The following is a 57671-nucleotide window of genomic DNA, read 5'->3' on the forward strand; positions in this document are numbered from 1 at the left end:
ATGCCGCCGAAGACGGAACCGATGCCCAGGAAGACGACGATCAGCACGCGTACGCCGGGGATCCGCAGCGCGGAAACGTGCTCCACGCGCGCGTGCCCGCCGTCGGCACCACCGGCGCGGCTCACAAGGGGCTGGGTGCTCTTCTGCGCGGCGAACAGCAGACCGCCCACCACGGTGAGCGCGGCCTCCGTGACCAGGCCCGCCGCGGGGTCGACCGCGGTGCACAGGGCGGTCGCCAGCAGGGGCCCGAGGACGAAGGTCAGCTCGTCGGTGACGGACTCGAAGGCGGCCGCCGTGCTCAGCAGCGGGGAGTCCTTGAGCCGCGCGGCCCAGCGGGCCCGCACCATGGGCCCGACCTGCGGCACCGACGCACCGGTGGGCACGGCCGCGAGGAACAGCGCCCACAGGGGCGCGTCCGCGAGCGCGAGGACGGTCAGGGTCAGGCCGGACGCCGCATGCACGAGCACGCCGGGCAGCAGGACGGCGCGCTGCCCGTAGCGGTCGGCGAGCCGGCCGCTGTACGGGGCGAAGACGGCCATGGAGACGCCTGTGACGGCCGCGGCCGCGCCCGCGACGCCGTAGGAGCCGGTGGTGTGCTGCACCAGCAGCACGATGGAGAGCGTGAGCATGGCGAACGGCTGGCGTGCCGCGAAGCCGGGGAGCAGGAACGTCCAGGCGCCGCGGGTGCGCAGCAGCTGCCCGTATCCCGGACGGGTGACCGTGGATGCCACGGCCCGTGCCTTTCTGCCGCCTGGTAGCGCGGTCCCGCTTCGTGGTGGTCGTCGTGCGGGAGCGCCGAGAGCTGTCCACTTGCGCGGACTGCGGTAGATGCCGGAGCCCACGTGGATGAGGGGGCGATCCGGCCGCCATACGGTCGCGCCAGCTCTGCTTCAGACAGAGGTGGTTCGATCAGGTGCGGCCTTCATCGTACAGGGGCTGGGACGGGTGCGGCCTGTGAAAGCGGGCACCCCTTTCCCGGTCACCTGCGATTGCGCCGGGCGCCCTCGGTGCCCCCGGAGCCCAGCCACCCGGCCAGCTTGCCGCCGTGGCCGACCGCGCGCAGCCGCGCCTCGGCGGCGTCCCGTACGGGGTCCGTGGCGACCACCAGGAGTTCGTCCCCGCGGCGCAGTCCCGTGGTCGGCAGCGGTACGAAGGACGTCCCGTCGCGGACGACCAGGGTGACGGCGGCCCCGGTGGGCAGCCGCAGCTCGTTGACCTCGACGCCGTGCATCTTCGAACCCTCGGGGATCGTCACGGACAGCAGGTGTCCGCGCAGCCGCTCCAGGGGCGCCGACTCGATGCCGAGGTCGGCCGCCTCGTCGCCCTTGCCCAGGCGCAGCTTGCGGGCCAGCCACGGCAGCGTCGGGCCCTGCACCAGGGTGTAGACGACGACCAGCACGAAGACGATGTTGAAGATGCGGTGGCTGCCCGCGACGCCCTCCACCATGGGGATCGTCGCCAGGATGATGGGCACCGCGCCGCGCAGCCCGGCCCACGACATCAGGGCCTGCTCCTGCCACGGCACCCGGAAGGGCACCAGGCACAGCACGACGCCCAGGGGGCGCGCCACCATGGTGAGCACCAGCCCGATGACCAGGGCGGGCAGGATGTCGTCGCCCAGCTCGTGCGGGGTGACCAGCAGGCCGAGCAGCACGAACATGCCGATCTGGGCGAGCCAGCCCAGCCCGTCGGCGAACCCCCGGGTGGCGGGCCAGTGCGGCAGCCGTGCGTTGCCCATGACCATCGAGGCGAGGTAGACGGCCAGGAATCCGCTGCCGTGGGCCAGCGCGCCGGCCGCGTACGCCGCGATGGCGATCGACATGACGGCGATGGGGTAGAGGCCGGAGGCGGGCAGCGCCACGTGCTTCAGCCCCCACGACCCCAGCCAGCCGACCGCGAGTCCGATGGCCGCGCCGATGGCCAGTTCCAGGGCGATCTCACCGATGAGCACGTACCAGTGCTCGATCGGACCGGCCGTGGAGAAGGCGACCACGAGGATGACCACCGGGGCGTCGTTGAAGCCGGACTCGGCCTCCAGCGTGCCCGTTATCCGCTTGGGAAGCGGGATCCGGCGCAGCACGGAGAAGACGGCCGCGGCGTCCGTGGAGGAGACCACGGCCCCGACGATCAGTGCCTGCCGCCACTCGAGACCGGTCAGGTAGTGCGCGCCGGCCGCGGTCACGCCGACGCTCACCGCCACCCCGCCCAGGGCCAGCGCGGAGGCGGCCGGGAGAGCCGGTTTCGCCTCGCTCCACTTCGTGCCGAGGCCGCCCTCGGCAAGGATCACGACGAGGGCCCCGTAGCCGATGACCTGGACCAGTTCGGCGTTGTCGAACTTGATGTCGCCGATGCCGTCCTGGCCCATGGCGACACCGATCGCCAGGTAGACGAGCAGGCTGGGGAGCCCGCTGCGCGAGGAGATCCGGACCGCCGCCACGGCGATGAGCAGGACGAGCGAGCAGACGAGCAGGAGCTGGTTGAGGTGGTGGACAGTCAGCGGCCGTTCCCTTCCCTGGCGCACAGCATGGATCACAGCGCGGGTGAGCGCGCGCGCTCGGCGCGCGAGGCGTACCCCGGTGGTGCACCGGCGCACCACCCCATGGCACACGAATCCGGCATGCTCTGCGGGCAACTACTTCGTTACCTTACCTAACTCTTGACGCTTTCTTGACGCTGATCCTGGCAAGATCGAACGCCCGTGCGTCCCTGTACCCGACTCCGCGTCAAGGCGGAGCCGGGCCTGCGCCTAGAGTTGCTCCAGCGTTCGGCGTTCCGCGCCGGGCGCTCAGTACGAAGCACAGCCCGCCCCTGCCGCTCGTGTTAGGACAGCAAGGACAGCGATGCCCCCCACCACCACCGCCTCCACGGGTCAGCAGCCCGGCACGTCCGGCAGGAAGAAGGGGCGCAAGGGGCGCAAGAGCCGCAAGGGCCGCCTGCTCGTCCTCGTGCTGGTCCTGGCCCTCATCGGCGGCCTCGCCTACGGGGCGTACTGGTCGATCAGCACCGTCCGCGCGTCCTTCCCGCAGACCAAGGGATCGATCACGCTGGACGGCCTGTCGGGTCCGGTCGACGTCAAGCGCGACGGGTACGGCATCCCGCAGGTCTACGCCTCCACCGAGGAGGACCTGTTCATGGCGCAGGGGTACGTCCAGGCGCAGGACCGGTTCTACGAGATGGACGTCCGCCGGCACATGACCGCCGGGCGCCTGTCGGAGATGTTCGGCAAGAGCCAGATCGACAACGACGAGTTCCTGCGCACCCTGGGCTGGCACCGGGTGGCGAAGAAGGAGTACGACGAGAAGCTGTCGGACTCCACCAAGAAGTACCTCCAGGCGTACTCCAAGGGCGTCAACGCCTACCTGAAGGGCAAGGACGGCGCGGACATCTCCCTGGAGTACGCGGCCCTCGGGTTCACCAACGACTACAAGCCCCAGGAGTGGACTCCGGTCGACTCGGTGGCCTGGCTGAAGGCGATGGCCTGGGACCTGCGCGGCAACATGCAGGACGAGGTCGACCGCGCGCTGATGACCAGCCGCCTGGGCCCCAAGCAGATCGCCGACCTCTACCCGGCCTACCCGTACGACCGCAACAAGGCGATCGTCCAGGAGGGCCAGTACGACGAGCTCACCCAGACCTTCGACGGCGGCGACGGCGGTTCGTCGGGCAGCGGCGACGGCACGGGCACCGGAACCGGGACGGGTACGGGTACGGGCACCGGCACAGGCACAGGCACGGGCACGGGCACCGGCTCCGGCAGCGCCCTCCAGGGCCAACTGGCCGGCCTCCAGGAAGTCCTGGACGACGTCCCCACCGCCGTCGGCGTGAACGGCAACGGCATCGGCTCCAACTCCTGGGTCGTCTCCGGCAAGCACACCATCACCGGCAAGCCGCTGCTGGCCAACGACCCGCACCTGTCGCCGTCCCTGCCGTCCGTCTGGTACCAGATGGGCCTGCACTGCCGCACCGTCTCCGACAAGTGCCGCTACGACGTGGCCGGCTACACCTTCGCGGGCATGCCCGGCGTGGTCGTCGGCCACAACCAGGAGATCGCCTGGGGCCTCACCAACTCCGGCGCCGACGTCACCGACCTCTACCTGGAGAAGATCACCGGCGAGGGCTACCAGTACGACGGCAAGGTGATCCCCTTCGAGACGCGCGAGGAGACCATCAAGGTCGCCGGCGGCGACTCCAAGAAGATCGTCGTGCGCGAGACCAACAACGGCCCTCTGCTCTCCGACCGCGACGACGAGCTGGTGAAGACCGGCAAGAAGGCCACCGTCGACAGCGCCGCCCCCGACCGCGGCGACGGCTACGGCGTCGCCCTGCGCTGGACCGCGCTGGAGGCGGGCACCAGCATGGACGCCGTCTTCGCCATAGACCGGGCGCAGAACTGGGACGACTTCCGCGAGGCCGCCACGCTGTTCGACGTGCCCTCGCAGAACCTGGTCTACGCCGACAGCGAGCACATCGGCTACACGCTGCCCGGCCGGATCCCGGTGCGCGCCGAGGGCCACGACGGTTCGGTGCCGGCGCCGGGCTGGAGCTCCAAGTACCGCTGGACCGGCGAGTACATCGACCAGGACGAGCTGCCCTACGAGTACGACCCGGAGCGCGGCTACATCGTGACCGCCAACCAGGCCGTCGTCGACGAGGACGAGTACCCGTACACGCTCACCACGGACTGGGGCTACGGCGCCCGCAGCCAGCGCATCACCTCCCTGATCGAGCAGAAGATCAAGGACGGCGGCAAGATCTCCACGGACGACATGCGCCAGATGCAGCTGGACAACAGCAGCGAGATGGCCAAGCTGCTCGTGCCCCAGCTGCTGAAGATCGACATCGACGACAAGGACGTCCGAGAGGCGCAGAAGCTGCTGGAGGGCTGGGACTACACCCAGGACGCCGACTCGGCCGCCGCCGCGTACTTCAACGCGGTCTGGCGCAACATCCTCAAGCTCGCCTTCGGCAACAAGCTGCCCAAGGAGCTGCGGGTCGAGGGCCAGTGCCTGTGGGTCGACCCGGTCAACACCACCGGCCCGGCGGACGAGACCAACAAGGTCCGCGAGTGCGGCCAGCGCGACGCCGGCCAGGCGCAGCCGGACGGCGGCGACCGCTGGTTCGAGGTGGTCCGCACGCTGATGGACAAGCCCAAGAGCGACTGGTGGACGACGCCCGCCAACGGCACCCGCAAGGGCGCCGACCACAACCGCGACGACCTGTTCAAGCGCGCCATGATCGACGCCCGCTGGGAGCTGACCGCCAAGCTCGGCAAGGACATCGACACCTGGAACTGGGGCCGGCTGCACCGCCTGTTCCTGAAGAACCAGACCCTGGGTACCGAGGGCCCCGGCTTCCTGAAGTACGCCCTCAACCGCGGCCCCTGGAAGCTCAGCGGCGGCGAGGCGGCGGTCAACGCCTCCGGCTGGAACGCGGCCGGCGGCTACGGGGTGATCTGGGTGCCGTCCATGCGGATGGTGGTCAACCTCGGGGACCTCGACAAGTCCCGCTGGATCAACCTCAGCGGTGCCTCCGGACACGCCTACAGCGCCCACTACACCGACCAGACCGACAAGTGGGCCAACGGCGAACTGCTGCCGTGGTCCTTCTCGAAGAAGGCGGTCGACGAGAGCACGAGCGACACGCTGGTGCTCAAGCCGTAGCCGGATCGCCCCCGCCGACGGAAACGGCCTCCACGCACGCGTGGAGGCCGTTTCCCGTCATTCACGTCTTCCCAGCATCAGCGGAACCTGCGCACCCCCGACGGCGTCACCACCGCGTCCACCGGCCGGTCGTGCGGCTCCGCCGGGACGCGGGCGACGACTTCGCGGTCGTACAGCAGCACCAGCAGCGCGGGACGCGCGCCCGCCGCCGCCAGCCGCGCCAGCACCCGGTCGTAGGAGCCGCCACCGCGCCCCAGGCGCAGACCGCGGCCGTCGACCGCGACCCCCGGCAGCAGCACGACGTCCGCCCGCGTCACCGCGTCCGGCCCCAGCCGCTCACCGGCGGGCTCGAACAGCTCCATCCGCCCGCCGTGCCGCACGCGCGCCAGGGAGCCCTCCCCGGTGTACTCGCCCCAGTCCAGGTCGTTGTCCGGCAGCAGCGCGGGCAGCAGGACGCGCACACCCCGCGCGCGCAGCGCGTCCAGGAGCGCGAGGGTGCCCGGCTCGGCGCCCACCGAGACGTACGCCGCCACGGCGTGCGCCCCCGCCACCTCCGGCAGCCCGAGCGCCCGCCCGGCCAGCGCCTCGGCGGCTTCCCGCACGTCGTCCGGCGTCAACCTGTTCCTCGCCGCGAGGAAATCCCGCCGCAACGTCCGCTTGTCAGGTTCGTCCACAGGGCCAGGATGAGACATCGGCGACTCCCGTACCGCGCTAATGCGCTCATATGAGCGCCTATGATCCCGAGTCACAGATTCTCCCTATAGGCACCGGATATGGTGGCGCGCATGACTCAGTCCCACCCCAGGATCAGCAAGGCTGTCATCCCAGCAGCCGGTCTCGGTACCCGGTTCCTGCCGGCCACCAAGGCCACTCCCAAGGAGATGCTGCCGGTCGTCGACAAGCCGGCGATCCAGTACGTGGTCGAAGAGGCCGTGGCCGCCGGCCTCGGCGACGTCCTCATGGTCACGGGCCGCAACAAGCGCCCCCTGGAAGACCACTTCGACCGCAACTACGAACTGGAGTCCGCCCTCCAGAAGAAGGGCGACGCGGGCCGCCTGGCCAAGGTCCAGGAGTCCAGCGACCTCGCGATGATGCACTACGTCCGCCAGGGCGACCCCAAGGGCCTCGGCCACGCCGTGCTGTGCGCCGCCCCGCACGTCGGCCACGAGCCCTTCGCGGTCCTGCTCGGCGACGACCTGATCGACCCGCGCGACCCGCTGCTCCAGCGCATGATCGACGTCCAGGAGCAGTACGGCGGCAGTGTGATCGCCCTCATGGAGGTCGCGCCTGAGCAGATCCACCTCTACGGCTGCGCGGCCGTGGAGAGCACCGAGGACAGCGACGTCGTCAAGGTCGGCGGACTCGTCGAGAAGCCCGACGCGGCCGACGCCCCGTCCAACTACGCCATCATCGGCCGCTACGTCCTCGACCCGCACATCTTCGACATACTCCGCAAGACCGAGCCCGGCCGCGGCGGCGAGATCCAGCTGACCGACGCCCTCCAGCGGCTCGCCGAGGACGAGTCCGTGGGCGGCCCGGTGCACGGCGTCGTCTTCAAGGGCCGCCGCTATGACACCGGCGACCGCGGCGACTACCTGCGTGCCATTGTCCGACTCGCATGCGAACGTGAAGACCTGGGCCCGGACTTCCGGACCTGGCTTCGCAGTTACGTAGCCGAGGAGATGCAAGGACGTTGAGCAGCAGCGCGCACCGTGACACCGGCCACGACCACGCCGCCTCGGGCCCCGGTCCGGACCGGCTGTGGTCGGTGCAGGACCACCTGGACGACGTCCTGTCCACCGTCCGCCCCCTGGACCCCATCGAGCTGAACCTGCTCGACGCCCAGGGCTGCGTCCTGGTCGACGACGTCACGGTGCCGCTGTCCCTGCCGCCGTTCGACAACAGCTCCATGGACGGGTACGCGGTGCGGGTCACCGACGTCGCCGGAGCCAGCGAGGAGTTCCCCGCCGTCCTGGAGGTCGTCGGCGACGTCGCCGCCGGCCAGACCGACCCGGTCGCCGTGGGCCCCGGCCAGGCCGCCCGGATCATGACCGGCGCCCCGCTCCCGCCCGGCGCCGAGGCCGTCGTCCCCGTGGAGTGGACCGACGGCGGGCTCGGCGAGGGCCCCGTGGCCGGAATGCGCGCCCGCAGCCTGGCCCCGGAGGGCGCCGAGGGCCACGTCCACGTGTACCGGCCGGCCGAGGAACGCGCGCACGTCCGGGCGCGGGGCAGCGACGTCCGTTCCGGCGACCGCGCCCTGGCGGCCGGCACGGTCCTCGGACCCCCGCAGATCGGCCTGCTCGCCGCCATCGGCCGGGGCACGGTACGGGTGCGCCCGCGCCCGCGCGTGGTGGTGCTCTCCACCGGCAGCGAACTCGTCCAGCCCGACGAGCAGCTGGCGTCCGGTCAGATCTACGACTCCAACAGCTTCGCCCTCACCGCGGCCGCCCGGGACGCCGGTGCCATCGCCTACCGGGTGGGTGCGGTCGCCGACGACGCCGAGACCCTGCGGTCCACCATCGAGGACCAACTGGTGCGCGCCGACCTGATGGTCACCACCGGCGGTGTGAGCGTCGGGGCGTACGACGTGGTCAAGGAGGCGCTGGCGCACGTCGGGGACGAGGACGAGCCGGGCGGCGGCGTGGACTTCCGCAAGCTCGCCATGCAGCCCGGCAAGCCCCAGGGCTTCGGCTCGATCGGCCCCGACCACACGCCGCTGCTCGCCCTGCCGGGCAACCCGGTCTCGTCGTACGTCTCCTTCGAGCTGTTCGTGCGCCCGGCGATCCGCACCCTCATGGGCCTGCCCGACGTGCACCGCCCGACGGTCACCGCGTCCCTGGCCGCGGACAAGGCGCTGACGTCGCCGAAGGGCCGCCGGCAGTTCCTGCGGGGCAGCCACGCCGACGGATCGGTCGCCCCGGTCGGCGGCTCCGGCTCCCACCTCGTGGCCGCCCTCGCGCACGCGAACGCGCTGATCGTGGTCCCCGAGGACACCGAGTCCGTCGAGCCCGGCACCCAGGTCGAGGTGGTCCTGCTCGGCTGAGCGGGCCCCGATGGCGGTAGCGTGTCGCGCACAGCAGGCCCACGCGCCGCACCGCGCCGGGCCAGGACCGGGAGCGCCACACGAGCATGAGTACGCAGGACCGACCGCCGAGCAGCGGACAGGACCCGCAAGGCCGGCTGACACACATCGACGAGGCGGGCGCCGCCCGGATGGTCGACGTGTCCGGCAAGGACGTGACCGCCCGCACCGCCCGCGCCAGCGGGCGCGTCCTCGTGGCGCCCCGCGTGGTCGAGCTGCTGCGCGGCGAGGGGGTGCCGAAGGGCGACGCCCTGGCCACCGCCCGGATCGCGGGCATCATGGGCGCCAAGCGCACCCCCGACCTGATCCCCTTGTGCCACCCGTTGTCGGTCTCCGGTGTGAAACTGGATTTGTCGGTCGCGGACGACGCCGTGGAGATCACCGCCACGGTGAAGACGACGGATCGCACGGGCGTCGAGATGGAGGCGCTCACCGCGGTCTCCGTCGCCGCGCTCACCGTGGTCGACATGGTCAAGGCGGTCGACAAGGGAGCGGTCATCACGGACGTGCGGGTGGAGCAGAAGACGGGCGGCAAGTCCGGCGACTGGACCAGGTCATGACGCCGGACGACGGCGTGGCAGGCGCCCTCCTGGGGCCGTACGCCGCCCTGGTCGTCACGGCGTCCAACCGGGCCGCCGCCGGTGTCTACGAGGACAAGGGCGGCCCACTGATCGCCGAGGGCCTGCGCCGCTTCGGCTTCGCCGTCGACGGCCCCCGGGTCGTCCCCGACGGCGACCCCGTCGAGGCCGCCCTGCGCGCGGGCGCCGACGCGGGCTACGACGTCATCGTCACCACCGGCGGCACCGGCGTCTCGCCCACCGACCGCACCCCCGAGGCGACCCGGGCGGTGATCGACTACGAGGTGCCGGGCATCGCGGAGGCGATCCGGGCGTACGGCCGGGACAAGGTGCCGACCGCGGTGCTCTCCAGGGGACTGGCCGGAGTGGCGAACGGCACGCTGATCGTCAACCTGCCGGGCTCCTCGGGCGGGGTGAAGGACGGCCTCGCCGTGCTGGAGCCGCTGCTGAAGCACGCCGTGGACCAGCTCCGCGGCGGCGACCACCCGAGACCCGCCAGCGGGGGTGCGAGCTGAACAGCCCATCCTGGCCCGCCGAGCTGAGGGACGGCGACATCGTCCTGAGGCCGATAAGGCTGCGCGACCAGCGGACCTGGCGCGAGGTCAACCGGCGCAACCGGGACTGGCTGCGCCCGTGGGAGGCCACCATCCCGCCGCCCGGGCCCGGCGGCCCGATCGCGCACCGGCCGACCTACCGGCAGATGGTGCGGCACCTGAGGTCCGAGGCCCACGCGGGCCGGATGCTGCCCTTCGTCATCGAGTACCAGGGGCGGCTGGTCGGCCAGTTGACGGTGGCCGGCATCACCTGGGGCTCGATGTGCTCGGGACACGTCGGTTACTGGGTGGACGAGGCGGTGGCCGGCCGCGGGGTGATGCCGACGGCCGTGGCGATGGCCGTGGACCACTGTTTCCGCACCGTCGGACTGCATCGCGTCGAGGTCTGTATTCGCCCCGAGAACGCGCCCAGCCGCCGTGTCGTGGAGAAACTCGGATTCCGCGAGGAGGGCCTCAGACCGCGATATCTGCACATCGACGGAGCCTGGCGGGACCATCTCGTGTTCGCGCTCACCGCGGAAGAGGCTCCCGAGGGGCTGCTGCGGCGATGGCACCGGTCACGGCACCGCGGTACCCCGAGCGCCGGGAACACCGGCTCCACCGGCTCCACCGGCAACACGGGCAACCCCGGTAATTGAATAAACGTTCGAAATTGATCGGGTCGCGACCATCCGGAAGCGGATAATTTCGCGACCCTGGCAGTCGGCTGATCGGATCGGTCACAAGAAAAGTTCGAAATATCAGCCAGATCGTGCGACACACCGGCTCAATTGGCGGATGGCCTCACGCAAACCCCTCTACCGTGTGAGACGTGAGCAGCAGCGGCCTCATCTACGCAGTCATTGTCGGGGCCTGGGCCGCCTACTTGGTGCCGATGTGGCTCCGTAGGCAGGACGAGCTGAACGAGGCCCGTCCGACGGAACGCTTCAGCACCGCCATCCGGCTCCTGTCCGGACGGGCGGGCATGGAGCGCCGGTACGCCAAGGACCTGCGGTCGCGCCCCGCCGACGAGGCGGAGCCCGACGCCGACGCCCCGGACGCCGTCACCGACTCGGTGGACGTCCGGGCCTTCGCCGTGTCCAGGACCCGACGGCACACCCGGCCGGTCCCGCCGCGACAGGCGGCGCAGCGGCCCGACCCGGCACGTCCGCAGCCGGCCGGACCCGAGCGCGGCCCGAGACCCGGACAGTCCCCGGAACAGGGCGACTCGGCCGGTCCCGGCGCGGCACCGGCACGCGCACGGGTGCCGCAGGCCCGTCGCGCGCCGGTCTCCTCGGGGGCGGCCGCGGCGCGGGCCCGGCGCAGCAAGGTGCTCGCACGCCGTCGGCGTACGACCGTGATGCTGTTCCTGGCCTTCACGCTCGGCTCGGTCGTCGCGGCGGTCGGCGGGCTCGCCTTCCTGTGGGCACCCGGAGTGCCCGCGGTGCTGCTCAGCGCCTACATCGCGCACCTGCGCGCACAGGAGCGCCGCCGCTTCGCCTTCCAGATGGACCGCCGCCAGGCCGAGGCCGCCGCACAGCGACTGCGTGACCGCGACCCCCGCCCGCGCCGGCGCGGGCCCGCCCCGTCCGCCCCCGGCACCGTCGGCGACCTCGACGCCGAGGAGCCGGACGACGGACCCGAGGCGGAGCCCGGTGCCGGAATGTCGGCGCTGGCCGCGGACCGGCGGGCGCTGGTCGAGCAGACCGACCACGCCGAGTGGGTCGACCAGCAGCGGGAGCGCCGTGGGCGCCCGCAGGGCGACAGCTGGGACCCCGTCCCGGTGCCGCTGCCCACCTACGTGACCGCCCCGGTCGCCCCCCGCGCCACCCCCGACGTGGACCTCGCGGCGCCGGACGCGTGGAGCTCGGCCCGCTCCAGCGCGGTCGCGCCCGACCAGGAGGACGCCGCTTCCGCCGCCCGGACCCCCGGCGCGGACCGGGACCGCCCGGCGGCAACACCGGCCGAGGAGCGCCCGGAGGCCCCGGGCCGCAGCGACGCCCGCCGCGCCGCGTCGGCCCGCCGGGCCAGGGAGCGGGGCCGCACCCCGCTGTTCGACCAGTACGAGGACGGCGACCGTCCCCGGGCGGCGAACGAGTAGCCGTAAGCGATTTTTGAGCAGGCCGGGCGGGGTGCTAGAGTTTCACTCGTTGCAAGGGCCTGTGGCGCAGTCTGGTAGCGCACCTCGTTCGCATCGAGGGGGTCTGGGGTTCAAATCCCCACAGGTCCACGCACATTGACGAAGGTCCCGTCCGATCATCACGATCGGACGGGACCTTCGCCGTTTCCCGGCCCGAGCCCCCGGCCGTCGAGACGCACCCGTGATCATGTACAGCGCAACCATTGCCGTTTCCAGTGGGTCACCTGTGTGCGGTGTCGTGCATCGGCACCCTCTTGTCGTCTGGGGAACGGAAGAAACACACATGAGAACTGGCTCCCTGCGCTCGCCCTGGGCGCGTGCGGCCGTGGCCGGGGCGGCCGCCGCCGGGCTCGCCGCGGCCGGACTGGCCGGCGTCGCGCACGCGGCGGACGATCAGGCACCGCTGCCCGTCACCATCACCGGTCCGGACAAGGTGGACCTGGCGCTCGACGGAGCCGAGGGCGAACCCGGGCAGCCGCAGATCGAACTCGGGCTCACCGGCCCGGGGGAGTACGACCCGGACAGCGGCACGGACCCGGAGCCGATCCCCAACAGCGGCTACAAGGTCACCATCGACGCCACCGCGCTCAAGGGCTTCGCCGAGGTCGGCCTGCCGGAGTCCTGCGACGTCGACGGCCTGGTCGCGGTCTGCGCGGAGAGCAGCCTCTACCCCGGAGACATCTACAACCCGTTCTGGGACATCCGGCTCGACCTGCTGGACACCGCCGAGGCCGGCGACCACGGCAAGATCAAGGTCACCGGCAAGGGTGAGGGCCTGGAGTTCAACAAGCACACCGTCGACGTGCTCGTCGGCGGCCCGGAGTTGCTGAAGAAGAAGCTCCCCGACGAACCCGCGGGCTTCCGCCCCGGCGACACCTACGACGCCACGCTCGGCTTCCGCAACGTCGGCAGCATGTCGGCCGACGGTGTCGTGCTCCGCTTCACCGGCAGCCGCGGCCTGTCCTTCCCCGACTCGTACGACAACTGCTCGTACGCCGAGGAGAGCAAGGACGACCTGATCCGCTACCGCCACGTCGCCCTGTGCACCTTCGAGGGCGAGTTCCTGCCCGGCGCGGCCTACGAACTGAGCGAACCGGTCCGGGTGCGGACGGCGGACTTCGCGCTCGGCGACATCTTCGGCTACAGCTTCGACGCGGTCGGCGCCAAGGAGGCCGACGCACTGCGGACGGGCGCCGACTACCGGCAGGGCTCCGGCGCAACGCTCACCCTGAAGCCGGTCAAGGGCGGTCAGAGCGGCGACTACACCAAGTACGCCGAGATCGACCTGCCCCTGCAGAACACCTACGACCTCGACCTCACCGGCGCCCGCGTCGCGGGCGAGCAGGGCGAGACCGTCACCGTCGACGTCGGCCTGAGCAACCACGGGCCCGCCTGGCTCGGTGGGCTGCGCTCGGGCGGCGAGCCGATCAGCTTCAGCGTGCGGATCCCCGAGGGCGCCAGCGTCGTCGACAGCCCCTGCAGCCCCATGAACGACGAGTCGCCCTCCGAGTACCTGTGCTTCGCCAACACCCCGTTCCTGGAGGACGAAGCGCGCACCTTCCCCTTCGAGCTGCGCATCGACAAGGTCGTCGCGGGCGCCAAGGGCAGGATCGCGCTGCCGGAGTACGACAACCCGTGGGAGGGCGACCCGTCCAACGACACCGGCTGGATCGTGCTGAACGGCACGGGTGACGAGGAGACGCCGGGCGACAGCGGCGGCGGCACCGGCGGCTCGGACTCCACGGGCGGTACGGGCAGCACCGGCGGTTCGCAGACCGCGGGCGGCACCGGTACGACCGGTGGCTCGGACACGGCCGGAGGGACCACCGGCGCCGCCACCACCGCGGGGACCGGGACCGCCGGGACCACCGGGGGCAGCGGCGGCACGACCGGCGGACCGTCGCCCCAGGGCGGCGAGGACGGACTGCTGGCCTCCACCGGCTCCACCGCGCTGCTCGCCTCCGCCGGAGCGGCGCTGGCACTCGCCGCGGGCGGCGTCCTGGTCGTCGTCGCACGCCGTCGCAGGGCGGGCGGCACGGCCTGACCACGGCCGGAGGGTCTTGAGGGCCCTGCGGGGTCCGGAGGGCCTTGCGGGCCTTACGGGGTCCGGAGGGCCTTCGCGTAGCAGAGGCTCTCCTCGTGGAAGCGGTAGTAACCGAACTTCCCGCACGGCTCGTAGCCGCTGGACGTGTACAGGGCCACGGCCTCCGGCTGCTTCGTACCGGTCTCCAGCACCATCCGGGTCCGGCCCGCCGCACGGGCGTCCTCCTCCAGGGCGGCCAGGATGCGGCGGGCCAGCCCGCGCCCGCGCACCTGCTCGACGACGAACATCCGCTTGAGCTCGGCGTCCCCGTCGAGATTGCCCTCGTCGTTGGCGTCCTGGCTGCGCCAGCCGCCGGAGGCGACCGGGACGTCGTTCTCGTCGTACGCGATCAGGTACTGGCCGTTCGGCGGCGCGAAGTCCGACGGGTCCAGGTGCGTGGCGTCGCCGCCGTCGCCGTAGCGGACGTCGTACTCGGCCTGGACCTCGTCGTTGAGCTTCACGGCGTCGGGGTGGTCGAAGGGGACCCGGCGTATGTTCATGCTTCCTACCGTATGTCGATGCGTATCCGGAGCGAGACAACGTCCAGTGTGCCGGTATCGTGCCCTGGTGCTCACCGTGACCTCCGTGAACGTGAACGGTCTGCGCGCCGCCGCGAAGAAGGGCTTCGTGGAGTGGCTCGCCGACACCTCCGCCGACGTGCTGTGCCTCCAGGAGGTGCGGGCCGAACCACACCAACTGCCGGAACACGTCCGCACGCCCGAGGGCTGGCACGTCACACACGCCCCCGCGGCCGCCAAGGGTCGTGCCGGGGTCTCCCTCTACACGCGCCGTGAGCCCGACGCCGTCCGCGTCGGTTTCGGCTCGACCGAGTTCGACACCAGTGGCCGCTACGTCGAGGCCGACCTGCCCGGTGTGACGGTCGCCTCGCTCTACCTGCCCTCCGGCGAGGTCGGCACCGAGCGCCAGGACGAGAAGGTCCGCTTCATGGGCGAGTTCCTCGCCTACCTCAAGGAGCTGCGCGAGCGGGCCGCCGCCGAGGGGCGCGAGGTCGTCGTCTGCGGCGACTGGAACATCGCCCACCGCGAGGCCGACCTGAAGAACTGGCGCGCCAACAAGAAGAGCTCCGGGTTCCTGCCGGAGGAGCGGGAGTGGCTGAGCCGCGTCCTCGACCCGGCCGAGGGCGGGTACGTGGACGTCGTGCGCACCCTGCACCCGGACGTCGAGGGGCCGTACTCCTGGTGGTCGTACCGGGGGCGGGCCTTCGACAACGACTCGGGATGGCGCATCGACTACCACCTCTCCACTGCCGGGCTGGCCGCCAGGGCGCTCAAGGGGTATGTCGAGCGGGCCGCCACGCATGCCGAGCGCTGGTCCGACCACGCGCCGGTGACGGTGGTCTACGGCCCCTGACCCCCCGGGCGGAGGCTACTCCGGCCCCTTCCGCATCCGCCGGTCCAGCGCCAGGGACAGTTCCGCCTCCACCACGCTGCGGGCCAGCGGGCGCAGGCGGTGGAGGTCCGGTTCGGGGGCGTGGCGGAGTATCAGGTCGGCGAAGAGTTCGGCGAGGGCGTCGGCGTGCTCGCGGACGCGGGCGCCGGCCTGGAGGACTTCGCCCAGCGGGATGCCCTCGCGGACCAGGGCGGAGGAGACCTCAAGGAGGCGATGGCTGATGTGGACCAGTTCGTCGCCGTCGGTGCCGAGGTAGCCCAGCTCCATCGCGGCGGCCAGGTTCTCCGGGGTGACCTCGCCCTCGAAGCGGGCGGCGAGTTCCTCGGGGGTGAGGTGGACCGGGGTCTCCTCGGTGGGCTCGCCGAGGCCGAGCAGGTCGCCGACGTCGCGGCCGTGGTCGAAGGCGTCGGCCAGTTCCAAGATGCCGTTCAGGGTGTGGCCGCGTTCCAGGAGGGCCGCGATCGTGCGCAGGCGGGCCAGGTGGTGGTCGTCGTACCAGGCGATGCGGCCCTCGCGGCGGGGCGGCGGGATCAGTTTGCGTTCGCGGTAGAAGCGCAGGGTGCGCACCGTGATGCCGGCCAGCCGGGCCACTTCCTCTATGCGGTATTCGCGCTTCTCCGTCACGTCCACGACCTTATGGCGTACCGCCGGTAACTTTCCTCCGCCCAACCCCTACCCATGAGTACGGAGCTGCTCTACGCTCCCATTGCGCCAGTGTTCACTGGCACGGTTCCAGTGGTTCCTAGTGGTTCCCAGTGGTTCCAACGGTCCAGACGGTCCAGGCAAGCGTGGAGGCTCAGGGATGGCCGAGCACGAGCAGGTTCACGAACACGTACGGGTGGCGGTGATCGGGTCCGGTTTCGGCGGACTCGGGGCCGCGGTGCGACTGCGGCGCGAAGGGATCACCGACTTCGTCGTACTGGAGCGCTCGGGCAGCGTCGGCGGCACCTGGCGGGACAACAGCTACCCGGGCTGCGCCTGCGACGTGCCGTCCCACCTGTACTCCTTCTCCTTCGCGCCCAACCCGGAGTGGCCGCGCACCTTCTCCGGGCAGGAGCACATCCGCGCCTACCTGGAGCACGTCGCCGACACCTTCGGGCTGCGCCCCCACCTCCGCTTCGACTCGGAGGTGAAGCGGATGGCGTGGGACGGTGAGCAGTTGCGGTGGGAGATCGAGACCGTGCGGGGCACTCTTACCGCCGACGTCGTGGTGTCCGCGACCGGGCCGCTGTCCGACCCCAAGGTCCCGGACATCCCCGGGCTCGACTCCTTCCCCGGCAAGGTCTTCCACTCCGCCCGCTGGGACCACGACTACGACCTCACCGGCAAGCGCGTCGCCATGATCGGCACCGGCGCCTCCGCCATCCAGATCGTGCCGTCCATCCAGCCGAAGGTGGGCCGGCTCACCCTCTTCCAGCGCACCCCGGCCTGGGTGATGCCCCGGATGGACCGGGCCATCAGCGGCGCCGAACGCGCCCTGCACCGGGCGCTGCCGGCCACCACCAAGCTGCGCCGTGGGCTGCTGTGGGGCATCCGGGAACTCCAGGTGCAGGCGTTCACCAAGCACCCGAACGAACTGGGTTTCGTCGAGCAGATCGCCAAGCGCAACATGGGCGCCGCCGTCAAGGACCCGGCCCTGCGTGCCAAGCTCACCCCCGACTACCGCATCGGCTGCAAGCGGATCCTGCTGTCGAGCACCTACTACCCGGCGCTCGCCAAGCCCAATGTGGACGTGGTCGCGAGCGGGCTCAGCGAGGTGCGCGGGTCGACGCTCGTCGCCGCCGACGGCACCGAGGCCGAGGCCGACGCGATCGTCTTCGGCACCGGCTTCCACGTCACCGACATGCCCATCGCCGAGCGGGTCGTGGGCGCGGACGGGCGGACGCTGGCCGAGACCTGGAAGGGCGGGATGGAGGCGCTGCGCGGCGGCACGGCGGCCGGCTTCCCCAACTTCATGACGGTCATCGGGCCCAACACCGGCCTCGGCAACTCGTCGATGATCCTGATGATCGAGTCCCAGCTGAACTACATGGCCGACTACCTGCGCCAGCTCAACGTCCTCGGCGGCCGCACCGCGCTCGACCCCCGCCCCGCCGCCGTGCGCAACTGGAACCACCGGGTGCAGGAGCGCATGAAGCGCACGGTGTGGAACACCGGCGGCTGCACCAGCTGGTACCTGGACGCCAGCGGCCGCAACACCACCGTCTGGCCCGGCACCACCGCCGAGTTCCGGCGCGCGACGCGGCGCGTGGACCTCGCGGAGTACCAGGTACTGCGCCCGGCCCCGGCGGTGACCTCGGCGAAGGCCGCCGACGCGGACACCGGCGCGGACGCGGAGGTGAGCGCGTGAGCCGCCTGCTGCACGTCGCCGACGGGCCGTACGCGCCGCCCGTGCCCGCCCACGAACTGACCGTCACCGCCGCCGACGGCGCCCGGATACACGTCGAGGTGCACGGCCCCGAGAACGCGCCCGCGGTCGTCCTCGCGCACGGCTGGTGCTGCTCCACCGCCTTCTGGGCGGCGCAGATCCGCGAACTGGCCGCCGACCACCGGGTCATCGCCTACGACCAGCGCGGCCACGGCCGCAGCCCGGCCAACCCGGCGTACGGCACCGAACCGCTCGCCGACGACGTCGAAGCCGTACTGGAAGCCACCCTCGCGCCGGGCGAGCGGGCCGTGATCGCCGGGCACTCCATGGGCGGGATGACGCTGATGGCGGCGGCGACGCGGCCCGCGGTGCGCGAGCACGCGGCGGCCGTCCTGCTGTGCAGCACGGGCAGCGCCCGACTGGTGGCGTCCGCCACCGTGGTGCCGATGCGTGCGGGCCGGATGCGCACCTGGCTGACCCGGCGGATCCTCGGCTCCCGGGCGCCGCTCGGACCCGTCACACCGCTCGCCCGCCGCATCCTCAAGTACGGGACGATGGGCCCCGGTTCAGGGCCGCACATGGTCGACGCCTGCGCCCGCATCGTGCACGCCTGCCCCAGCCGGGTGCGGCACGGCTGGTCCCAGGTGCTGGACCTGCTCGACCTCGACCACGGTGTACGGGAGTTGCGGATGCCGGTGGAGATCGTGGTCGGTACGGCGGACCGGCTGACGCCGCCCGTGCACGCCCGCGCGCTGGCCGCCGCGCTGCCCGACTGCGTGGGCCTGACGGAACTCCCGGGACTCGGCCACATGACGCCGGTGGAGGCGCCGGACCTGGTCACCGGCAAGATACGGGCGCTCGCCGCCACCTACATACCCAGCGCACGCGGTGAGCGTGCCGTACCCGTCGAGGAGAGCGCATGAGCAGGGTGAGCCTGGAAGGACGCGTCGCCGTCGTCACCGGAGCCGCGCGGGGCGTGGGGGAGTTGATGGCCCGCAAACTGTCCGCGCGCGGGGTGAAGGTGGCGCTGGTCGGCCTGGAGCCGGACGAACTCAAGCAGGTCTCCGCCCGGTTGCACAGCGACAGCGACCACTGGCACGCCGACGTCACCGACCACGAGGCGATGGCCCGGGTGGCGGCGGAGGTCAAGGAGCGCTTCGGGAAGGTCGACATCGTCGTCGCCAACGCGGGCGTCGCCACCGGCGGCCCCTTCGTCGACTCCGACCCGGAATCCTGGCGCCGGGTGATCGAGGTCAACCTGATCGGCTCGGCCGTCACCGCCCGCGCCTTCCTGCCCGCGCTGCTGGAGAGCCGCGGCTACCTGCTCCAGATCGCGTCGCTGGCCGCCCTCACCCCCGCCCCGATGATGAGCGCCTACTGCGCCTCCAAGTCCGGCGTCGAGGCGTACGCGCACAGCCTGCGCGGCGAGGTCGGGCACCGCGGCGTGAAGGTCGGCGTCGGCTATCTGTCCTGGACCGACACCGACATGGTGCGCGGCGCCGACCAGGACGACGTCATGCGGGAGTTGCGGCAGCGGTTGCCCTGGCCGACCAACAAGACGTACCCGCTCGGCCCGGCCGTCGACCGGCTGGTGGAGGGCGTCGAGCGCCGCTCCGCGCACGTCTACGGGCAGTGGTGGCTGCGCGGCATGCAGGGCGTGCGCGGCTATCTGCCGGCCGTCATCGGCACCGTCGGGCAGCGTGAGATGCGGCGCTTCGGCGACCGGCTGAACGGCAGGCGGATCGGCCTGGTCGGCGCCGGTGGCGCGGCCGACGAACACCGTCCGACCAGCACGACTACGGTCCGTAAGTGATCGACATGCGCACGGTTACCGCTCGTGTGAATCTGATCGAGCGCCCGGCCGATCCGGTCGGGCCCGATCACCACAGGAGTGAACCCACATGGGTATGAAGGACCAGTTCCAGGACAAGGCCGAGCGCATGCAGCAGCAGGGCAAGCAGCGTGCCGAGCAGGCGCGGGACCAGTTCCAGAACCGCGACCGCCGTCGCGACGAGGACGAGAACGACCCGTCCTCCCCGGCCTCGCGCCGCCGCGAGTCGGAGCACCAGAACCCGTCCTCGCGCCGTCGCGACGAGGACGAGCGGCTGCAGGACAGCTTCGACGCCTGACGCGCCGCCGCTGAAGTGAGAGGGCGCCCTCCCCGGTCGATCCGGGTGGGCGCCCTTTCCCGTGCCACCAGAGGGTTTACGGAGCTTCTACTCCCTCGGCGGCAGCGGCGGACGCGAGCGGTCCGGCACGGCGTCATAACCGGGCGGGTTGGCGGGCGGGTTGGTCTCCAGCAGCTCCAACGCCAGCCGCACCGCCTCGTCCAGAACCGGATAGCGGCCCTCGGCCCAGTCCAGCGGGGTGCGCAGGGCCTCGACGTCGGGCGCGACGCCGTAGTTCTCCACGGACCAGCCGTACGCGTCGAACCAGGCCGCGTTCATCGGCACCGTGATCACCGAGCCGTCGCCGAGGCGGTGCCGGCCGGTCATGCCGACCACGCCGCCCCAGGTGCGCTGCCCGACCACCGGGCCCAGGCGCAGCAGCTTGAACGCCGCCGTGATCATGTCGCCGTCGGAGGAGGTCGCCTCGTCGGCGACCGCGACGACCGGACCGCGCGGGGCGTTGGAGGTGTACGACACCGGCTGGGCGTCGCGGGTCAGGTCCCAGCCCAGGATGGTCCGGGTCAGTTTCTCGATGACCAGCTCGCTGATGTGCCCGCCCGCGTTGCCGCGCACGTCCACGATGAGCGCGGGCCGGGACACCTCCATGCGCAGGTCGCGGTTGAACTGCGCCCAGCCGGAGCCGCCCATGTCGGGGATGTGCAGGTAGCCGCACCGGCCGCCGCTCAACTCGCGCACCACTTCCCGGCGCTTGGCCACCCAGTCCTGGTAGCGCAGGGGGCGTTCGTCGACGAGCGGTACGACGGCCACCCGGCGGGAGGGGCCCTGGCATCCCTCGGCGGGTGCGAAGGTCAGCTCCACCGTCGTACCCCCCGCGCCCGCGAGGAGCGGGGACGGGCCGAGGACCGGGTCGACCGTGCGGCCGTCGACGTGGGTCAGGACGGCCCCGTCGCGGATGCCCGTGCCGGCCAGCGGGGAGCGGGCCTTGGAGTCGGAGGAGTCGCCCGGCAGGATGCGTTTGGCGACCCATCGCCCGTCCCGGCAGACGAAGTTGGCGCCGAGCAGGCCCTGCCAGCGCTGGTAGTGCGCCGGACCCTCGTTGCGCCGGGCGGCGACCACGTAGGCGTGCGAGGTGCCCAGCTCGCCGAGCACCTCGCGCAGCAGGTCGGCGAACTCGTCGGGGGAGGCGACCCGTTCGAGCAGCGGACGGTACTGGTCGAGGACCGCGTCCCAGTCGATGCCGCACATCCCGGGGTCCCAGAAGTAGGCGCGGATCAGGCGCCCCGCCTCGTCGTACGCCTGGCGCCACTCGGCGGCCGGGTCGACCTCGTGCAGGATGCGGCGCAGGTCGATCCAGGTGGTCGAGTCGCCGTCGCCCACCTCGGTCGCCGGTACGGCGCGCAGCTCGCCCTCGTCGAGCACGACCAGGCGGCTGCCGTCGCCGCTGACCCGGAACCAGTCGAGGTGGTCGACCAGCTCGGACTTCTTCGCCTTGGCCAGGTTGAAGTGCTCCAGCGTGGGCCGCTCGCTCGGGTCGGCCGGGTTGGCGAAGGTCTCGCCGAGCGCGCCGGAGATCGGCCAGCGCAGCCAGACCAGGCCGCCGCCCGCGACCGGCTCCAGCGCCGAGTACTTGGAGGCGCTGACCGGGAACGGCGTCACCCGGTTCTCCAGCCCCTCGACCTCGACGGTCACCGCGCCGCCCTCGCCGGGCTCGTCCTCCAGCGGGTCCAGGCCCCCGGCCGCGGGACGGCCCTCGGGGTTGAGGGCGAAGGGGGAGGGCGTCGCGGAGGACAGCGGCACCAGGTAGGGGCGGCAGCCCAGCGGGAAGGACAGGTCGCCGGTGTGCACGTCGTACACAGGGTCGAAGCCGCGCCAGGACAGGAAGGCGAGGTAGCGGCCGTCCCGGGTGAACACCGGGTTCTCGTCCTCGAAGCGGCCGTTGGTGACGTCGACGACGAGGGTGCCCTCCGGGCCGTCGATCCGGGCCATCTTGATCTGCCGCAGGGTGCGTCCGATGCCCGGGTGCGACCAGGTGAGCCAGGTCCCGTCGGGGGAGAAGGCGAGGTCGCGCACGGGGCCGTTGACGGAGCGGATCAACTCGGTGACCTGGCCTCCGGCGGTGGCGGGGGTGCCGGGGTCGCCCGGCGGGACGGCGTCCCCGGCGTGGGTGCCGACGCCGGGGATGTCCGTGCCGGTGCCTCCGGCGGTCGGGGGGACACCTGGGCCGCTCGGGGTGCCGGTGTCTGCGGCGGCCGGTCCGGGGCCGGGACCGGGGGCGTCGCGCGGGGCACCCGCCCCGGGGGCGTCGGCTGCGGTGCCGCGGTCCGCGGGGTCGCTTCCCGCCGTGCCGTCTCCCGCGGGGTCGCTTCCCGCGGTGCCGCCGGCGGTCGTTCCGCCTCCCGCGGTGCCGCCGGGCGCGGAGTCATCCCCCGGCGCGCCGTCTCCCGCGTCGGTCGGCGGCGTGCCGGTGCCCCCGGCGTCGGTGTCCTCGGCGGGGATGTCCGGACCGGTGTCCGCCCGGGCGGTCGTCCCCGTCGCGTCCTCGTCCCCCGCATTCGCCGGATACCCGGCGTCCCCCGCGTCCCCCGGATACCCGGCGTCCCCCGGATACCCGGCGTCCCCCGCGTCCAGGGCCAGCGCCATCTCCGTGTCCGGCTCCGCGACGTCGAGGATCAGCAGCCGTCCGTCGTGCGAGGCGACGGCGAGGCGGTCGCCCGCTGGGTCGGAGACCAGTTCCAGGACGCGGCCGAGACGTCCGGAGGCCAGCCGCCGGGTGGCGCGGCCGCCGGTGGCCCGGGGCAGGTAGGAGATCTCGACGGCGTCCTCGCCCTCCGCGTCCGTCACGTACGCGATCCGCCCGCTCTCCCCGAGCATCTCCGGCAGCCGCACCCGGACGCCCGGGGTGTCGGCGATGGTGCGGGCCGGGCCGTCCCGGTGGGTGAGCCAGTACAGGCTGCCGCGTACGACGACGGCGCTCGCGCGGCCCGTCTCGTCGACGGAGACGCCGCCCACGTGCTGGGCCGCGGGCACCTGGTATGTACGCCGTCCCGCGCGCGGACCGCTCAGCCGTACGTCGAGCCGGCGCGGTGCCGAGCCGGGCGCGAGGTCGTCGACGATCCACAGGTCGCCCGCGCACTGGTACACCACCCGGGCGCCGTCGCTCGCGGCGTTGCGGGCGTAGAACGCGTCGTGGTCGGTGTGGCGGCGCAGGTCGGTGCCGTCGGGCGCGCAGGAGTAGAGGTTGCCCACGCCCTCGTGGTCGGAGAGGAAGGCGATCCGGCCGCCGACGAACATGGGGGCGGAGAGGTGCCCGCCGAGGTCGGGCAGCAGCCGCTCGCCGTGCAGCCAGAGCCGGCCCGTGGCGCCGCCCCGGTAGCGCTTCCAGGCGGCGGGCTCGTGCGGCGGGGTGCCGGTCAGGAGCAGGGTCCTGCGTTCGCCGTCGAGGTCGGCGGCCTGGATGTCGGTGACCGGGCCCCAGGGCAGCTTGCGCCCGGGGTCGCCGTCGGGGGTGACCTTGTAGGCCCAGGTGAGGTGCGAGAACGGCTCGCCGTGCGAGGCGACGGCGAGTACGGCGGTGGTGCCGTCGGGATCGGGCGGCGACCAGCCGCAGACCCGGGTGTCGAAGCCGCCCCAGTGGGTGAGCTGCCGTCCGGGGCCGCCGTCCACCGGCACGAGGTGGACCTCCGGCACCAGACTGCGCCAGCTGGTGTACGCGATGTGCCGGCCGTCGGGGGAGAAGCGCGGGGGACCGGCCTTGGTGCGGTCGACGGTGAGTCGCCAGGCCCGGCCCGGACCGTCGAGGGACGCGAGCCAGAGGTCGTCCTCGGCCACGAAGCACAGCTGGTCGCCACTGAGGTGGGGAAGGCGCAGATAACTCACCCACCCCATGCTTTTCCGGGCGCCGGGTACCGGCAACTTATGCGGTGCCGACAACCGTGACCCAGAACACGAACGAAACCGTTTCGTTTCGCTGGGCGGTGGGGTACATTCGTCATGTACGAAACGGTGTCGTTCCGGTCGAGTGGACCGGTCGACCGGACGGAGAGGAGTGAGCGAGATGACGGACACCGCCACCGCGCGCCGCAGCCGGATCACTCCCGAGCGCGAGGCCGAGCTGTACGAGGCCGTGCTCGACCTGCTCCGCGAAGTCGGCTACGACGCCCTCACCATGGACGCCGTGGCCGCCCGCACCCGGTCCAGCAAGGCGACGCTCTACCGCCAGTGGGGCGGCAAGCCGGAGCTGGTCGTCAAGGCCATCCGGCACAACAAGCCCGGCGAGATCGGCGACGTCGACACCGGATCGCTCCGCGGCGACCTGCACGCCCTGATGGCGCGTGAGGACGACTGCACCATGGAACAGAACTCCGCGCTGATGCGGGGCGTCGCCATGGCGCTGCACCAGAACCCGGACCTTCGCCAGGCGTTCCGGGGACAGCTCATCGAACCGGAGATGGCGGAGTTCCAGCGCGTGCTGCAACGCGCCGTCGACCGCGGTGAGATCAGAGCGGACTGTCCGGCGCTGGACTTCCTCGTGCACATGATGGTCGGCGGATTCGCCACCCGCACGCTGCTGGACGACCAGCCGCCGACCCGGGAGTTCCTCGCCTCCTACATCGACGCCGTGATCCTCCCCGCCCTCGGCGTCTCCACCCACTGACATCCCCACGCAACTTCCGAGCCCCATCTGAGCCCCACCTGACGTAACCGCTCACGTCGTCGGGCTGATCACCCCTGCCCTGAAGACCCACGACCTGACCGGGAGTACGCCCCCGTGGCCACGTTCCTCTACAAACTCGGCCGGCTCGCCTTTCGCCGACGGCATTTCGTCGCCCTGATCTGGGTGGCCCTGCTGACGCTCGCCGGCGTCGGCGCCGCCAGCGCCCCGCCCGCCGGAAACTCCTCCTTCTCCATCCCGGGAACGGAGGCCCAGAAGGCCTTCGACCTGCTGGAACAGCGCTTCCCCGGGGCGAGCGCCGACGGGGCGACCGCACGGGTCGTCTTCAAGGCGCCCTCCGGCGAGAAGATGACGGACGCCGGCAACAAGGCGACCGTCGAGAAGACCGTCGACGAACTGGCGGACGGCTCCGAGGTCGCCTCGGTCGCCGACCCCTACACTGGCAACGCCGTCAGCAAGGACGGCACCATCGCCTACGCCTCGGTGAAGTACGACGTCTCCGGCATGGAGCTGGAGGAGTCCACCAAGGACGCCCTGGAGGACGCCGCCCAGCAGGCGCGCGACGCCGGGCTGACGGTCGAGATCGGCGGTGACGCGCTCCAGGCCGTCCCGGAGACCGGCGCCACCGAGGTCATCGGCATCGCGGTCGCCGCCGTCGTCCTGGTCATCACCTTCGGCTCGCTGGTCGCGGCCGGGCTGCCGCTGCTCACCGCCCTGATCGGCGTGGGCATCGGCGTCTCCTCGATCACCGCGCTGGCGAGCGCGCTCGAACTGGGCTCGACCACTTCGATCCTGGCGATGATGATCGGCCTCGCGGTCGGCATCGACTACGCCCTGTTCATCGTCTCCCGCTACCGCGCCGAACTCGCCGAGGGGCGCGAACGCGAGGAGGCCGCCGGACGGGCGGTCGGCACCGCGGGCTCCGCGGTCGTCTTCGCCGGACTCACGGTCGTCATCGCCCTGGTGGGCCTCGCGGTCGTCAACATCCCGATGCTCACCAAGATGGGCGTCGCGGCGGCCGGCACCGTCGCCATCGCGGTCCTGATCGCCCTGACGATGATCCCCGCGCTGCTCGGCTACGCCGGTCGCAGGGTCAAGCCCGCCGGGACGAAGGGCAAGCGGCTGGGCCGCTTCCGCAAGGACGACCCGAAGCCGGACCAGCCGGCCGGCCAGCCGAAGGCCAACCTGGGCACCCGCTGGGCGAGCTTCGTCGTCCGCCGCCCGCTGGCCGTCCTCCTCCTGGGCGTCATCGGTCTCGGCGCCGCCGCGGTCCCCGCGACCTCCCTGGAGCTGGGCCTGCCCGACGACGGCTCCCAGCCGACGTCCACGACCCAGCGCCGCGCCTACGACCTGCTCTCCGAGGGCTTCGGCCCCGGCTTCAACGGCCCCCTGATGGTCGTGGTCGACGCGAAGGGCAGCGACGCGCCCAAGGACGCCTTCGACGACGTGGCGAGCGAGATCAAGGGTCTCGACGGCGTGGTGGCGGTGACCCCGCCCGCCCCCAACAAGGGCGGCGACACCGCGACGATCACCGTGGTCCCGGACTCCAAGCCGTCCTCCGTGCAGACCGAGGACCTGGTGCACGCCATCCGGGACGCGGGCGGCGACATCGAGGCGAAGACCGGCGCGGAGACCCTGGTCACCGGCTCGACGGCGATGAACATCGACGTCAGCGAGAAGCTCAACGACGCGCTGGTGCCGTACCTGGTCCTGGTCGTCGGCCTGGCCTTCCTCCTGCTCATCGTGGTCTTCCGCTCGATCCTGGTCCCGCTGAAGGCGGCGCTCGGCTTCCTGCTCTCCGTCATGGCGGCGCTCGGCGCGGTCGTCGCGGTCTTCCAGTGGGGCTGGCTGTCCGGCCTGATGGGCGTCGAGGAGACCGGACCGGTCATGTCGATGATGCCGATCTTCATGGTCGGCGTGGTCTTCGGCCTGGCCATGGACTACGAGGTCTTCCTGGTCACCCGCATGCGGGAGGCATACGTCCACGGCGAGAAGCCGAACCAGGCGGTCGTCACCGGCTTCAAGCACGGCGCCCGGGTCGTCACCGCCGCCGCGGTGATCATGATGGCGGTCTTCGCGGGCTTCATCGGCTCCAGCGAGTCGATGGTCAAGATGATCGGCTTCGGCCTCGCGATCGCGGTCTTCTTCGACGCGTTCGTCGTCCGCATGGCCATCGTCCCGGCGGTCCTCGCCCTGCTCGGCAAGAGGGCCTGGTGGCTGCCGAAGTGGCTGGACCGCGCGCTGCCCAACGTGGACGTCGAGGGCGAGGGCCTGCGCACGGCCGCCGAGCGCGGCACCGGGCCCGACGAGGACCGGGAGCTGGTGCGCACCTGACCAGCCGCCGCGGCCTCTGACAGGAGGACGGCACAGACCAGCCGGTGAGGGTTCCGTGGGGACGGGGCTGCCCTCACCGGCTTCCTCCGTCCCCAGGGACCCGTCGACCCCTAACCCGGTCGCCTGTGGGCTACACGTACCGCTACGGTGCGGACCATGACGACGACCGACGACGCCTCCGGCTCCGCCGCCACCCCCGACCCCGCCGACGCCGGTGCCGCCCACCCGCGCTTCGCCGCCGCCCTCGGCGAACTCGGCCTCGGCGACCTGGCCGGACGGGCCCGGCGCTTCCCGGAGGCCACCCGCACCGCCACCGAGGCGGCCGCCGCCATCGGGTGCGAGCTGAGCCAGATCTGCAAGTCGCTCATCTTCGCCGCGGACGGCGTGCCCGTACTGGTCCTCATGGACGGCGCCTCCCGCGTCGACCTGGACCGGGTCCGCGACGCACTGGGCGCCGAGAAGGTCACGCGGGCCAAGGCCGACGTCGTACGGGAGACCACCGGGTACGCGATCGGCGGGGTGCCGCCCTTCGGGCACCGGACCAGGACCCGGGTGCTGGCCGACCGGTCCCTGCTCGCCCACGACGTCGTCTGGGCCGCCGCCGGAACCCCGTACGCCGTCTTCCCGATGGAGCCCAAGGACCTCGTCGCCACCGCCGGCGCCACCCTCGTGGACGTGCGCGAGCGCTCCGAGTGACGCCGCTGGTCACCGCCGCGGTCCTGCTCGCGGCGGTCACCCACGCCAGCTGGAACGCCATCGCCCACCGGATCACCGACAAGCTGACCGGGTTCGCGCTGATCTCCGGCGGCGGGATGCTGATCGGGCTCGCGCTGCTGCCGTTCACCGCGTTCCCGGCGGCCGGGGCCTGGCCGTACCTCCTGGTCTCCGCCGCCATCCACATCGCGTACTACGCCCTGCTCATGCGGTCCTTCCGGCTGGGCGACTTCGGGCAGGCGTACCCGATCGCCCGCGGCAGCGCGCCGCTGCTTGTCACCGTCCTCGCCGCCGTCTTCGCCCACGAGGTGCCGGACGGCTGGGCGACCGGGGGCATCCTGGTCTCCTGCGCGGGGCTGACCGGCGTCGCCCTGTGGGGGCTGCGCGGCCGCCGGCCCGACTGGGCGGCCATCGGCGCCGCCCTGGCGACCGGCGTGACCATCGCGGCGTACACGGTCGTCGACGGCCTCGGCGTACGCGCCTCCGGGTCCTCCCTCGGCTACATCGCCTGGCTGATGGCGGTGCAGGGCACGGTGCTGCCGGCGTACTTCCTGTACCGGCACCGCGCCGGGGCCTGGGCCCTGCTGCGGCCGCACGCGGGCCTCGGACTGGCCGGCGCGGCACTGTCCGTCACCGCCTACGCCCTGGTCCTGTGGGCCCAGACCCGCGCCGAGCTGGCGCCCATCGCCGCCCTGCGCGAGTCGTCCATCCTGGTCGGCGCCGCGATAGGGGCCCTGTTCTTCAAGGAGCGGTTCGGCGCGCCCCGGATCGCGGCGGCCGGCCTCCTGGTCGTCGGGATCGGGCTGATGCTGCACACGGGATAGGCACATACAGGGACAGCCATCCCGGCCCCCGCCGCACTCGGGACGGCCGCGGGGGCCGGGATGGTGCGGGCGGCCGTCGTGAGGCGCACCCTGGAAGAAGGTGTTCCGGAGGTGATCGTCATGATGCACACCACAGTGGGATGGCATGTCGAGCTGGAGTTCGTGGAGGACGACCAGCACACGCGGGCGGTCGCGATGGTGCGGCTCCCCGACGGCACCGAGGTCCGCGCGCACGGCCACGCCAGCCGGCACCGGGTCGACTCCCAGCAGCCACGGGTCGGTGAGGAGGTCGCGGGCGCACGGGCGTTGAACGAGCTGGCGATGCAGCTGCTCACCAAGGCCCACGACGAGATCGACGCGGCGTCCGGGCGGACCTCGCACCCCATCCACGTCTGAACCCCGGGCCGGGGCCCGTCGCTAGGACGGGGACGGGCCCTGGGTGAGCGACGCGCGCACCGCGCGTACCAGCGCCTGCGCCCGAGGGTCCGCCGTCACGGTCTTGCGGAAGCCGTTGGTGACGTAGCCCAGGGCGATGCCGGCCTCCGGGTCGGCGAAGCCCAGGGAGCCGCCGCGGCCCGGGTGGCCGAAGGAGCCGGGGCCGAGGAACGGCGACGCGCTGCCGTGCAGCATGTAGCCGAGGCCGAACCGGGTGCCCACGACCAGGATCCGGTCGGGACCGGCGGACTCCTCCGCGCGGGCCAGCTCCATGGTCGCCCGGTCGAACAGCCGCACGTCGCGCGTCACGCCGTCGACCTCACCGATCAGCGCCGCGTAGAAGCGGGCCAGACCGTCGGCCGTCGCGATGCCGTTGGCGGCCGGGAGCGCGGCCGCGCGGTACACCGGGTCGTTCTGGTCGGGGAACGGCGTGATCGCGGCGAAGGCGCGGCGGGTGAGGGACTCCGGGTTCTCGTACGCCTCGGTGACGGAGCGCTTGGGGCGCAGCCGCGGGCCGCTGCCGGACCGCGACGGCTCCGGCTCGTCGAGGCGTCCGACGCGACCGGCCCGGCCCGCCGCCTCCTCCGCCGCGGGCAGCCCCACCCACAGGTCCAGGCCGAGCGGCCCGGCGATCTCGTCCGCGATCCACTGCCCGGCGCCCCGCCCGCCGCTCACCCGGCGGACCAGCTCGTCCAGCAGCCAGCCGTAGGTCAGCGCGTGGTAGCCGTGGTCGGTGCCCGGCTCCCAGACGGGTGACTGCGCGGCGACGGCCGCGGGGCCCCGCAGCGGGTCCAGGGCGTCCTCGGGGGTCAGCGGGCGGTCCAGGACCGGCAGCCCGGCCCGGTGGTTCAGCACGTGCCGGACCAGCACCCGCTCCTTGCCGTGCGCCTTGAACTCCGGCCAGTACTCGCCCACCGGCGCGTCCAGGTCCAGCTCCCCGCGCCGGTGCAGCAGCAGCGGTACGGCGGCGGCGACGCCCTTGGTCGCCGAGCGGACCACCTGGGCGGTGCCCCGGCGCCACGGCTCGGTGCCGGCGGTGTCGTCGACGTCCCGGGTGCCGCCCCACAGGTCGACGACCTTGCGCCCGTCCCGGTAGACGGCGACGGCCGCGCCCCGCTCGCCGAGCGCGGTGAAGTTCCGTGCGAACGCGTCCCTCACCGGCTCGAAGCCCTCGGCCACCGTGCCGTGCACGTTCACGTCCACCTCTGTACGCCCCTTCCGGCCGCTCGTGACAGTGGATGCAACCGCCACCGACCGTCCGTCATTCCTCCCCCGCTCATCCGCTCGCCCGCACCGACCGCGGATCGAACCCGAAGGGCAGTTCCAGGCGGTGGGCGCGCATCAGGTCGTCGTCGGACAGCAGGTCCGCGGTCGGTCCGTCCGCCGCGATCACGCCGTCGCTGAGGATCAGGGCGCGGGGGCACAGCTCCAGGGCGTAGGGCAGGTCGTGGGTGACCATCAGGACCGTGACGTCCAGGGAGCGCAGGATGTCGGCGAGTTCGCGGCGGGAGGCCGGGTCGAGGTTGGACGAGGGCTCGTCGAGGACCAGGATCTCCGGCTCCATGGCGAGCACCGTCGCCACCGCGACCCGGCGCCGCTGGCCGAACGAGAGGTGGTGCGGGGGCCGGTCCTTGAACTCCGCCATGCCGACCAGCGAGAGTGCCCGGTCCACGCAGGCCTCCAGCTCGGCCCCCTTCACCCCGGCCGCCGCCGGTCCGAAGGCCACGTCCTCGCGCACGGTCGGCATGAACAGCTGGTCGTCGGGGTCCTGGAAGACGATGCCGACCCGGCGCCGGACCTCCGCCATGTTCCGCTTGTCGACCGGCAGCCCGGCGACCGTGACCGTGCCCGTGCCGCCGGTGAGGATGCCGTTGAGGTGCAGGACGAGAGTCGTCTTGCCCGCGCCGTTCGGACCGAGCAGCGCGACCCGCTCGCCGCGCGCGACGGAGAAGTCCACGCCGAACAGCGCCTGGTGCCCGTCGGGGTAGGCGAAGGCGAGGCCGGAGACGTCGAGGGACGCCGGGTTGGCTGTCATAGCGTCCATCCCAGCAGACAGACGACGAACGCCGCACACGGGAGGGCCAGCGCGTACGACCACTGCGCCCTGGACGCGGTCACCTCGTCGATGACCGGCATCGAACCGGCGTACCCGCGGCTGACCATGGCCAGGTGGACGCGTTCGCCGCGTTCGTAGGAGCGGATGAACAGCGCTCCCGCCGACTTGGCGAGCACGCCCCAGTGCCGTACGCCCCTCGCCTCGAAGCCCCGGGACTCCCGGGCGATCCGCATCCGCCGCATCTCGTCCGCGATCACGTCGCCGTACCGGATCATGAACGAGGCGATCTGGACGAGCAGCGGGGGCAGTTTCAGCCGCTGGAGACCGAGGAGGAGTTCCCGCAGCTCGGTCGTGGAGGCGAGGAGCACGGAGGCGGCGACGCCCAGGGTGCCTTTGGCCAGGACGTTCCAGGCGCCCCACAGGCCGTTGACGCTCAGGGACAGGCCGAGCACGTCGACCCGCTCGCCCTCCGCGACGAACGGCATGAGCACCGCGAACGCGACGAACGGCACCTCGATCAGCATCCGCTTGAGCAGGAAGGACGCCGGGACGCGCGCCGCGTACGCCACCGTCGCGAGCAGCAGCGCGTACAGGCCGAAGGCCCACATCGCCTCGCGCGGCGTGGACACCACGACGACCACGAAGGCGAAGACCGCGGCGAGCTTGGTGTGCGGCGGCAGCCCGTGCACGGGGGAGTGCCCGTGCCGGTAGAGCTTGTGCGCGTGTCCGGCGCCCACGTCAGACGGTCGTTTCCGTGTTGGTCGGGGAGGCGTCCTCGCTGCGGCGCCTGCGCACCGCCCAGAACACGGCGCTGCCCGCGACGACCGTGACACCGACGCCGATCACGCCCGCGAGGCCGCCGGAGACGCGGGCGTTGGTGATGTCCTTGACGCCGTAGTCGGCGAGCGGCGAGTCGGCGTTGGCGTGCTCCTTCGCCTTCTCGTCGATGCCCTTGTCGGAGGCGACCTTCTCCAGGCCGTCGGGGTTGGCGGAGGCGTAGAAGCTGACGAAGCCGGCCAGGATCAGGGAGGCGACGAGGCCGGTGATCCACACCTTGCGGTGCGAACGGGCGGCGACGGGCGCGGGGGTGGGCTCCGTGTCCGAGGCGCCGGGGGCGTCGACGAGTTCGCCGTTCACCCGCAGCTTGAGCCGCTGCCGCAGCCCGCGCGCCCCGTACACCAGGTCCGGGCGTACGGCGATGACGGCGCCGACGGTCAGCGCGGTGATCGCGGCCTCGCCGATGCCGATCAGCACGTGCACGCCGATCATCGCGGTGGCGACCTTGCCGATGGAGACGTCGGTGGTGCCGCCGATCCAGTACAGGAGCGTGAAGGCGAGGGCGGCGGCGGGGACGGAGACGAGCGCGGCGACGAAGGAGGCGACGGTGACCGAGCGGCGGGTGCGCGGCAGCACCTTCACCAGGCCCCGGAAGAGGGCGTAGGCGACGACCGTGGTGACGATCGCCATGTCGGTGATGTTCACACCGAGCGCGGTCAGACCGCCGTCGGCGAAGAGGATGCCCTGCATCAGCAGCACGACGGAGACACACAGCACACCCGTATAGGGCCCGACCAGGATGGCGGCCAGCGCGCCGCCGAGCAGATGCCCGCTGGTCCCGGCCGCGACCGGGAAGTTCAGCATCTGCACGGCGAAGATGAACGCCGCGACCAGCCCGGCCAGCGGCGCCGTCCGCTCGTCCAGCTCACGGCGCGCGCCGCGCAGGCTGACCGCGATGGCGCCCGCGGCGACGACTCCGGTCACGGCGGAGGTCGGGGCGTTGATGAATCCGTCAGGTACATGCACGGTCCGATGATAAGGACCAGTTGCAACTCGTTCGCAAGAGCGAGGTAAAGGCTGGTGTAAAGGTCGATCTCACATGTGATATCCGGCTCATCGGGCGTGCGCCGGGAAATATGGGACATTGGAGTGGGGGTGGACCCACAGCTTCAACAAAGGTGGCAGAGCGTAAGGGGCGACCCCATGTCCGTAGTCGAAGAGTACGCGCGAGCCCACATCCTGACGGACGGGGACCTCCCCGAGGAGGACGACGGCGGAGCGATACCCGTCGTCCTGCGCTACGACCCCCAGCTCGACCCCTCGAAGGTGTGCGTCGCCCTGCCCGGGGAGGGCGGCCGTGCGGCCCGCGCCCGCGAGTGGACCTTCTCCCGCGAGCTGCTGGAACAGGGCCTGCGCGCGCCCGCCGGGAGCGGTGAGGTGCGGGTGTGGCCGTGCGGGCGGGTGCAGGCCGTGGTCGAGTTCCACTCCCCGCAGGGCTGTTCGGTGGTCCAGTTCGAGAACAAGGCCCTCATCCGCTTCCTGCGCCGCACGTACCAGGCGACCGCACAGCCGGTGGCCCACTGAACAGCCTGTGGCCCACTGAGCCGCGTGACGGGGGCACGTGACGGGGGTCAGCCGCCTGCCTTGAGCAGCGCCGCGACCATCGGGCCCGCCGTGTCGCCGCCGTGCCCGCCCTGCTGGACCACGCCCGCCGCCGCCAGGTCGCCCCGGTACGCGGTGAACCAGCCGTTGGGCTTCTCCTGCCCGTCGACCTCCGCCGAGCCGGTCTTGGCACCCACGTCGCCGCTGACCCCGGCCATGGCTTCCGCCGCGGTGCCGTACGCCGCCGTGTAGGACATCATCTCGCGCAGCGCGCCGAGCGTCTCGCCGGACATCGTGCGGGAGGCCGTGGCGAGCGCCCGCCCGTCGACCGACGGGGCGACCAGGTACGGCTGGTGGAAGGAGCCCGACTTCACGGTCGCCGAGACCGAGGCCATGTTCAGCGGGTTCATCCGCACCCCGCCCTGGCCGATGAGGGAGGCGGCCATCTGGGCCTTGCTCTGCACCGGCACCCTGCCGTCGAAGGTGGACACGCCGACCGACCAGTTGTTCATGGACAGGCCGAAGACCTCCTTGGCCTGCCTGGTCAGGTCGTCGTCCTTCAACTCGGGGGCCTGGCTGATGAAGGCGGTGTTGCAGGAGCGGGCGAAGCTCGCCTTGAAGGTGCCGTCCTTGATCTCGAACTTGTCGTCGTTCTGGAACTTCCACCCGCCGTATTCGAAGTACTTCGGGCACGGGTGCTTCTCGTTCACGGACGCCAGGTCCTTCTCCAGCAGCATCGAGGCCGTGATGACCTTCATGGTGGAGCCGGGGGCGAGCGAGCCGAGGAAGGCGGTGTTGAAGCCGTGCCCGCCGTTGGCGACCGCGAGCACCTCGCCGGTGGAGGCGCGCAGCAGCACCACCGATGCACCCTTCTTGCCGTCGACCTGCTTCTCGGCGGCCGTCTGGAGGGCGGGGTCGAGCGTCGTCTTCAGGGTGCCGGGAGTGCCCTTGCTCAGTTCCAGCAGCGTCTTGTCGGCGACTTCGTCGGCCCCGGACTCCTTCGAGCCCTTGCCGTCCTTGCCGTCACCGGCCGCCTCGCCGCGCACCACGCGCAACTCGACGCCGGGGGTGCCGCCGGACTTCTTGCCGTACTTGTCGCGCAGCCCGTCCAGGACGGTGCCGAGGGACGGGTACTTCGCGGCGGTGATCTCCGCGCCGTTCCGGTCCAGCGCCTTGACCGGCGGATCCCCGGCCTTCCCGGTGACCAGCTTGTCCCCGTCCCGCAACTCCGGGTGCACGACGGCCGCGTGCCAGTCGACGCGGGGCTCGCCGTCGCCCTCCCGGCGGACGACGGTCAGCGCGCTGTCGTACGCCAGCGGCTCGGCCGCCTTCTCGTAGGCGACGGTGGCCTTGACGGAGAAGGGGACCTTCTCCCCGGCCGGGGTGCCCGGAGTGAAGGTGGCGTCCTTGATGCGGGCGTCCTTGGCGTAGCCGGTGAGCAGCGCCTTGGCGGCCTCGGCGTCGTCGGTCGCGGCGGCCGCGGCGGCCACGTCGCCCTGCTGCCAGGCGGTCAGGAACCGCTGGGCGGTCGAGGTGACCTCGGCCGCCGTCAGCGGGCCCGACTTCACCTTCTCCGCGGCCGCCGCGGACTTGGTCCGCGCGGTGTCGTCACCGTCGGCCCCGCCGCCGTACACCGCGTAGGCACCGAATCCGGCACCGGCCACGACCACGGCGGCCACACTGCCGATCACGGCGGGTTTCGTCCTGCGCCGCTCGGCGGCGCCCCTTCTGCTGCCCACTGCGTCCCGTTCCTAGGTGCGTATCGGTGCCGGATGCTGCTTACGACGGCGACCACAGTAGGGGCATCACGGCCGCCGGTCCGGGTCAGCCGCCGACTCGTAGCACATCTGCGACGATCGGCCCGGCCGCGTCGCCGCCGTGGCCGCCCTCCTCGGTCATGGCCGCCGCCGCGACGTCGTTCCGGAACCCGGTGAACCAACTGTTGGACACCGTCTGTCCGTCGACCTCGGCCGACCCGGTCTTGGCGCCGATGTCGCCGCCGAGCCCGGACATGGCGTTGATGGCGGTGCCCTGGGTGGCGGTCAGCTTCATCATCTGCTTGAGCTGGGAGGCGGTGCCCTGCGGCAGCCCCTTGGCGGTGGCCGGCTCCCGGTCGTCCAGGTCGAACGGGACCAGGTACGGCTGGCGGAACTCACCGGTGATGGCGGTCGCGGTGACCGAGGCCATGTTCAGCGGGTTCATCTGCACCTGGCCCTGCCCGATGGCGTTGGCCGCGCGGTCCGGGCCGCCGGAGGCGGGGACGCTCCCGTCGAAGGAGACGATGCCGGTCTGCCAGTTGTCCTGCCCGAGCCCGAAGCGCTCCTGGGCCTCCTCGGTAAGCGAGGAGTCGGTGAGCGGCTTCTCGTCGACGAGCTTGATGAAGCCGGTGTTGCAGGAGCGCAGGAAGGTGTTGGCGAGCGTGGCGCTCTCGTTGGGCTTCATGTTGGTCAGGTTCTTGAAGGTCTGACTCTGCCAGGTCGCCGTGTCGGGGCAGGGCGCCGGCCCGTTCATCGAGGTCACGCCGTTGTCGATGAGCATGGCCGCGGTGATGATCTTCATGGTGGAACCGGGGGCGACCCGCCCCTGGAACGCGGCGTTGAACCCGTCCTTACGGTTGTTCGCCACGGCCAGCACTTCCCCGGTGCTCGGCTTCACGGCGACCACGGAGGACTCGCCGTACCGCTTCACCGCCTTCTCGGCCGCGGCCTGCACGCTCGCGCTGAGCGTCGTCTCGAGTTTCCCGGGCTTCCCCTCGGTCAGCGTCAGCAGCGGGGTGTCCGGCGCGTCCGCGGCCGTGTGCCGCACCGCCAGCTCGACACCGGGAGTGCCGCCGGCCTTCGAGCCGTACCGCTCCCGCAGCGTGGCGAGGACGGGGCCGAGCGAGGGGTACTTCTCCTTCGTCAGCACGGTGCCGTTGCGCCCGACGGCCTGGATCTGCGGGGTCGCCGACTCCTCGGTGACCAGCGTGTCCCCGTCCTTGAGACCGGGATGGACGACGGACGGCTCCCAGTCGACCAGTGCCCGCCCACTCGTCTCCCCGCGCACCACGGTCAGCGTGCTCTTGTAACTGAGCGGCTTCGTCGTCCCCTCGTACGACACCTTCGCCTTCACGGAGAACGGCACGGAGGTGCCGGCCGTCTTGCCCGGCGTGATCTCGACGCCGCTGATGTGCGCGTCCTCGCCGTAGGCCGTCAGCAGCGCTCCGGCGACCGAGGCGTTGTTGGTGTACGACGCGGCGGTCGTCGCGTCGCCCTTCTCCCAGGCCGTGAAGAACTTCTCGCTGGTCTCCGCGACCTCGTCCTCGCCCGGCGGCCCGCTCTTGGCCTCCGACGCCCCGGACGACCCCCCGCCACCGTCCAGCGCCGACACCACGTTGTAGGCCCCGTACCCGGCCCCGCCCACCATCACGGCGAACACCCCGCCTATGACGGCAACCTTGACCCCCCTGCCCATCGGCAGTCCCCTCCCCGTCAGACCTTCCGCCCGCCTTCTTGAACGCGTTCAGAAGCAGTTGTGGGTTGCACTCTATGCGCAGGGAGTGACGAGCGGTACGACCGTTTCCGTTTGGTGGCCTAAAGGAGACCGGGGGCGGGGCACGCGAGGGTCAGAACCCGGTGCCGCCGCCCGCGAAGTGGACGGGTGAGACCAGAGCGACGCGGATCAGGCCGGGTTCGGGAGGAGGCGTGTCGTAGACGCCTAGGTGATCTCGGCAATGGTCCGGTCCTGGCCGCCGGTCACCGGCCGGTCCTTCGGGCTGCCTGAATCTCTGCGACGGCGCGACAGAGGTGCTGAAGGCCGGGTCCTGGCGGGTGATCACCCGGCCGCGGAACTCCTCCGCGAGGCGAACGATGCCGGAGAGGTCGGCGGGGTCGGCATGGTTGATCTCACGGGCCAGCTCGGCCTCGAAGTCATCGGCGTCGCCAGGGAAGCCGTAGCCCAGCTGCGCCGCCGAACAGCAGTAGGAGCACGCATGGCAGGTGGTGCCCGAGCTGATCCGCCGACCTAGCGGCACCCATCCTGGGCAACGAGGGCCGCGGGTCGGCCGAGCATCCTGTAGCAGTGTGATCAACACTCAGCCGATCGTCCGCCACATGTGCTACCTCTGGCGCCATGAACTTCGATGGAACTAGCAGGGTTCGCCCTGGCGATCTTCCGGCGATGGCCTTCACCATCCTCTCGGAGAGATTTTTCGATGACCAAGGACACTCCGTTCCCTTCCAACTCCGGGACAAGCGGAACACTCAGGACGACCCCTTCGATGAGTACGTCACAGAGCTGTTGCGTCAGGAGATGCCAGAGGAAGTCATCGTTCTTCGCGCGGACAAGCCTCTGGTGTCACCGGACGCCGTGATCGCTCGGCCGGAAGAGTACGAACTGCTAGAGGCCGGCGGGGTGGATTACGACCCGCGTGCCGTCTTCGGCCTTGAGGTCAAGAAAGTTGATCTTGGAAAGAACGGACAGCCTGCCCGTTCCACGGGATTGGACTACAACAGCACCCCGCCATGCGCGACAATGCGAGTGTACGCTCAGGACGGCAGCGAAATTCGAATTCCGGGCTTCTACCTATTCGTTGCGTTGGAAGGCGACAGAGAGAGCGGCACCGTGCAAGTGCACTCCATGGTGCTGGTAGCCGGTGCTGTCCTCAATAAGGATGTCGACCTGTACGACAGCATCACAGGCACCCGAACGAAGCAGATCGGACTCGGCACCTACGGCGACGGGGCCAATCGCCTGCGGCCTATGCTGCTGTTCTCCAACCCGCTTGGCTGGGACTGGACGCTGAAGGCAGCTACGCTGATCAGCGAGCGGAATGATCTCGCGGACGAGCAGCCTCTCGTCCATGTGCGCGACATGACCCGCACTGTCTCGCCCGGGGTGTTCGAGCTCTTCCACTGTTACCGACTTGCCAGGCTATCTCCCTCCAGGGAGGACACCGCGCTGGATCCCTTCCCTCAGCCGTCGAAGCGCAAGGAAGAGACAGCTCAGCGAGGCCGCTTCCAGATCGACCTCCGGACGTTCACCCTCGGTTAGAGCGCACACCGAGGACGGCGGCAGCTTCAGTAACTGCCTCACCAGCTGCCGCCGTTAGCGATTCCACCGTCAGAGAGTTACCAGGAAGCGTGTGCAGCGCCAGAACGGACCCTCTGACCACCGACTCAACATCCGCATAACCGACCTTGACGCCTGCCTCCTGACACTCGCGCAGTGCAGTAGTGGAACGTTCTCGAACTGCCTCAACGGTGGCCATCTCGGGAATGGTATGCCCTGCAGGTCGGCATACCACGATTGAGTCCAAGTTGGAAGGATCAGCGGCACTGGACTTGACGGTGCTGGTGCTCATCTCCGCCTTTACGGGCTGGATTGCGGTGATCACCAACCCCGCGGCCTCCAGCGCTTTTACCAACTCGACCCATCCAGCGATGCGTGCTTGATGGAAGGTGAAGGCGAGGATTCCGTTCGGCTTGAGCAGGCGCGAGCACTCTTTCCACACAGCGGCAATGGCGCGACCGAACTCCGCAGGATCAGCGGATTGAACCTCGTCCGGATGACGGGTCGTGGCGGACTGTACCGGATAATTGTCGAAAGGATGGATTCGGCGAAGCCAGGCGTGAAAGAAGTCGGCGAGTTCGCTGTAGTGGACGTTGTCCATGAACGGCGGATCGGTGATTACCAAGTCGACTGATGCGTCCGGGAGATCGAACGAGGCAGACGAGCCGCAGTGGACGTACGCGCCGGCCCTCCCATACTCGAAGTCTTCAACGTCTCCCATTTTCAGCGAAAGAGGTTGTGACAATCCGAAGACGCGCTCTGGGCTATTGCCTACCGGCACTAGGTCATGCGGCTGGCGTTTGTATTCCCATGCACGGATGATGCGTGACTGATAGAGCGTGGAGAAAGCCCCGGAGGACGCAGGCGTGCCCCACGGATGCGCTTCGAGCGGCGTCCTCTCGGGCTTCAGCACGTGGTTGGAAAACATGTGCCGAACGGCTCCGGTCCCTTCACCCTTGAAGGAGCAGAAAAGGTTATTGAACTCCAACACGCCGGAGAAGAGCGCAGCCAGCGCCTCACGCTCGGAATTCGGGATGAGATCACGGATTGCCGAGCCGAGCAGACCCAAGCTGTAGAGTTGACGGGCGTTGAAGAACTGTCGCCACTCTCGATAGTTCCAGCGGATCGCCTGCCGGGTGTTGTGTCCATCATCGAGGGTGCCGACGGGCAGTACAAGCTCAGAACGCCGCTCGTCTAGAAGCTTCTCGGCTTCTGCATAGAGGGCTCGATCGAAGTCATCGATTGGTTCGTACAGTCGCGCTCCATCAGCACCGAGAACTTGTTTTGCGTACATCCGGAACTGCGGAGGCTGATCCCCGAGAGCATCGAGGACTTTTGTCCTATGCCCTTGGGGGCACGTCATATTCGCACGGTTGACTGGTCCAGTCAGGCCAGAGGTGCGGCCACAGGAGTCGCAGGCTAGCTGATCATCTTTCACCACGTTGACGATCACGACTGCGTGGCAGTGTGGACACGTCGCCCTACTGGTCGGGTACTTTTTCGGGTAAGCGTGCTGTGCGAACACGTACCGACTAAACAGTTCGACCGGCGGTTCGTCCGAAGGGCATTGCGGGCACGGAACGAGAGCAACCCAAAAATAGTAGAGGACAGGGCGGCCGTGCTTGTCCCGATGTAGTCGATCGATCTCGTGGCGAACCTGACTTTCCACCTGCTTGAACGCCTGGTCCAGGCGTGCGCGGTCCCACTGAGCCAATGCCTGCCGCTGCACCAAAGTAGCAACAGGATTGATATCCCTGCCGACCACCTTTGCGCCCAGCTTGGCCGCCTCGGCCAGCGTGGTCCCCGAACCGGCGAATGGGTCGCAGACGACAAGGCCATCGAGCCGCAGTGCATTGCTGTAGCACTCGATCGCGTCCTGTTCGTCTTCTGCCACTGCGGCGGCCAGGATTCCACGGAAAACGGAGCCGAGTCGCTGCGCCCACCACTTGTGGGTGTGCGTGGCAGGGCGGTGCACTTCCTTACGCCAAGACTCCCGCTCGGCAGCAGCCGATACGGCTCCGGCAGGAAAGCCCGTCTCAAGCGCCGTCGCCGCCGGGACCACGCTCCGGATGATCGACGTCGGGCCATCGTCCGCAGCTCCAAACATGCTCTCCTGCTCGAAGATCGTCACTTGTACCTCCAGGTTCCATCCCAGTATCTCCGGTCATCGCCACCGCTTGGCCGGCCCACCACATCACAGGGCTCAGTCGCACTGCGAACGAGACCTGGGGCCACGCCTCATGTGACCTAGGTCGATCTAGTTCGCATGAGGAGGCTATCGAGGTGGTCCCGTGGTCGGCAAGACGATGCGGCCAACTGACCTAGAGCGATTAGGATCACTACATGGAGTTGAGTCCTGACGACCGGCGCCCGGCCTACCTGCAAATCGCTGCCACGCTCCGCGAAGACATCGCAACCGGGAAGCTTGGACCCGGAAGTCGAATCCCGTCCGGCCGGGAGTTGGCGCAGGAGTTCGGTACGGCGCTAATGACAGTCCAGCATGCTCTACGCGTCCTTCGCGATGAAGGGCTCGTGATTTCCCAGCAAGGCCGGGGGGTGTTCGTCCAGGCTCCCGCAGAAGCCAACCCGCAAGCGCTGGAGCCTCACTCCTTGGAGGTAGCCGTCGCAACCCAGCTCGAATCCATTCACCTTGAGCTAAGCAAGATGAACGAGCGATTGACATCCATCGAGCAGCAGCTCGCAGACTGGCGTGGTGAACGGCGGGAGGACGCCAGCCACGACCGTCCGTAGGCGAACAGGCTGCGGACCGCGAGATGGCCGTGAGAGTGCCGACCTTGTGGATTGTCTGTGGACCAATTCCAACGATCTGGGAGGGGATGCAGCTTCGAGCCAGCGCAATGGCTATGAGGCAAAGCGGTCCTCCGGAGCCGTGTTGGTTGCCGAAGCTGCTCAAGACTGTTCCGCAGCGTTAGCCGAGCGTCGTTGTTCGCCAGTATCGGCAAGCCTGAGCACCGGAGTTGGCATCACTTCTTCTCCCTGCGGGGCAGGATGGAGCCATGGCATCCACCGACCTGTCCCGCCTGCAGATGCCGCGCGCGTGCCGTGAGGCCCTTGTCAAGCAGCGATCAGAGCGGATCGACGGTCACACCATCCCCATCGCCACCGACTGGTGGAACACCGAGATAGCCGCCGCTCACCTGCCAGGTGTGCCCGTGACCGAACCAGATGTCGCGCAACTCAGTCGCGGTGACCTATTCAGGGACGCGGCCAACCTTGATGCGGGCGGCGAAGAGGAACTGCTTCGATTTCTGTGGCGAGTCCTCGCCTGGGGCAGCGGCAGGAGGCTCCGCCTCAACCGCCAGCGCATCCAAGCGGTGGCGGATAGCCCGTCCTCAGCCGTGGCGGCTCTGCGCCAGGCTCTGCAGGCGGCTCTCGAAGATCCGGCGCATGCGTACGAAGCTCTGCGCCCGGGAGGCCGCAACGCCATTGCCTATCTGGGTCCGGCGTTCTCGACCAAGCTCTTGTATTTCGCGGGCAGTGGCGCGCTCGACCACCCGTGCGTGATTCTCGACTCCCAGGTAGCCGCCACGCTCAGAGACATCTGCAAGTGGGACTCACTCGGTGAGCACGGATGGCCCACCAGCACCTACGTCCGGTACTGCGCGCTCCTGGACCGTTGGGCCCACGAGGAGAGCAAGCAGCTCGGGCGCCGCGTCGGCATCGACGAGATCGAACGCTGGCTGTTCAAGCCCTGACTGACCGATCTCTGTACAGCTACGGATCAGATGGCTTCTGACATCCATTGCTGACAGTAACGACGCCGGACAGGGACGTACACCAGCGTCTCTGTCCGGCCGTCGCACCAGTCGCCGACACCAGTTGGAGCGGAGCGGATCGAACTCCTTAGAGCGGCGGTCACTGCCCGGCATGAACCCCTGCGCGGACGTTGTGACCGACCACGCTTCCCAGGTATCCCCTACAAGTGAGCAGTTCACGAGAAGCCATAGGCCGTAGGCGGTGCACTGAGCCTGCGGTAAGCCTGCTCCGGATCCAGGCGACGGGGCCGTCTCCGGGCCGTCCAAGGGCGGCCCATGACAACCGCCAACGACCAACAACGACTACGAGGGCGCGGCAGGCTGCCTCGCTCTCGTAGTGTGTCCGTCCAGCTAAACCCACGTATCCAGCCACATCCGCGCTCTCCACTCCTCCATCGGGATCGCCGTGCCCGTGTACAGGGGCCAGAAGTAGATGAAGTTCCAGGCGATGAGGAGGACCAGGACGCCCGCTCCCGTCGCGCCCGCGACTCTGCGGGTGTCGGTGCAGCCGGGGCGGCCGATGATCGCGCCCAGGAGCATGGCCACCGCGAGGCACAGGAACGGGACGAAGACGACGGCGTAGAAGAGGAAGATCGTGCGCTCCTGGTACATGAACCAGGGGAGGTAGCCGGCGGCCACGCCGCAGGCGATGGCGCCCGCGCGCCAGTCGCGGCGGAAGAGCCAGCGCCACAGGACGTACAGGAGGGCGAAGCAGCCCACCCACCAGAGGAGGGGTGTGCCCAGGGCGAGGACCTCGCGGGCGCACTTCTCGCCCGCGTCGACCGGGCAGCCGTCCGAGCCCGCCGACGGGGACTCGTAGAAGTAGGAGACCGGGCGGCCCAGGACGATCCAGCTCCAGGGGTTCGACTGGTAGGTGTGCGGCGAGGTCAGGTGGGTGTGGAACTCCAGGACCTGGGTCTCGTAGTGCCACAGGCTGCGCCACCAGTCGGGGAAGAGCCACGACCAGGAACTGTTCGCGCCGTCCTTCGTCGCCCAGTCGCGGTAGTAGCCGCCGGTGCCGTCGGAGGGGGAGAGGATCCAGCCCAGCCAGGAGAGGAGGTACGTCGCCAGGGCCACCGGGACCGTGGAGAGGAAGGCCCAGCCCAGGTCGCGGCGCAGTACCGCGCGGTAGGGGTGGTGGGCGCCCGCGACGCGGCGGGAGCCTACGTCCCACAGCACCGCCATCACGCAGAAGGCCGCCATGATGTAGAGGCCGTTCCACTTGGTGGCCGCCGCCAGGCCCAGCATCAGGCCCGCCGTCAGCCGCCACGGACGCCATCCGAGGCGGAGGGTCTCGGCAATGTGCGCGTCCGGGCGGACGCGGCCGTCCTCGTCCACCGGAAGTGCCGCGGCGAGTCTCGAACGGGCCTTGTCGCGGTCGACGACCAGGCAGCCGAAGGCGGCCAGCACGAAGAACATCAGCACGCTGTCCAGCAGCGCGGTGCGGCTCATCACGAAGTGCAGGCCGTCCAGCGCCATCAGGGCGCCCGCCAGGCAGCCGAGGAACGTGGAGCGGAACAGGCGGCGGCCGATCCGGCACAGCAGCAGCACCGACAGCGTGCCAAGCAGCGCCGTCATGAAGCGCCAGCCGAAGGGGTCGAAGCCGAACAGCAGTTCGCCGAGGCCGATGACGTACTTGCCGACCGGCGGATGCACCACGTACGCCGCGTCGGTCGGGATCGGGACGTCGCCGCCGCTGTTCAGGATCAGGTCGTTGGCGTTCTTGTCCCAGTTGACCTCGAAGCCGCGGTGGATCAGCGCCCACGCGTCCTTGGCGTAGTACGTCTCGTCGAATATCACCGCCTTCGGGCTGCCCAGGTTCCAGAACCGCAGCACCCCCGCGAGCAGTGCCACCAGCAGCGGACCGCCCCACGCCGACCAGCGGGTCACCCGGTCGGCGAGCGGCTTCGACAGGCCCAGGAAGACCCACAGGCGCGGGCTCGGGCTCGTGTACGGCGGCACCAGCCGGTCGCGGACGTCGCCGGTCGCGGGCCCCGCCGGGTAGCCGAAGCGGCGCAGCCGCTGCTGCCAGGTGGGCCGCTCGTCGTGCGGGGCCTGGTCGTGCAGGGTGTCCGTGGAGGACGCGGTACTGGTCACCGCGCCATCGTAGGGAACCGCGCTGTGCACGTCCCGTGCATGGCCCTCCCGGGTGCGGATACGTTCCCCTTCCGGGAGGACCGGCCGGGAGGACTGCGGGAGGACTGCGGGAGGGCTGGGAGGATGGGGGCGTGACTGGAACCCTTGTACTCGCGGGCACTCCCATCGGCGACGTCCAGGACGCCCCGCCCCGGCTCGCCGCGGAACTGGCCGGTGCGGACGTCGTCGCCGCCGAGGACACCCGGCGGCTGCGCCGGCTCACCCAGGCGCTCGGCGTGGCACCCGCGGGGCGTGTCGTGTCGTACTTCGAGGGCAACGAGTCCGCCCGTACGCCGGAGCTGGTGGAGGAGCTGGCCGGGGGAGCGCGGGTGCTGCTGGTCACCGACGCCGGGATGCCGTCGGTGTCCGACCCCGGGTACCGGCTGGTGGCCGCGGCCGTCGAGCGCGGTGTGCGCGTCACCGCCGTCCCCGGGCCGTCCGCCGTGCTGACCGCGCTCGCCCTGTCGGGGCTGCCGGTCGACCGGTTCTGCTTCGAGGGCTTCCTGCCCCGCAAGGCCGGTGAGCGGCTGACCCGGCTGCGCGAGGTCGCCGAGGAGCGCCGGACCCTCGTCTACTTCGAGGCCCCGCACCGCCTCGACGACACCCTCGCCGCCATGGCCGAGGTCTTCGGCACCGACCGGAGGGCCGCCGTCTGCCGGGAACTGACCAAGACGTACGAGGAGGTCAAACGCGGAGGGCTCGGTGAGCTGGCCGCGTGGGCCGGTGAAGGGGTACGGGGGGAGATCACCGTCGTCGTCGAGGGGGCACCGGAGAAGGGGTCCGAGGAGGTCGGCGCCGAGGAGCTGGTGCGGCGGGTGCGGGTGCGCGAGGAGGCGGGGGAGCGGCGCAAGGAGGCGATCGCCGCGGTGGCCGCCCAGGTCGGCGTGCCCAAGCGGGAGGTGTTCGACGCGGTGGTGGCGGCGAAGAACGCGGCCAAGAACGCGGCCAAGGACGAGGCCAAGGACAAGGCCAAGGACGCGGCGAAGGACGTGGGGATCTGAGGGGATCCGTAGGGTCGCCCTTGACCCGTCCCTGACGTTGCGGGCGTTCCTGCCAAGGACAGCTCAAATCGGCTAAAACACTCGGCAGCGCCTGGTGCTTTCCCGCTGGTGGAGGAGTCCACTGGAGGAAGGAACCGAACGAACCGAAGGAGCCGGGATGAGCATGAGTGAGAGCACCGTGCGGACCCGAGTGCGTGCCGGTGCCACCGCCGTCGTCCACGAGTCGTACTCCTTCGCCTGCATGCGCTGCGGGCACGGCTGGGAGCAGTCGTTCGAGATCGAGCACCACACGGACGCCGACGGCCACGCGTTCGTGCTCTACGTCGCGGACGGCCGCGTCGTGCCCTCCCCGCTGACCCGGCCGGCCTGCGCCACCTGCGACAGCCACGTCGTACGGATCCTGCGCCCGGGCCGGGTGGCCTCGGTGCGGGGCGCCACCCACACCGTCCACCGGGTGCCGCCGGCCGGCCCCCTCGAGGTGCCGCTGGTGCCCGAGACGCCGGGGCCGGGGGCGCCGGGACTGTCCGGCGGACGCCGGCACTGGCACCTGACCGACCTCCTGCACGCCTTCCACCTCCACCGCAGGGCGAGCTGACCCCACCGGCGGCGCGCGGGCGCTTTCGTAGGATCGGGGCATGCCTTCGAACGCCTCCGGCCGGTCCGACAAGCACACCGCGCCCCCGCTGCCCGAGCCGCTCCGGGTGCCGGTCGCCGACTCGCACACCCACCTCGACATGCAGTCCGGCACCGTCGAGGACGCGCTCGACAAGGCCGCGTCGGTCGGCGTGACGACCGTCGTCCAGGTCGGGTGCGACCTCGCGGGGTCCCGCTGGGCCGCCGAGACCGCGGCGGCGCACGACGCCGTGCACGCCACCGTCGCCCTGCACCCGAACGAGGCGCCGCGCATCGTGCACGGGGATCCCGACGGCTGGTCCCGGCAGGGCGCACGGCAGCCCGGCGGTGACGCCGCCCTCGACGACGCCCTCGCGGAGATCGCCCGGCTCGCGGCACTCCCGCAGGTCAAGGGCGTCGGCGAGACGGGCCTCGACTACTTCCGCACCGGTCCGGAGGGCAAGGAAGCCCAGGAGCGGTCCTTCCGCGCCCACATCGAGATCGCCAAGCGGCACGGCAAGGCCCTCGTCATCCACGACCGCGACGCCCACACCGACGTTCTGCGCGTCCTGAAGGAGGAGGGCGCCCCCGAGCGCACCGTCTTCCACTGCTACTCCGGGGACGCCGAGATGGCCGAGATCTGCGCCCGCGCCGGGTACTACATGTCCTTCGCCGGCAACGTCACCTTCAAGAACGCCCAGAACCTGCGCGACGCCCTCGCCGTGGCCCCGCCCGAGCTGGTCCTGGTGGAGACCGACGCGCCGTTCCTGACGCCGGCGCCCTACCGGGGGCGGCCGAACGCGCCCTACCTGGTGCCGGTCACGGTGCGTGCCATGGCGGACGTACGGGGCGTCGACGAGGACACCCTGGCGACCGCCCTCGCCGCCAACACGGCCCGCGCCTTCGGCTACTGACACGCTGAGTAGTCGCGTCGCTTGGGAGAGTGACCGACGCTCCGCTAGGTTCTGGGGGCCCGATCGGGACCCCTGGAGCGTGTGGGCTGGAGCGTGTGGGTGTGAGCAGAACGCAGTTCGAGCCGGCAGAGGCGTACGAGACGTACGAGACGTACGGGGCGTACGGCATCTGCGAGACGTACGGGGCGTACGACACCCACGAGGCGTACGAGGCGTACGGGGCATACGGCACCCGCGAGACGTACGGGGCGTACGAGACGTACGAATACCCCGCCCCGTACGACCTGCACAGCGCGCCCACCCTGCCGTACGGCGACACGTACCGGCCCGTCCACGAGCCGGTCCATGAGCCGACCGTGCCCGCGCTGCCGCGGCAGGGCGACGGCCGGGCCGAGCGCCGGCGCCGGGCGCGGGGCGCGGGGCGCGCGGACGCCTCCCTGCGCCGGCTGCTGCCGCGGGCCCTGGTGGTGGCGTTCCTGGCGGGCGGCACCACCGCCTTCGTCGCCAAGGACAAGGCGGTCGAGCTGACCGTCGACGGCACCCCGCGCACGCTGCACACCTTCGCCGACGACGTGACCGAGCTGCTCGCCGAGGAGGGCGTCCAGGTGGGCGCCCACGACGTGATCGAACCCGCCCCCGGCGCCCCGCTGACCAGTGGCGAGGACATCACCGTCCGTCACGGACGGCCCGTGCTGCTCACCCTCGACGGCCACCGGCGCCAGGTGTGGACGACCGCGCGGACCGTGCAGGGCGCGCTGCGGCAGCTCGGTGTACGGACACAGGGCGCCCACCTGTCCACCGAGCCCTCCCGGCGCATCGGCCGCGAGGGGCTCGCCCTGGTGGTGCGCACCGAGCGGGTGGTGACCGTGCTGGCGGACGGCCGGACCCGCACCGTCCGCACCAACGCCGCGACCGTGCGGGAGGTCGTCGAGCAGGCCGGCATCACCCTGCGCGGCGAGGACACCACGTCCGTCCCCGCGACCGGCTTCCCGCGCGACGGGCAGACCGTCACCGTGCTGCGGATCACCGGGTCCCAGGAGGTCCGCGAGGACCCGATCCCCTTCGACGAGCGACGGGCCGAGGATGCCTCCCTCTTCCGGGGCACCGAGGTCGTCCAGCAGGCGGGCCGGCCCGGGCTGCGCCGCACCACGTACGCCCTGCGCACCGTCAACGGCGTCCGGCAGAAGCCGCGCCGCCTGCGCACCGAGGTGGTCCGCGAGCCCAGCCCGCGGATCGTGCGAGTCGGCACCCGGCCCCGGCCGGTCTCCGTCCACGGCGCCGACCACCTGAACTGGCAGGGCCTGGCCGCCTGCGAGTCGGGCGGCCGCGCGGACGCCGTCGACCCGTCCGGGACGTACGGCGGGCTCTACCAGTTCGACTCCGCCACCTGGCACGACCTCGGCGGCGAGGGCCGCCCCGAGGACGCGTCGGCCGCGGAGCAGACGTACCGGGCGCAGAAGCTGTACGTACGCAGCGGCAGCAGCGCCTGGCCGCACTGCGGCGCCCGGCTGCGGGACTGAGCCCCCGGCTGGGGACCGAGGCGCCCGGCTGCGGGACTGAGGCCGCCTCGCCCCCGGCTACCCTTGCGGGGTGAGCAGCCCCACCCCCGACGCCCTTCTGGGCCCCGCCGACATCCGTGAACTCGCGGCCGCCCTCGGCGTACGCCCCACCAAGCAGCGCGGCCAGAACTTCGTCATCGACGCGAACACGGTCCGCCGCATCGTCCGCACCGCCGAGGTACGCCCCGACGACGTGGTGGTCGAGGTGGGACCGGGTCTCGGCTCGCTCACCCTGGCCCTGCTGGAGGCCGCCGACCGGGTCACCGCCGTCGAGATCGACGACGTCCTCGCCGGCGCCCTGCCGGCCACGGTCGCCGCCCGCATGCCGGAGCGCGCCGACCGGTTCGCGCTCGTCCACTCCGACGCGATGCACGTCACCGAACTCCCGGGCCCCGCCCCGACCGCCCTGGTCGCGAACCTCCCCTACAACGTCGCCGTCCCCGTCCTCCTCCACATGCTCGACACCTTCCCGGGCATCGAGCGGACCCTGGTCATGGTCCAGGCCGAGGTCGCCGACCGGCTGGCCGCCGGACCCGGCTCGAAGGTCTACGGCGTGCCGTCCGTGAAGGCGAACTGGTACGCGGAGGTCAAGCGGGCCGGGTCCATCGGCCGCAACGTCTTCTGGCCCGCGCCCAACGTCGACAGCGGGCTCGTGTCACTCGTCCGGCGCAGCGAACCGCTGAAGACCACCGCGTCCAAGGCCGAGGTCTTCGCCGTCGTCGACGCCGCGTTCGCCCAGCGCCGCAAGACCCTGCGGGCCGCGCTCGCCGGGTGGGCGGGGTCCGCCGCGGCCGCCGAGGCCGCACTCGTCGGTGCGGGCGTGTCGCCGCAGGCGCGCGGAGAGGCCCTGACCGTGGAAGAGTTCGCGCGTATCGCCGAGCACAAGCAGTAGGAAGTCAGGGAGTGACGAGCAAGTGAGCGTGACGGTCCGCGTCCCCGCCAAGGTCAACGTCCAGCTCGCGGTCGGCGCCGCCCGCCCCGACGGCTTCCACGACCTGGCCAACGTCTTCCTCGCCGTCTCCCTGTACGACGAGATCACCGCCACCCCGGCCGCCGACGGGCTCCGCGTCACCTGCGAGGGGCCCGACGCCGACCAGGTCCCGCTCGACCGCACCAACCTCGCGGCGCGCGCGGCCGAGGCGCTGGCCGCGCGGTACGGCCGCGAGCCCGACGTCCACCTCCACATCGCCAAGGACATCCCCGTGGCCGGCGGCATGGCGGGCGGCAGTGCGGACGGTGCGGGCGCGCTGCTCGCCTGCGACGCGCTGTGGGGCACCGGCGCAGGCCGCGAGGAGCTGCTCGACATCTGCGCCGAGCTGGGCAGCGACGTGCCGTTCAGCCTGGTCGGCGGGGCGGCGCTGGGCACCGGGCGGGGCGAGAGGCTGACGGAACTGGAGGTGGGCGGCGACTTCCACTGGGTGTTCGCGCTCGCCGCGCGGGGGCTGTCGACGCCGGCCGTCTACCGCGAGTTCGACCGGCTGGCCAAGGGCCGGGACATCCCGGAACCCGTCGCCGACCAGGCGGTGCTCGACGCCCTCGCGAAGGGCGACGCCGCCGCGCTCGCGGTCGCCGTCACCAACGACCTCCAGCCCGCGGCGCTCTCCCTCTACCCGGAACTGGGCGACACCCTCGCGGCGGGCCGGGCGGCCGGGGCCCTGGCGGCACTGGTCTCGGGTTCCGGCCCGACGACGGCCTTCCTCGCGACCGACGCGAAGTCGGCCTCCGACATCGCGGGCGTGCTCCGGGCCTCGGGGACCTGCCGCGACGTGCGTACGGCGGTGGGCGCGGCGGCGGGGGCCACGGTCCTGGACTGAGGCCCGCGGCGGTGGGGGCCAAGGTCCCTGACCGAGGCCCGCGGCGGCGGGGGCCACGGTGCCGGACCGAGGCCCGCGGCGGCCGGACTACCCTGGAGGGTCGAGCGATCCCCCAGGCAGGAGAGAAATGGCCGTCAATCTGGTCAATGTCGAGAACGTCAGCAAGGTGTACGGCACCCGTGCACTTCTCGACGGCGTGTCCCTCGGCGTCTCCGAGGGGGACCGCATCGGCGTCGTCGGACGCAACGGCGACGGCAAGACGACCATGATCCGGATGCTGGCCAGACTGGAGGAGCCCGACACCGGCCGGGTCACCCATTCCGGCGGACTGCGGCTCGGCGTGCTCACCCAGCACGACTCCCTCGACCCCGGGGCGACCGTCCGGCACGAGGTCATCGGCGACATGGCCGACCACGAGTGGGCGGGCAGCGCCAAGATCCGCGACGTGCTGACCGGGCTGTTCGGCGGGCTCGACATGCCGGGCTTCCCGCAGGGGCTCGACACCGTCATCGGTCCGCTGTCCGGCGGCGAGCGGCGCCGGATCGCGCTGGCCAAGCTGCTCATCGAGGAGCAGGACCTGATCGTCCTCGACGAGCCCACCAACCACCTCGACGTGGAGGGCATCGCCTGGCTCGCGGCCCACCTGAGGGAGCGGCGCTCCGCCCTCGTCTGCGTCACCCACGACCGCTGGTTCCTCGACCAGGTCTGCACCCGCATGTGGGACGTGCAGAAGGGCGACGTCTACGAGTACGAGGGCGGCTACTCCGACTACGTCTTCGCCCGCGCCGAACGCGAGCGGATCGCCGCCACCGAGGAGACCAAGCGGCAGAACCTGGTCCGCAAGGAGCTGGCCTGGCTGCGGCGCGGCGCGCCCGCCCGCACCTCCAAGCCCCGCTTCCGCGTCGAGGCCGCCAACGAGCTGATCGCCGACGTGCCGCCGCCCCGGGACAGCAGCGAGCTGATGAAGTTCGCCTCCTCCCGGCTCGGCAAGACCGTGTTCGACCTGGAGGACATCACCGTCCAGGCCGGCCCCAAGGTGCTGCTCAAGCACGTCACCTGGCAGCTCGGCCCCGGTGACCGCATCGGCCTGGTCGGTGTCAACGGCGCCGGCAAGACCTCCCTGCTGCGCGCCCTCGCCGACGCCGCCCGCAGCGACGGCGAGCAGCAGCCCGCGGCCGGCCAGGTCCGGGTCGGCAAGACCGTCAAGCTGGCGTACCTGTCCCAGGAGGTCGCCGAACTCGACCCGAACTGGCGGGTGCTGGAGGCCGTACAGCGCGTCCGCGAGCGCGTCGACCTCGGCAAGGGGCGGGAGATGACCGCCGGGCAGCTCTGCGAGACCTTCGGGTTCGGCAAGGAGAAGCAGTGGACGCCGGTCGGGGACCTGTCCGGCGGTGAGCGGCGGCGGCTGCAGCTGCTGCGGCTCCTCATGGACGAACCCAACGTGCTCTTCCTCGACGAGCCCACCAACGACCTCGACATCGAGACCCTGACCCAGCTGGAGGACGTCCTCGACGGCTGGCCCGGCTCGATGATCGTCATCTCCCACGACCGGTTCTTCGTCGAGCGCACCACCGACCGGGTCTTCGCGCTGCTCGGCGACGGCGCGCTGCGCATGCTGCCGCGCGGCATCGACGAGTACCTGGAGCGGCGCCGGCGCATGGAGGAGGCCGCCACCTCGAGCGCCCCGGCCGTGGCGGCCAAGCCCGCCGCCGCCGTGCCCGAGAAGAGCGCCGCCGACGTGCGCGCCGCCAAGAAGGAGCTCCAGAAGATCGAGCGGCAGTTGGACAAGGTCTCCGAGAAGGAGACCAAGCTGCACGCCCAGATCGCTGAGAACGCCACGGACTTCGCGAAGGTGGCCGAACTGGACGCCGAGCTGCGCGAGCTGACGGGGCAGCGCGACGAGCTGGAACTGCGCTGGCTGGAACTGGCCGAGGACGCCTGAGCGGCCGCGTGCGCCGGGCGCGCGGGTGATGTAAAGGGCCCGTGAAGGCGCGTAACAGAGGCATCACGGGCCGGTCCTCCCTTGGGAACAGGGGCGGACGCGGCCCGGTGGGCGGTTGGGCGCGGGTGATAGAAAGGCCGTCCGAGGACTGTCCCAGGGCGGTCCGAGGCTTGAGGAACGATCGCCGTAGACGACTCCGGGGCCAGCGCGTGACCCGGGGCGTGGCTAAAAATCAGTGAGTAATAAGGGGGAACGCGCTGATGAGCCAGCCGCCGAATCAGCCGCCGCAGCCGGGTGGCTTCGGAGCACCGCAGGACCCGCCGCCGGGAGGCTTCGGGGCACCGACCCCGCCACCCCCGCAGGGCCCGCCGCCCGGGCCGCCGCAGCAGCAGCCGGGGTACGGCTATCCGCAGCAGCCGGGCCAGCAGGGTCAGCCCGGGCCGTACGGTCAGCAGCCCGGACCGTACAACTCCGGCCCGTACGCCGCCCAGCCGCAGCAGCCGGGGCCGTACGGCCAGCAGCCCGGCTACGGCTACCCGCAGCAGCAGTACCCCGGCGCTCCCGGCGTCCCCAGTACGCCGCCGCCCGGCGGCCCCGGGTCCCGCAACCCCTTCAAGGGCAAGCCGGCCCTCGCCGTCGGAGCGGCCGTCGCGGCGCTGCTCGTCATCGGCGGCAGCGTGTGGGCGGTCACCGCGAGCGGCGGCGACGACAAGAAGGACAAGAAGCCCGTCGTCGCCAAGACCGACGACCCCAAGCCCTCCGGCTCCAAGGGCGGCGCCCCGGTCAACCCCGGTGACGGCAGCGGCGACGGCGGCGAGGACCCCGACAACCTCAACGAGGGCCGCCAGGCCGGCGAGTCCAAGGTGCTCTGGTACAAGGAGGCGCCCGACGCCCCCGGCTCCGGCGCCGACGCCGACGGCATGTGGATCACCGACAAGGCGGCGGTGAAGGCGGCGTACAAGCAGGTCTTCGCCTACAACGTCGGCGACGGCAAGCCCGCCTGGGACCCGATCGCCTTCCCGGAGAAGATCTGCTCGGTCACCCCGGAGAAGACGGCCGACGACAAGATCGTCGTCGCCTACATGAGCGGCTCCAGCGACCGCGCCAAGTGCAACAAGCTCCAGGAGATCGACCTCGCCACCGGCGAGAAGGGCTGGTCCGAGGAGGTCGCCGACGGTGACCTGTTCGACTCCACGCTCTCCCTCGAACTCTCGCTCAGCGGCAACACCATGATGGTCGGCCGCTCCCAGTCCGGCACCGCCTACGACGTGCGGAGCGGCAAGAAGCTGTACGAGAAGAAGAAGTACGGCGACGCCTGCTTCCCCGCCGGATTCGCGGGCAGCGCCAGCAAGCTCGTCCAGGTCGCCTCCTGCGGCGCGGGCGGCAACAACGCGCACGACGAGCTGCAGGGCCTCGACCCGAAGACCGGCAAGGTCCTGTGGACCTACAAGTACGAGAAGGACTGGCGGATCGCCCGCGCCTACTCCGTCGACCCGCTGGTCGTGTACGCCACCAACGAGGACAAGAAGGTCTGGAACATCTCCTCCTTCACCTCCGGCGGCAAGGTCCAGGAACAGGTCGGCGTCGACGAGGACTTCGCCCCCGAGTGCGGCTGGGCCATCCTCGAACGCGACCTCCAGGGCTGCACGGGCGTGGCGGTCGCCGCCGGCACGCTCTACCTGCCGACCGAGGCGACCAGCGGCGCCAACGAGATCGTCGCGATCAACCTCAGCACCGGCAAGGAGAAGTGGCGCACCAAGTCCCCCGCGGACGAGTCGATGATGCCGATGAAGGTCGAGGGCGACCAGCTCATCGCGTACGTCAAGCCGTCCTACGACGCGGGCGGGCAGGTCGTGTCCATCCCGACCGGCGGCAGCAGCCACAAGCCGGCGAAGCTGCTGCAGAACCCGCAGGGCGTCGCGGACATCGAGAACAGCTTCTACTCCAAGGACATCGACTGGGTCGACGGGCGGTTCTACATCTCCAGCACCCGCCTGACCGGGAACGACGAGTCGAAGGAGAAGTTGATGCTCGCCTACGGCAAGTGACCTCTTCTCCGGCCCCTTCGCCGGCCGTTTCCCCGGCCGTTCCTCCGGCCGTCTCTCCGGCCGCGCTTTCGCGGTCCGTTCCGTCCCCGTCGTCTCCGCTCTCCGAGGTGCTCACGTCATGACCCAGCCGCCGCCCCCGCCGCCCAACCAGCCCCCGCAGGGGGGCGGTTTCGGGCCGCCGCAGAACCAGCCGCCGCAGCAGCCGCCCACGCCGCCCCCGGGGCCGGACCTCGGCAAGGGGCCCCAGCCGGGCTACGGCTACCCGCAGGCCCCCGGGGCCGTCCCGCAGACGCCGCCGCAGGCGCCCGCGGCTCCGCCGACCCCGCCGGCGGGTCCGCCGCCGCAGCAGCCGGGGTACGGGTATCCGCAGGCGCCGCCGCAGGCCCAGCCGCAGCCCGGGTACGGCTATCCCGGTCAGCAGCCCGGCCAGCCCGGACCGTACGGGCAGCCGACGCCGGCCTACGGCCAGCCCGGTCAGCCCGGATACGGCTACCAGCAGCCGAGCACCATGCCCATGCAGCCGCAGGCCGCGGGGACCGGCGGGGGACGGAAGATCAACGCACAGGTCGCGATCATCGTGGCCGCCGTCGTCGCGATCGCGCTGATCATCGGCGGTGGTGTCTGGTACGCCGGTTCCTCCGACGACGGGGGCAAGGACGACACCGCGAGCTCCAGCGGCGGTACGGGCGGCGACGGCGGTACGGACCAGAAGGGCGGCGACGGCGGCAAGACCTCCGGCGCCCAGGAGAAGGCGCCCTCCGACCCGGCCGCCAAGGTGCTCTTCCAGGTCCCCATGCCCGCGGTGAGCAAGGAGGACGACAGCGTCGTCGTCTCCGGCTCGTGGCTCACCGACAAGGTGTACGCCAAGAGCGGCATCGCCGAGGTCAACGGGTACGACCCCGACAAGGGCAGCAAGAAGTGGACGATCAAGCTGGACGGCCCCGTGTGCGCCGTCACCCGGCACGTCACCGACGACAACAAGACGGTGATCGTCCACCAGCCCGCCATGCCGACCAAGGCGGAGCCCTCGCACGGCTGCACCCAGGTCGCGGTCCTCGACCTGGACGCCGGGAAGAAGGTCTGGACGAAGACCGCCGGTGACGGGCCGATCTCCTTCGACAACGTCACGATCAGCGGTGACACGGTCGCCGCGGGCAGCTCCGACGGCGGTGTCGCCTTCGACATCGCCAAGGGCGACATCCTCTGGTCCCCGAAGACCACCGACACCTGCTACGACGCGGGCTACGGCGGCGGCGAGAAGCTGGTCGCGGTGCGCAAGTGCGGGTCGTACGACGCCCGGGAGCTGCACATCCAGACCATCGACCCGAAGAGCGGGAAGGTGATCACCGAGTACAAGATGGCCAAGGGCATCGAGTACGCGGCCGTCGTGTCGACGAACCCGCTGGTCGTGGCCGCCGACGTCGGCGACTCCGCCGGGGACGGCAGCGGCATCTCGGACTTCTTCTCCATCGACAACAAGACCGGCAAGCTGCTCACCCGCATCTCGGCGCCCGGCGACCAGTTCGCGGCCAGCTGCGACAGCATCACCAAGACCGAGAGCTGCCACGGGCTCGCGGCCGGCAACGGCAAGCTCTACATCGCCACCGAGGAGCACGAGGGCGGCGGCGAGTCGTACAGCCGGGCCAACGAGGTCGTCGCCTTCGACCTCGCCACCGGCAAGCAGACCGGCCAGCGCGCGGACTCCGGCGACGACTACACGATCACCCCGCTGCGCATGGACGGCGGCAACGTCATCGCCTACAAGCGCCCGCCGTACGACAAGGGCGGCCAGGTCGTGAGCATCGACGGCGCGACGTTCAAGCAGACGGTGCTGCTGGAGAACCCGGCGACGGAGGCGGTGCGCGACGTGGAGTCGAGCATGTCGCCGGACTACTCCGAGCTGCTCTACTCGCAGGGGCACCTGTACATGTCGCAGGTGTACGCCAGCGAGCCGACCAGCGCGGACGAGAAGGAGTACCTGGCGATCGGGTTCGGCAGCAACGGCTGACGCCGTCGCGTCGCCGTCCCCGTCGCCGACGCCCTCGCTCGGGTGACCGTACCGGCCCCGTCCCTGTTCCAGGGGCGGGGCCGGGGCGCGTTGTGGGGCGCGTTGTGCGGGAATCCGGCGCTCCGGGGCGGTTCTCGCGGGTAGGGGCAGCGCGAGGGCTGGCTAGCGTGTAGCTTCCGGGAGCATGCCGGGCATGCCGGGGGCATGGGTGCCGGGACCGGGTGCCGGGGACTGGGTGACTGGGGGGTTGCTCCATGGGAGTACGGCTCATGGTGGTCGACGATCACCGATTGCTCGCCGAGGCGCTGGCCTCGGCGCTGAAGCTGCGGGGGCACCGGGTGCTGGCGGCGGCGGCGCCGGCCGCGGGGGCGGCGGAGCTGGTGATCAGCCGGGCGCCGGAGGTGTGCCTGCTGGGGACGGCGACGCCGGCCGAGCCGGGGATCTTCGACCCGGTGGTGCGGATCAAGCGGGAGCGGCCGCAGGTGGCGGTGCTGGTGCTGGGGCCGGTGCCGAGCCCTCGGGGCATCGCGGCGGCGTTCGCCGCGGGGGCGTCGGGGTACGTGCGGCACGACGAGCGGATAGAGGGCGTCGAGCGGGCGATCATGAAGGCGCGGGGCGGGGATGCGGCGGTGGCGCCGGCGTTGCTGCAGGGGGCCTTCGGCGAGCTGCTGAACCCGGCGGCGCAGCCCGACGACGAGGGGCAGCGGCTGCTGCAGATGCTCACGCCGCGGGAGGTGGAGGTGCTGGTGCGGGTCGCGGACGGCGAGGACACGCGGCTGATCGCGGCGGGGATGGGGATCGCTCCGTCCACGGCGCGTACGCATGTCCAGCGGGTGCTGATGAAGCTGGGCGTCGGGTCGCGGCTGGAGGCCGCGGCGCTGGCCGCGCGGACGGGGTTGCTGGACCGGGCGGGTGCCTCCGGCGGTTGAGCGGCGTGCCTGCGGCGCCGCTGCGGCTCCGGTGGGGTGCGGGATGCCTGCGGCGCCGCTGCGGGTTCGGTGGGGGTGCGGGATGCCTGCGGCGCCTGTGCGGGTTCGGTGGGGGTGCGCGTAGCGCGATACGTCCGGTGGGTGGGTCGGGGCCGCGCCGGGGGGTGTTCGTCCTCGGAACGGCGCGGAATCGGGTGCTGACAGAGGCTCGGGGCGTTGACGCGCCAACCGCTGCGGGCGAACACCCCCCGCCACGTCCCCTTCCCGCCGTACGCGCCTGCGGCTCGTCCTCACCGCGGGCAGTCGTGCCGCTGGGGCGGCACGGGTGGGCGCGGCGGCACCCCGGCAGCGCCGGGCCGCGCGACCCACCCCCGCGGTCACATCCGCGCCGGGTGGCCGGGGGACGCCGGACCACTGCCCGGCGTCACATGCCGACCGTCACTTCTTCCCGGCGTCCTCCACCGGAGGTGTCGGCGGCGCCGTGGG

General features: G+C 71.4%; 48 protein-coding genes and 1 tRNA gene (2 of these 49 cut by a window edge). 33 read left to right on the plus strand and 16 right to left on the minus strand.

Annotated elements, in window-relative coordinates; translation table 11 throughout:
- Both IE258_RS22290 and IE258_RS22295 read right to left on the minus strand, forming a co-directional pair.
- Nucleotides 1-731: the 5' portion of an MFS transporter gene (locus IE258_RS22290; RefSeq protein ID WP_189746127.1), read on the minus strand. Its footprint begins 544 nt before the window's first position; only the first 731 of its 1275 coding nucleotides appear in the window; its start codon is at nt 729-731; its stop codon lies off the left edge, out of view.
- Nucleotides 732-979: 248 nt separating this feature from the next.
- Nucleotides 980-2521, minus strand: a complete 1542-nt coding sequence (locus IE258_RS22295; RefSeq protein ID WP_373309910.1) for a potassium/proton antiporter — start codon at nt 2519-2521, stop codon at nt 980-982.
- 319 nt (nt 2522-2840) lie between these two features.
- Here IE258_RS22295 and IE258_RS22300 point away from each other — a divergent pair, with 319 nt between their 5' ends.
- Nucleotides 2841-5660: a penicillin acylase family protein gene (locus tag IE258_RS22300; RefSeq protein ID WP_189746129.1), complete on the plus strand. Its 2820-nt coding sequence runs from the start codon at nt 2841-2843 to the stop codon at nt 5658-5660.
- 77 nt (nt 5661-5737) lie between these two features.
- On the opposite strand, the gene IE258_RS22305 is transcribed toward IE258_RS22300, so the two are convergent.
- Nucleotides 5738-6352 carry a 5-formyltetrahydrofolate cyclo-ligase gene (locus IE258_RS22305; RefSeq protein WP_164460021.1) on the minus strand — a complete coding sequence of 205 codons (615 nt, stop codon included), beginning with the start codon at nt 6350-6352 and terminating at the stop codon, nt 5738-5740.
- A gap of 93 nt (nt 6353-6445) precedes the next feature.
- Between IE258_RS22305 and galU the strand changes: the two genes are divergently transcribed.
- The 8 genes from galU (at nt 6446) to IE258_RS22345 (ending at nt 14037) form a co-directional block, all read left to right on the plus strand.
- The gene (gene galU, locus IE258_RS22310) at nt 6446-7357 is read left to right on the plus strand and encodes a UTP--glucose-1-phosphate uridylyltransferase GalU (protein WP_159327077.1); all 912 of its coding nucleotides are present in this window, start codon (nt 6446-6448) and stop codon (nt 7355-7357) included.
- Nucleotides 7354-8703, plus strand: coding sequence for a molybdotransferase-like divisome protein Glp (glp, locus tag IE258_RS22315; RefSeq protein WP_373309912.1), 1350 nt, complete (start codon nt 7354-7356; stop codon nt 8701-8703). Before galU ends, glp begins: the two co-directional genes overlap by 4 nt.
- An 86-nt stretch (nt 8704-8789) precedes the next feature.
- Entirely contained in the window at nt 8790-9302 is a 513-nt protein-coding gene (gene moaC / locus IE258_RS22320) for a cyclic pyranopterin monophosphate synthase MoaC (protein ID WP_159327076.1), read from the plus strand.
- Complete coding sequence (locus IE258_RS22325; protein WP_189746131.1) at nt 9299-9835, plus strand: MogA/MoaB family molybdenum cofactor biosynthesis protein; 537 nt, start codon at nt 9299-9301, stop codon at nt 9833-9835. The genes moaC and IE258_RS22325 overlap by 4 nt, the downstream gene beginning before the upstream one ends.
- Nucleotides 9832-10512 (plus strand): GNAT family N-acetyltransferase, encoded by a 681-nt coding sequence (locus IE258_RS22330; RefSeq protein ID WP_189746420.1) that lies wholly within the window; start codon nt 9832-9834, stop codon nt 10510-10512. The genes IE258_RS22325 and IE258_RS22330 overlap by 4 nt, the downstream gene beginning before the upstream one ends.
- A gap of 173 nt (nt 10513-10685) precedes the next feature.
- Nucleotides 10686-11954, plus strand: a complete 1269-nt coding sequence (gene sepX / locus IE258_RS22335) for a divisome protein SepX/GlpR (protein WP_189746133.1) — start codon at nt 10686-10688, stop codon at nt 11952-11954.
- 55 nt (nt 11955-12009) lie between these two features.
- Nucleotides 12010-12083 (plus strand) — tRNA-Ala (locus IE258_RS22340).
- A 193-nt stretch (nt 12084-12276) separates the two neighbouring features.
- Complete coding sequence (locus tag IE258_RS22345) at nt 12277-14037, plus strand: hypothetical protein (protein ID WP_189746135.1); 1761 nt, start codon at nt 12277-12279, stop codon at nt 14035-14037.
- Between the two features lie 53 nt (nt 14038-14090).
- Here IE258_RS22345 and IE258_RS22350 read toward each other — a convergent pair whose 3' ends face one another.
- Nucleotides 14091-14576 carry a GNAT family N-acetyltransferase gene (locus IE258_RS22350; protein WP_159327072.1) on the minus strand — a complete coding sequence of 162 codons (486 nt, stop codon included), beginning with the start codon at nt 14574-14576 and terminating at the stop codon, nt 14091-14093.
- A gap of 67 nt (nt 14577-14643) precedes the next feature.
- On the opposite strand from IE258_RS22350, the gene IE258_RS22355 reads away from it, so the two are divergent.
- Nucleotides 14644-15447 carry an exodeoxyribonuclease III gene (locus IE258_RS22355; protein WP_229892348.1) on the plus strand — a complete coding sequence of 268 codons (804 nt, stop codon included), beginning with the start codon at nt 14644-14646 and terminating at the stop codon, nt 15445-15447.
- Between the two features lie 15 nt (nt 15448-15462).
- On the opposite strand, the gene IE258_RS22360 is transcribed toward IE258_RS22355, so the two are convergent.
- Nucleotides 15463-16110 carry a MerR family transcriptional regulator gene (locus IE258_RS22360; protein ID WP_189746139.1) on the minus strand — a complete coding sequence of 216 codons (648 nt, stop codon included), beginning with the start codon at nt 16108-16110 and terminating at the stop codon, nt 15463-15465.
- A gap of 178 nt (nt 16111-16288) precedes the next feature.
- Here IE258_RS22360 and IE258_RS22365 point away from each other — a divergent pair, with 178 nt between their 5' ends.
- The 4 genes from IE258_RS22365 to IE258_RS22380 all read left to right on the plus strand — a co-directional run bounded on the left by IE258_RS22365 (nt 16289) and on the right by IE258_RS22380 (nt 19983).
- Nucleotides 16289-17836, plus strand: coding sequence for a flavin-containing monooxygenase (locus tag IE258_RS22365; RefSeq protein ID WP_189746141.1), 1548 nt, complete (start codon nt 16289-16291; stop codon nt 17834-17836).
- Entirely contained in the window at nt 17833-18777 is a 945-nt protein-coding gene (locus tag IE258_RS22370) for an alpha/beta fold hydrolase (protein WP_189746143.1), read from the plus strand. The genes IE258_RS22365 and IE258_RS22370 overlap by 4 nt, the downstream gene beginning before the upstream one ends.
- Nucleotides 18774-19667, plus strand: a complete 894-nt coding sequence (locus tag IE258_RS22375) for an SDR family oxidoreductase (RefSeq protein ID WP_189746146.1) — start codon at nt 18774-18776, stop codon at nt 19665-19667. The genes IE258_RS22370 and IE258_RS22375 overlap by 4 nt, the downstream gene beginning before the upstream one ends.
- Nucleotides 19668-19755: 88 nt before the next feature.
- Nucleotides 19756-19983, plus strand: a complete 228-nt coding sequence (locus tag IE258_RS22380; protein WP_189746149.1) for a hypothetical protein — start codon at nt 19756-19758, stop codon at nt 19981-19983.
- Between the two features lie 87 nt (nt 19984-20070).
- Here the strand turns inward: IE258_RS22380 and IE258_RS22385 are convergent, their stop codons facing one another.
- Nucleotides 20071-23868, minus strand: coding sequence for a S41 family peptidase (locus IE258_RS22385; RefSeq protein WP_189746151.1), 3798 nt, complete (start codon nt 23866-23868; stop codon nt 20071-20073).
- A gap of 169 nt (nt 23869-24037) precedes the next feature.
- Here IE258_RS22385 and IE258_RS22390 point away from each other — a divergent pair, with 169 nt between their 5' ends.
- The 5 genes from IE258_RS22390 (at nt 24038) to IE258_RS22410 (ending at nt 28923) form a co-directional block, all read left to right on the plus strand.
- Nucleotides 24038-24637 carry a TetR/AcrR family transcriptional regulator gene (locus IE258_RS22390; RefSeq protein ID WP_189746153.1) on the plus strand — a complete coding sequence of 200 codons (600 nt, stop codon included), beginning with the start codon at nt 24038-24040 and terminating at the stop codon, nt 24635-24637.
- Between the two features lie 114 nt (nt 24638-24751).
- A complete protein-coding gene (locus IE258_RS22395) occupies nt 24752-26989 on the plus strand; it encodes an MMPL family transporter (protein WP_189746155.1) in 2238 nt (745 codons plus the stop codon).
- Nucleotides 26990-27145: 156 nt separating this feature from the next.
- The gene (locus IE258_RS22400) at nt 27146-27685 is read left to right on the plus strand and encodes a YbaK/EbsC family protein (protein ID WP_189746157.1); all 540 of its coding nucleotides are present in this window, start codon (nt 27146-27148) and stop codon (nt 27683-27685) included.
- Nucleotides 27682-28527 (plus strand): DMT family transporter, encoded by an 846-nt coding sequence (locus IE258_RS22405; protein ID WP_164279231.1) that lies wholly within the window; start codon nt 27682-27684, stop codon nt 28525-28527. Before IE258_RS22400 ends, IE258_RS22405 begins: the two co-directional genes overlap by 4 nt.
- Before the next feature lie 120 nt (nt 28528-28647).
- The gene (locus tag IE258_RS22410; protein WP_059301362.1) at nt 28648-28923 is read left to right on the plus strand and encodes a DUF1876 domain-containing protein; all 276 of its coding nucleotides are present in this window, start codon (nt 28648-28650) and stop codon (nt 28921-28923) included.
- A gap of 21 nt (nt 28924-28944) precedes the next feature.
- On the opposite strand, the gene IE258_RS22415 is transcribed toward IE258_RS22410, so the two are convergent.
- From IE258_RS22415 to IE258_RS22430, 4 genes are all read right to left on the minus strand, one after another.
- Nucleotides 28945-30159: a serine hydrolase domain-containing protein gene (locus IE258_RS22415; RefSeq protein WP_189746159.1), complete on the minus strand. Its 1215-nt coding sequence runs from the start codon at nt 30157-30159 to the stop codon at nt 28945-28947.
- Nucleotides 30160-30238: 79 nt separating this feature from the next.
- Nucleotides 30239-30997 (minus strand): energy-coupling factor ABC transporter ATP-binding protein, encoded by a 759-nt coding sequence (locus IE258_RS22420; RefSeq protein ID WP_189746162.1) that lies wholly within the window; start codon nt 30995-30997, stop codon nt 30239-30241.
- On the minus strand, nt 30994-31755 hold the full coding sequence (cbiQ, locus tag IE258_RS22425; protein WP_189746164.1) for a cobalt ECF transporter T component CbiQ: 762 nt from the start codon (nt 31753-31755) through the stop codon (nt 30994-30996). Before cbiQ ends, IE258_RS22420 begins: the two co-directional genes overlap by 4 nt.
- 1 nt (nt 31756) lies before the next feature.
- Nucleotides 31757-32821 (minus strand): energy-coupling factor ABC transporter permease, encoded by a 1065-nt coding sequence (locus IE258_RS22430; RefSeq protein ID WP_189746166.1) that lies wholly within the window; start codon nt 32819-32821, stop codon nt 31757-31759.
- 177 nt (nt 32822-32998) lie between these two features.
- Here IE258_RS22430 and IE258_RS22435 point away from each other — a divergent pair, with 177 nt between their 5' ends.
- Complete coding sequence (locus tag IE258_RS22435; protein ID WP_159327055.1) at nt 32999-33379, plus strand: SsgA family sporulation/cell division regulator; 381 nt, start codon at nt 32999-33001, stop codon at nt 33377-33379.
- Nucleotides 33380-33426: 47 nt separating this feature from the next.
- Here the strand turns inward: IE258_RS22435 and IE258_RS22440 are convergent, their stop codons facing one another.
- The 3 genes from IE258_RS22440 to IE258_RS22450 all read right to left on the minus strand — a co-directional run bounded on the left by IE258_RS22440 (nt 33427) and on the right by IE258_RS22450 (nt 37409).
- Nucleotides 33427-35136: a penicillin-binding transpeptidase domain-containing protein gene (locus tag IE258_RS22440; protein ID WP_189746168.1), complete on the minus strand. Its 1710-nt coding sequence runs from the start codon at nt 35134-35136 to the stop codon at nt 33427-33429.
- A gap of 85 nt (nt 35137-35221) precedes the next feature.
- Nucleotides 35222-36850 (minus strand): penicillin-binding transpeptidase domain-containing protein, encoded by a 1629-nt coding sequence (locus tag IE258_RS22445; RefSeq protein ID WP_189746170.1) that lies wholly within the window; start codon nt 36848-36850, stop codon nt 35222-35224.
- Between the two features lie 151 nt (nt 36851-37001).
- Complete coding sequence (locus IE258_RS22450; protein WP_189746173.1) at nt 37002-37409, minus strand: hypothetical protein; 408 nt, start codon at nt 37407-37409, stop codon at nt 37002-37004.
- Nucleotides 37410-37555: 146 nt separating this feature from the next.
- On the opposite strand from IE258_RS22450, the gene IE258_RS22455 reads away from it, so the two are divergent.
- Nucleotides 37556-38428 (plus strand): hypothetical protein, encoded by an 873-nt coding sequence (locus tag IE258_RS22455; protein WP_189746175.1) that lies wholly within the window; start codon nt 37556-37558, stop codon nt 38426-38428.
- On the opposite strand, the gene IE258_RS22460 is transcribed toward IE258_RS22455, so the two are convergent.
- Nucleotides 38415-40577 (minus strand): DNA methyltransferase, encoded by a 2163-nt coding sequence (locus tag IE258_RS22460; RefSeq protein ID WP_189746177.1) that lies wholly within the window; start codon nt 40575-40577, stop codon nt 38415-38417. The two genes, IE258_RS22455 and IE258_RS22460, sit on opposite strands and share 14 nt — an antisense overlap.
- Nucleotides 40578-40789: 212 nt before the next feature.
- Here IE258_RS22460 and IE258_RS22465 point away from each other — a divergent pair, with 212 nt between their 5' ends.
- Complete coding sequence (locus IE258_RS22465) at nt 40790-41197, plus strand: GntR family transcriptional regulator (RefSeq protein ID WP_189746179.1); 408 nt, start codon at nt 40790-40792, stop codon at nt 41195-41197.
- Nucleotides 41198-41463: 266 nt separating this feature from the next.
- On the plus strand, nt 41464-42162 hold the full coding sequence (locus IE258_RS22470; protein WP_189746181.1) for an 8-oxoguanine DNA glycosylase OGG fold protein: 699 nt from the start codon (nt 41464-41466) through the stop codon (nt 42160-42162).
- 411 nt (nt 42163-42573) lie between these two features.
- Here the strand turns inward: IE258_RS22470 and IE258_RS22475 are convergent, their stop codons facing one another.
- Complete coding sequence (locus tag IE258_RS22475) at nt 42574-44319, minus strand: dolichyl-phosphate-mannose--protein mannosyltransferase (protein ID WP_189746187.1); 1746 nt, start codon at nt 44317-44319, stop codon at nt 42574-42576.
- A 131-nt stretch (nt 44320-44450) separates the two neighbouring features.
- On the opposite strand from IE258_RS22475, the gene rsmI reads away from it, so the two are divergent.
- From rsmI to IE258_RS22525, 10 genes are all read left to right on the plus strand, one after another.
- Complete coding sequence (gene rsmI, locus IE258_RS22480) at nt 44451-45359, plus strand: 16S rRNA (cytidine(1402)-2'-O)-methyltransferase (RefSeq protein WP_189746189.1); 909 nt, start codon at nt 44451-44453, stop codon at nt 45357-45359.
- A 157-nt stretch (nt 45360-45516) separates the two neighbouring features.
- Complete coding sequence (locus IE258_RS22485; protein ID WP_189746191.1) at nt 45517-45954, plus strand: hypothetical protein; 438 nt, start codon at nt 45517-45519, stop codon at nt 45952-45954.
- A gap of 40 nt (nt 45955-45994) precedes the next feature.
- Nucleotides 45995-46885, plus strand: coding sequence for a TatD family hydrolase (locus tag IE258_RS22490; protein ID WP_189746193.1), 891 nt, complete (start codon nt 45995-45997; stop codon nt 46883-46885).
- A gap of 101 nt (nt 46886-46986) precedes the next feature.
- Nucleotides 46987-48405: a resuscitation-promoting factor gene (locus IE258_RS22495; protein ID WP_373309914.1), complete on the plus strand. Its 1419-nt coding sequence runs from the start codon at nt 46987-46989 to the stop codon at nt 48403-48405.
- A 70-nt stretch (nt 48406-48475) separates the two neighbouring features.
- Nucleotides 48476-49336: a 16S rRNA (adenine(1518)-N(6)/adenine(1519)-N(6))-dimethyltransferase RsmA gene (gene rsmA, locus IE258_RS22500; RefSeq protein WP_189746195.1), complete on the plus strand. Its 861-nt coding sequence runs from the start codon at nt 48476-48478 to the stop codon at nt 49334-49336.
- A gap of 22 nt (nt 49337-49358) precedes the next feature.
- On the plus strand, nt 49359-50258 hold the full coding sequence (locus tag IE258_RS22505) for a 4-(cytidine 5'-diphospho)-2-C-methyl-D-erythritol kinase (protein ID WP_189746197.1): 900 nt from the start codon (nt 49359-49361) through the stop codon (nt 50256-50258).
- 127 nt (nt 50259-50385) lie between these two features.
- Nucleotides 50386-52200 carry an ABC-F family ATP-binding cassette domain-containing protein gene (locus IE258_RS22510; protein WP_189746198.1) on the plus strand — a complete coding sequence of 605 codons (1815 nt, stop codon included), beginning with the start codon at nt 50386-50388 and terminating at the stop codon, nt 52198-52200.
- 260 nt (nt 52201-52460) lie between these two features.
- Nucleotides 52461-54248 (plus strand): outer membrane protein assembly factor BamB family protein, encoded by a 1788-nt coding sequence (locus tag IE258_RS22515; protein WP_189746200.1) that lies wholly within the window; start codon nt 52461-52463, stop codon nt 54246-54248.
- A 118-nt stretch (nt 54249-54366) separates the two neighbouring features.
- Nucleotides 54367-56256 carry an outer membrane protein assembly factor BamB family protein gene (locus IE258_RS22520; RefSeq protein ID WP_189746201.1) on the plus strand — a complete coding sequence of 630 codons (1890 nt, stop codon included), beginning with the start codon at nt 54367-54369 and terminating at the stop codon, nt 56254-56256.
- A 254-nt stretch (nt 56257-56510) separates the two neighbouring features.
- Nucleotides 56511-57185, plus strand: a complete 675-nt coding sequence (locus IE258_RS22525) for a helix-turn-helix transcriptional regulator (protein ID WP_189746202.1) — start codon at nt 56511-56513, stop codon at nt 57183-57185.
- A gap of 438 nt (nt 57186-57623) precedes the next feature.
- Here the strand turns inward: IE258_RS22525 and IE258_RS22530 are convergent, their stop codons facing one another.
- Nucleotides 57624-57671 carry the 3' end of a hypothetical protein gene (locus tag IE258_RS22530; RefSeq protein WP_189746203.1) on the minus strand. Its footprint extends 261 nt past the window's final position, so the window shows 48 of its 309 coding nt (coding positions 262-309); the start codon falls outside the window, past its right edge; the stop codon is at nt 57624-57626.

This window comes from Streptomyces tendae (genome assembly GCF_014650435.1).
GTDB lineage: Bacteria > Actinomycetota > Actinomycetes > Streptomycetales > Streptomycetaceae > Streptomyces > Streptomyces tendae.

Coding starts and splice junctions, on each gene's coding strand:
- IE258_RS22300 (WP_189746129.1), top strand. CDS start 2,841: ATGCCCCCCACCACCACCGCCTCCACGGGTCAGCAGCCCGGCACGTCC.
- IE258_RS22305 (WP_164460021.1), bottom strand. CDS start 6,352: ATGTCTCATCCTGGCCCTGTGGACGAACCTGACAAGCGGACGTTGCGG.
- galU (WP_159327077.1), top strand. CDS start 6,446: ATGACTCAGTCCCACCCCAGGATCAGCAAGGCTGTCATCCCAGCAGCC.
- moaC (WP_159327076.1), top strand. CDS start 8,790: ATGAGTACGCAGGACCGACCGCCGAGCAGCGGACAGGACCCGCAAGGC.
- IE258_RS22325 (WP_189746131.1), top strand. CDS start 9,299: ATGACGCCGGACGACGGCGTGGCAGGCGCCCTCCTGGGGCCGTACGCC.
- IE258_RS22345 (WP_189746135.1), top strand. CDS start 12,277: ATGAGAACTGGCTCCCTGCGCTCGCCCTGGGCGCGTGCGGCCGTGGCC.
- IE258_RS22350 (WP_159327072.1), bottom strand. CDS start 14,576: ATGAACATACGCCGGGTCCCCTTCGACCACCCCGACGCCGTGAAGCTC.
- IE258_RS22365 (WP_189746141.1), top strand. CDS start 16,289: ATGGCCGAGCACGAGCAGGTTCACGAACACGTACGGGTGGCGGTGATC.
- IE258_RS22375 (WP_189746146.1), top strand. CDS start 18,774: ATGAGCAGGGTGAGCCTGGAAGGACGCGTCGCCGTCGTCACCGGAGCC.
- IE258_RS22380 (WP_189746149.1), top strand. CDS start 19,756: ATGGGTATGAAGGACCAGTTCCAGGACAAGGCCGAGCGCATGCAGCAG.
- IE258_RS22385 (WP_189746151.1), bottom strand. CDS start 23,868: ATGGGGTGGGTGAGTTATCTGCGCCTTCCCCACCTCAGTGGCGACCAG.
- IE258_RS22390 (WP_189746153.1), top strand. CDS start 24,038: ATGACGGACACCGCCACCGCGCGCCGCAGCCGGATCACTCCCGAGCGC.
- IE258_RS22400 (WP_189746157.1), top strand. CDS start 27,146: ATGACGACGACCGACGACGCCTCCGGCTCCGCCGCCACCCCCGACCCC.
- IE258_RS22410 (WP_059301362.1), top strand. CDS start 28,648: ATGATGCACACCACAGTGGGATGGCATGTCGAGCTGGAGTTCGTGGAG.
- IE258_RS22420 (WP_189746162.1), bottom strand. CDS start 30,997: ATGACAGCCAACCCGGCGTCCCTCGACGTCTCCGGCCTCGCCTTCGCC.
- IE258_RS22435 (WP_159327055.1), top strand. CDS start 32,999: ATGTCCGTAGTCGAAGAGTACGCGCGAGCCCACATCCTGACGGACGGG.
- IE258_RS22445 (WP_189746170.1), bottom strand. CDS start 36,850: ATGGGCAGGGGGGTCAAGGTTGCCGTCATAGGCGGGGTGTTCGCCGTG.
- IE258_RS22455 (WP_189746175.1), top strand. CDS start 37,556: ATGGCCTTCACCATCCTCTCGGAGAGATTTTTCGATGACCAAGGACAC.
- IE258_RS22465 (WP_189746179.1), top strand. CDS start 40,790: ATGGAGTTGAGTCCTGACGACCGGCGCCCGGCCTACCTGCAAATCGCT.
- IE258_RS22470 (WP_189746181.1), top strand. CDS start 41,464: ATGGCATCCACCGACCTGTCCCGCCTGCAGATGCCGCGCGCGTGCCGT.
- IE258_RS22485 (WP_189746191.1), top strand. CDS start 45,517: ATGAGCATGAGTGAGAGCACCGTGCGGACCCGAGTGCGTGCCGGTGCC.
- IE258_RS22490 (WP_189746193.1), top strand. CDS start 45,995: ATGCCTTCGAACGCCTCCGGCCGGTCCGACAAGCACACCGCGCCCCCG.
- IE258_RS22510 (WP_189746198.1), top strand. CDS start 50,386: ATGGCCGTCAATCTGGTCAATGTCGAGAACGTCAGCAAGGTGTACGGC.
- IE258_RS22515 (WP_189746200.1), top strand. CDS start 52,461: ATGAGCCAGCCGCCGAATCAGCCGCCGCAGCCGGGTGGCTTCGGAGCA.
- IE258_RS22520 (WP_189746201.1), top strand. CDS start 54,367: ATGACCCAGCCGCCGCCCCCGCCGCCCAACCAGCCCCCGCAGGGGGGC.
- IE258_RS22525 (WP_189746202.1), top strand. CDS start 56,511: ATGGGAGTACGGCTCATGGTGGTCGACGATCACCGATTGCTCGCCGAG.